General features: G+C 69.4%; 47 protein-coding genes and 2 pseudogenes (1 of these 49 running past the window's edge). 31 read left to right on the forward strand and 18 right to left on the reverse strand.

The window, feature by feature from the left end:
* Positions 1-51 precede the first annotated feature (51 nt).
* Positions 52-961: pseudogene (locus tag ACPL7H_RS13180) on the forward strand (IS5 family transposase).
* A gap of 52 nt (positions 962-1013) precedes the next feature.
* Here ACPL7H_RS13180 and thiD read toward each other — a convergent pair.
* Positions 1014-1826 (reverse strand): bifunctional hydroxymethylpyrimidine kinase/phosphomethylpyrimidine kinase, encoded by an 813-nt coding sequence (gene thiD / locus ACPL7H_RS13185; RefSeq protein WP_424797344.1) that lies wholly within the window; start codon positions 1824-1826, stop codon positions 1014-1016.
* Positions 1827-1911: 85 nt separating this feature from the next.
* Positions 1912-2358: a hypothetical protein gene (locus tag ACPL7H_RS13190; protein WP_424797345.1), complete on the reverse strand. Its 447-nt coding sequence runs from the start codon at positions 2356-2358 to the stop codon at positions 1912-1914.
* A 102-nt stretch (positions 2359-2460) separates the two neighbouring features.
* Between ACPL7H_RS13190 and ACPL7H_RS13195 the strand changes: the two are divergent.
* Positions 2461-2801: pseudogene (locus ACPL7H_RS13195) on the forward strand (DUF4287 domain-containing protein).
* A 164-nt stretch (positions 2802-2965) separates the two neighbouring features.
* Here the strand turns inward: ACPL7H_RS13195 and ACPL7H_RS13200 are convergent.
* A complete protein-coding gene (locus ACPL7H_RS13200; protein ID WP_424797346.1) occupies positions 2966-3865 on the reverse strand; it encodes a helix-turn-helix domain-containing protein in 900 nt (299 codons plus the stop codon).
* A gap of 169 nt (positions 3866-4034) precedes the next feature.
* On the opposite strand from ACPL7H_RS13200, the gene ACPL7H_RS13205 reads away from it, so the two are divergent.
* The 10 genes from ACPL7H_RS13205 (at position 4035) to ACPL7H_RS13250 (ending at position 16799) form a co-directional block, all read left to right on the forward strand.
* The gene (locus tag ACPL7H_RS13205) at positions 4035-6917 is read left to right on the forward strand and encodes a sugar-binding domain-containing protein (RefSeq protein ID WP_424797347.1); all 2883 of its coding nucleotides are present in this window, start codon (positions 4035-4037) and stop codon (positions 6915-6917) included.
* A gap of 106 nt (positions 6918-7023) precedes the next feature.
* Positions 7024-8337, forward strand: coding sequence for an ABC transporter substrate-binding protein (locus ACPL7H_RS13210; protein ID WP_424787028.1), 1314 nt, complete (start codon positions 7024-7026; stop codon positions 8335-8337).
* A complete protein-coding gene (locus ACPL7H_RS13215) occupies positions 8337-9299 on the forward strand; it encodes a carbohydrate ABC transporter permease (protein ID WP_424797348.1) in 963 nt (320 codons plus the stop codon). Before ACPL7H_RS13210 ends, ACPL7H_RS13215 begins: the two co-directional genes overlap by 1 nt.
* A gap of 111 nt (positions 9300-9410) precedes the next feature.
* Positions 9411-10196: a carbohydrate ABC transporter permease gene (locus tag ACPL7H_RS13220; protein WP_424797349.1), complete on the forward strand. Its 786-nt coding sequence runs from the start codon at positions 9411-9413 to the stop codon at positions 10194-10196.
* Positions 10193-12289 carry an alpha-galactosidase gene (locus ACPL7H_RS13225; RefSeq protein ID WP_424797350.1) on the forward strand — a complete coding sequence of 699 codons (2097 nt, stop codon included), beginning with the start codon at positions 10193-10195 and terminating at the stop codon, positions 12287-12289. The genes ACPL7H_RS13220 and ACPL7H_RS13225 overlap by 4 nt, the downstream gene beginning before the upstream one ends.
* A gap of 34 nt (positions 12290-12323) precedes the next feature.
* Positions 12324-13052 carry an SDR family NAD(P)-dependent oxidoreductase gene (locus ACPL7H_RS13230; RefSeq protein ID WP_424797351.1) on the forward strand — a complete coding sequence of 243 codons (729 nt, stop codon included), beginning with the start codon at positions 12324-12326 and terminating at the stop codon, positions 13050-13052.
* 26 nt (positions 13053-13078) lie between these two features.
* Complete coding sequence (locus ACPL7H_RS13235; protein WP_424797352.1) at positions 13079-13798, forward strand: FadR/GntR family transcriptional regulator; 720 nt, start codon at positions 13079-13081, stop codon at positions 13796-13798.
* Positions 13795-14943 (forward strand): galactonate dehydratase, encoded by a 1149-nt coding sequence (gene dgoD / locus ACPL7H_RS13240; protein ID WP_424797353.1) that lies wholly within the window; start codon positions 13795-13797, stop codon positions 14941-14943. The genes ACPL7H_RS13235 and dgoD overlap by 4 nt, the downstream gene beginning before the upstream one ends.
* Before the next feature lie 19 nt (positions 14944-14962).
* Complete coding sequence (locus tag ACPL7H_RS13245) at positions 14963-15925, forward strand: SMP-30/gluconolactonase/LRE family protein (protein ID WP_424797354.1); 963 nt, start codon at positions 14963-14965, stop codon at positions 15923-15925.
* A gap of 88 nt (positions 15926-16013) precedes the next feature.
* Positions 16014-16799 carry a carbohydrate-binding family 9-like protein gene (locus ACPL7H_RS13250; RefSeq protein ID WP_424797355.1) on the forward strand — a complete coding sequence of 262 codons (786 nt, stop codon included), beginning with the start codon at positions 16014-16016 and terminating at the stop codon, positions 16797-16799.
* 39 nt (positions 16800-16838) lie between these two features.
* Here ACPL7H_RS13250 and ACPL7H_RS13255 read toward each other — a convergent pair whose 3' ends face one another.
* Positions 16839-17390 carry a Uma2 family endonuclease gene (locus ACPL7H_RS13255; RefSeq protein WP_424797356.1) on the reverse strand — a complete coding sequence of 184 codons (552 nt, stop codon included), beginning with the start codon at positions 17388-17390 and terminating at the stop codon, positions 16839-16841.
* A 259-nt stretch (positions 17391-17649) separates the two neighbouring features.
* On the opposite strand from ACPL7H_RS13255, the gene ACPL7H_RS13260 reads away from it, so the two are divergent.
* From ACPL7H_RS13260 to ACPL7H_RS13295, 8 genes are all read left to right on the forward strand, one after another.
* Positions 17650-18891: an ROK family transcriptional regulator gene (locus ACPL7H_RS13260; RefSeq protein ID WP_424797357.1), complete on the forward strand. Its 1242-nt coding sequence runs from the start codon at positions 17650-17652 to the stop codon at positions 18889-18891.
* A 56-nt stretch (positions 18892-18947) separates the two neighbouring features.
* Positions 18948-20282 carry an extracellular solute-binding protein gene (locus ACPL7H_RS13265; RefSeq protein WP_424797358.1) on the forward strand — a complete coding sequence of 445 codons (1335 nt, stop codon included), beginning with the start codon at positions 18948-18950 and terminating at the stop codon, positions 20280-20282.
* Entirely contained in the window at positions 20275-21219 is a 945-nt protein-coding gene (locus tag ACPL7H_RS13270) for a carbohydrate ABC transporter permease (protein WP_424797359.1), read from the forward strand. The genes ACPL7H_RS13265 and ACPL7H_RS13270 overlap by 8 nt, the downstream gene beginning before the upstream one ends.
* Positions 21216-22040, forward strand: coding sequence for a carbohydrate ABC transporter permease (locus tag ACPL7H_RS13275; RefSeq protein ID WP_424787016.1), 825 nt, complete (start codon positions 21216-21218; stop codon positions 22038-22040). The genes ACPL7H_RS13270 and ACPL7H_RS13275 overlap by 4 nt, the downstream gene beginning before the upstream one ends.
* The gene (locus tag ACPL7H_RS13280) at positions 22037-24421 is read left to right on the forward strand and encodes an alpha-N-acetylglucosaminidase TIM-barrel domain-containing protein (protein ID WP_424797360.1); all 2385 of its coding nucleotides are present in this window, start codon (positions 22037-22039) and stop codon (positions 24419-24421) included. The genes ACPL7H_RS13275 and ACPL7H_RS13280 overlap by 4 nt, the downstream gene beginning before the upstream one ends.
* Positions 24418-25320: an N-acetylmuramic acid 6-phosphate etherase gene (locus ACPL7H_RS13285; RefSeq protein WP_424797361.1), complete on the forward strand. Its 903-nt coding sequence runs from the start codon at positions 24418-24420 to the stop codon at positions 25318-25320. Before ACPL7H_RS13280 ends, ACPL7H_RS13285 begins: the two co-directional genes overlap by 4 nt.
* Positions 25317-26318, forward strand: a complete 1002-nt coding sequence (locus ACPL7H_RS13290; RefSeq protein ID WP_424797362.1) for an N-acetylglucosamine kinase — start codon at positions 25317-25319, stop codon at positions 26316-26318. The genes ACPL7H_RS13285 and ACPL7H_RS13290 overlap by 4 nt, the downstream gene beginning before the upstream one ends.
* Before the next feature lie 64 nt (positions 26319-26382).
* On the forward strand, positions 26383-27096 hold the full coding sequence (locus ACPL7H_RS13295) for a GntR family transcriptional regulator (RefSeq protein WP_424797363.1): 714 nt from the start codon (positions 26383-26385) through the stop codon (positions 27094-27096).
* Between the two features lie 6 nt (positions 27097-27102).
* Here the strand turns inward: ACPL7H_RS13295 and ACPL7H_RS13300 are convergent, their stop codons facing one another.
* The 3 genes from ACPL7H_RS13300 to ACPL7H_RS13310 all read right to left on the reverse strand — a co-directional run bounded on the left by ACPL7H_RS13300 (position 27103) and on the right by ACPL7H_RS13310 (position 31334).
* Positions 27103-29364, reverse strand: coding sequence for a PQQ-binding-like beta-propeller repeat protein (locus ACPL7H_RS13300; RefSeq protein ID WP_424797364.1), 2262 nt, complete (start codon positions 29362-29364; stop codon positions 27103-27105).
* 201 nt (positions 29365-29565) lie between these two features.
* Positions 29566-30381 carry a hypothetical protein gene (locus tag ACPL7H_RS13305; protein ID WP_424797365.1) on the reverse strand — a complete coding sequence of 272 codons (816 nt, stop codon included), beginning with the start codon at positions 30379-30381 and terminating at the stop codon, positions 29566-29568.
* The gene (locus ACPL7H_RS13310; protein WP_424797366.1) at positions 30381-31334 is read right to left on the reverse strand and encodes an ABC transporter ATP-binding protein; all 954 of its coding nucleotides are present in this window, start codon (positions 31332-31334) and stop codon (positions 30381-30383) included. The genes ACPL7H_RS13305 and ACPL7H_RS13310 overlap by 1 nt, the downstream gene beginning before the upstream one ends.
* A 143-nt stretch (positions 31335-31477) precedes the next feature.
* Here ACPL7H_RS13310 and ACPL7H_RS13315 point away from each other — a divergent pair, with 143 nt between their 5' ends.
* The 5 genes from ACPL7H_RS13315 (at position 31478) to ACPL7H_RS13335 (ending at position 41508) form a co-directional block, all read left to right on the forward strand.
* Complete coding sequence (locus tag ACPL7H_RS13315) at positions 31478-32767, forward strand: sensor histidine kinase (protein WP_424797367.1); 1290 nt, start codon at positions 31478-31480, stop codon at positions 32765-32767.
* Positions 32764-33426, forward strand: coding sequence for a response regulator (locus ACPL7H_RS13320; RefSeq protein WP_424797368.1), 663 nt, complete (start codon positions 32764-32766; stop codon positions 33424-33426). Before ACPL7H_RS13315 ends, ACPL7H_RS13320 begins: the two co-directional genes overlap by 4 nt.
* A gap of 584 nt (positions 33427-34010) precedes the next feature.
* Positions 34011-37079, forward strand: a complete 3069-nt coding sequence (locus ACPL7H_RS13325; protein WP_424797369.1) for a PD-(D/E)XK nuclease family protein — start codon at positions 34011-34013, stop codon at positions 37077-37079.
* Positions 37076-40384, forward strand: coding sequence for a UvrD-helicase domain-containing protein (locus tag ACPL7H_RS13330; protein WP_424797370.1), 3309 nt, complete (start codon positions 37076-37078; stop codon positions 40382-40384). The genes ACPL7H_RS13325 and ACPL7H_RS13330 overlap by 4 nt, the downstream gene beginning before the upstream one ends.
* A gap of 77 nt (positions 40385-40461) precedes the next feature.
* Positions 40462-41508, forward strand: coding sequence for a hypothetical protein (locus tag ACPL7H_RS13335; protein WP_424797371.1), 1047 nt, complete (start codon positions 40462-40464; stop codon positions 41506-41508).
* A gap of 53 nt (positions 41509-41561) precedes the next feature.
* Here ACPL7H_RS13335 and ACPL7H_RS13340 read toward each other — a convergent pair whose 3' ends face one another.
* The 5 genes from ACPL7H_RS13340 to ACPL7H_RS13360 form a co-directional block, all read right to left on the reverse strand.
* Complete coding sequence (locus tag ACPL7H_RS13340; RefSeq protein WP_424786644.1) at positions 41562-41957, reverse strand: type II toxin-antitoxin system VapC family toxin; 396 nt, start codon at positions 41955-41957, stop codon at positions 41562-41564.
* Entirely contained in the window at positions 41954-42199 is a 246-nt protein-coding gene (locus ACPL7H_RS13345) for a type II toxin-antitoxin system VapB family antitoxin (RefSeq protein WP_424786643.1), read from the reverse strand. The genes ACPL7H_RS13340 and ACPL7H_RS13345 overlap by 4 nt, the downstream gene beginning before the upstream one ends.
* A 46-nt stretch (positions 42200-42245) precedes the next feature.
* Positions 42246-43388, reverse strand: coding sequence for an RNA polymerase sigma factor (locus ACPL7H_RS13350; protein ID WP_424797372.1), 1143 nt, complete (start codon positions 43386-43388; stop codon positions 42246-42248).
* A 4-nt stretch (positions 43389-43392) separates the two neighbouring features.
* Entirely contained in the window at positions 43393-43824 is a 432-nt protein-coding gene (locus tag ACPL7H_RS13355; RefSeq protein ID WP_424797373.1) for a YciI family protein, read from the reverse strand.
* A 118-nt stretch (positions 43825-43942) separates the two neighbouring features.
* Positions 43943-44275, reverse strand: coding sequence for an ArsR/SmtB family transcription factor (locus ACPL7H_RS13360; RefSeq protein ID WP_424797374.1), 333 nt, complete (start codon positions 44273-44275; stop codon positions 43943-43945).
* Between the two features lie 73 nt (positions 44276-44348).
* Here ACPL7H_RS13360 and ACPL7H_RS13365 point away from each other — a divergent pair, with 73 nt between their 5' ends.
* The 3 genes from ACPL7H_RS13365 to ACPL7H_RS13375 are packed head-to-tail and all read left to right on the forward strand — an operon-like array spanning position 44349 to position 47174.
* Positions 44349-45458 (forward strand): flavin-containing monooxygenase, encoded by a 1110-nt coding sequence (locus tag ACPL7H_RS13365; RefSeq protein ID WP_424797375.1) that lies wholly within the window; start codon positions 44349-44351, stop codon positions 45456-45458.
* Positions 45455-46717, forward strand: coding sequence for an MFS transporter (locus ACPL7H_RS13370; RefSeq protein ID WP_424797376.1), 1263 nt, complete (start codon positions 45455-45457; stop codon positions 46715-46717). Before ACPL7H_RS13365 ends, ACPL7H_RS13370 begins: the two co-directional genes overlap by 4 nt.
* A gap of 40 nt (positions 46718-46757) precedes the next feature.
* A complete protein-coding gene (locus tag ACPL7H_RS13375) occupies positions 46758-47174 on the forward strand; it encodes a YccF domain-containing protein (protein WP_424797377.1) in 417 nt (138 codons plus the stop codon).
* Between the two features lie 87 nt (positions 47175-47261).
* On the opposite strand, the gene ACPL7H_RS13380 is transcribed toward ACPL7H_RS13375, so the two are convergent.
* The 3 genes from ACPL7H_RS13380 to ACPL7H_RS13390 all read right to left on the reverse strand — a co-directional run bounded on the left by ACPL7H_RS13380 (position 47262) and on the right by ACPL7H_RS13390 (position 50248).
* The gene (locus ACPL7H_RS13380; RefSeq protein ID WP_424797378.1) at positions 47262-48863 is read right to left on the reverse strand and encodes a Na+/H+ antiporter NhaC family protein; all 1602 of its coding nucleotides are present in this window, start codon (positions 48861-48863) and stop codon (positions 47262-47264) included.
* Between the two features lie 81 nt (positions 48864-48944).
* On the reverse strand, positions 48945-49460 hold the full coding sequence (locus tag ACPL7H_RS13385; RefSeq protein ID WP_424797379.1) for a DinB family protein: 516 nt from the start codon (positions 49458-49460) through the stop codon (positions 48945-48947).
* Positions 49461-49639: 179 nt separating this feature from the next.
* A complete protein-coding gene (locus ACPL7H_RS13390) occupies positions 49640-50248 on the reverse strand; it encodes a TetR/AcrR family transcriptional regulator (RefSeq protein WP_424797380.1) in 609 nt (202 codons plus the stop codon).
* Positions 50249-50330: 82 nt separating this feature from the next.
* On the opposite strand from ACPL7H_RS13390, the gene ACPL7H_RS13395 reads away from it, so the two are divergent.
* Positions 50331-51368 carry an NADP-dependent oxidoreductase gene (locus ACPL7H_RS13395; RefSeq protein WP_424797381.1) on the forward strand — a complete coding sequence of 346 codons (1038 nt, stop codon included), beginning with the start codon at positions 50331-50333 and terminating at the stop codon, positions 51366-51368.
* Between the two features lie 26 nt (positions 51369-51394).
* Here the strand turns inward: ACPL7H_RS13395 and ACPL7H_RS13400 are convergent, their stop codons facing one another.
* Positions 51395-53002 (reverse strand): stealth family protein, encoded by a 1608-nt coding sequence (locus ACPL7H_RS13400; protein ID WP_424797382.1) that lies wholly within the window; start codon positions 53000-53002, stop codon positions 51395-51397.
* Here ACPL7H_RS13400 and ACPL7H_RS13405 point away from each other — a divergent pair.
* Both ACPL7H_RS13405 and ACPL7H_RS13410 read left to right on the forward strand, forming a co-directional pair.
* Entirely contained in the window at positions 53001-53444 is a 444-nt protein-coding gene (locus tag ACPL7H_RS13405) for a nitroreductase family deazaflavin-dependent oxidoreductase (RefSeq protein WP_424797383.1), read from the forward strand. The two genes, ACPL7H_RS13400 and ACPL7H_RS13405, sit on opposite strands and share 2 nt — an antisense overlap.
* Positions 53445-53571: 127 nt before the next feature.
* Positions 53572-54606 (forward strand): NAD(P)-dependent alcohol dehydrogenase, encoded by a 1035-nt coding sequence (locus tag ACPL7H_RS13410; protein ID WP_424797384.1) that lies wholly within the window; start codon positions 53572-53574, stop codon positions 54604-54606.
* Positions 54607-54662: 56 nt separating this feature from the next.
* Here ACPL7H_RS13410 and ACPL7H_RS13415 read toward each other — a convergent pair whose 3' ends face one another.
* Together ACPL7H_RS13415 and ACPL7H_RS13420 are read right to left on the reverse strand one after the other, a co-directional pair.
* Positions 54663-56552: an NHL domain-containing thioredoxin family protein gene (locus ACPL7H_RS13415; RefSeq protein WP_424797385.1), complete on the reverse strand. Its 1890-nt coding sequence runs from the start codon at positions 56550-56552 to the stop codon at positions 54663-54665.
* A gap of 109 nt (positions 56553-56661) precedes the next feature.
* Positions 56662-57479, reverse strand: the 3' portion of a protein-coding gene (locus ACPL7H_RS13420; RefSeq protein WP_424797386.1) for an MsnO8 family LLM class oxidoreductase. Its footprint extends 169 nt past the window's final position; 818 of the gene's 987 nt are visible here — the last part of the coding sequence; the start codon falls outside the window, past its right edge — the gene reads right to left on this strand; it ends in the stop codon at positions 56662-56664.

The following is a 57479-nucleotide window of genomic DNA, read 5'->3' on the forward strand; positions in this document are numbered from 1 at the left end:
TAGGGCGTGTCTGCCAAAGATTCGCGGTGTGAGTGAACCATGGTGGGAGTCATGGTTCGTGATGGTGAGATCAGTGATGAATTGTGGGAGATCCTGGCCACGGTGATGCCCCAGGATGCCGGCCGCAGGGGCCGGCCGTGGAACGATCACCGCCTGATGTTGGAAGGGATCATCTGGCGGTTTCGTGCCGGTTCGCCGTGGCGGGATCTGCCGGCATGCTTCGGGCCGTTCCAGTCGGTGTGGCAACGCCACCGGCTCTGGTCGGTCGATGGCACCTATGAGCGGATGCTGGCCGCCGTCGGTGCCCACACCGGGCTGGATGCCGAGCAGGTCGCCCAAGTCTTGTCCATCGATGCCACCAGTGTGCGGGCCCATCAGCACGCCGCTGGCGCCCGCCGGGACTCGGTTGCCGAGGAGGGTGGATCACACACAGGGGGCAGATTCGAACCACAAGAATTCTCGCCTCGTGCCCGGGGAGCCGCCTGATCACGCCCTGGGACGCTCCCGCGGTGGGCTGACCACCAAGATCCACGCCCTGGCCGATGCCAGCTGCACCCCGGTGCTGGCCATGCTCAGCGCCGGACAGGCCGGAGACAACCCGATGCTGGCCCCGCTGATTGAGGCCCTGGGCCAGGCTGGCGGGCAGATGAATGGGCATCTGCTGGCCGACAAGGCCTACTCCCACCCCAGCACCCGGGAGTTTCTGCGAGGCAAACGGATCAAGCACATCATCCCCGAGCGCTCCGACCAGATCACCCGCCGCAAGACCAAGGGCACCAAGGGCGGACGGCCCCCAGGATTCGACGCCGAACTCTACGGCCTGCGCAACACCATCGAGAGAGCCTTCAACCGGCTCAAACAGTGGCGAGCACTGGCCACCAGATACGACAAGTACGCCGTGACCTACCTCGGCGGCGTGCTACTCGGGATGACCATCCTGACCTACCGAGCCAAGCATTAGCAGACACGCCCTAGTGAGCAGCGAACTCACCCGATGCTCACTGGTGTGAGTTTCAGGAGGTGCGAGCGGGTACCCCTGCGCCCTGCCACAACACGTCGAACGGGGTGTGGGCGCTGAGCCGCTCCTTGATGCCGGCGGTGACCAGGTCCTTGGCGGTCTGCACGGCATCGCGCACGTCCGCGCCCTTGGCCAGTTCGGCGGTGATGGCCGCGGCCAGAGTGCAACCCGCACCCGACACCCGCTCCTTGCCCACCTTCGGCGCAGAGAACACGTGGATGTCCGTACCGTCGTAAAGCACGTCGACGGCGTCGTCGCCAGGCAATTCCACCCCGCCCTTGGCTAGGACGTAGTCGGGGCCCAGGGCGTGAATGCGGCGGGCAGCCTCGGCGAGGTCCTCGACCGTCTCGATCGCGTCCATGCCCGCCAGGGTCGTGGACTCGAACACGTTCGGGGTGACCACGGTGGCATGGGGGACGATCTGCTCGCGCAGGGCGTTGTCGGTGTCCAGCGCGGCGCCCGGTTCCTGCCCCTTGCAGATCAGCACCGGGTCCAGCACGACGTGGCTGAATGAGCCCTGCCCCAGCGCCTCGGCGACCACGTCGATGGTGGCCGGAGTGCCCAGCATGCCGATCTTGACCACGTCCAGGTCATGAGCGGCGGTTGCGGCCTCGATCTGGTCAGCGATCACCTGCGGCTCGATCGGGACGAATCGGTGCGCCCAGTCGTTACCGGGGTCGAAGGACACGATGCAGGTGATCGCCCCGGTGCCATAGACCCCTAACTGTTGGAAGGTCTTCAGATCTGCCTGAATCCCGGCGCCACCTGTGGCTTCCGAGCCGGCGATCACGAACGCGTGGTGCGTCATGTGCTTCTCCGATCCGTTTCGAGGAGGCTGCTGCCCCGACCATCCTCACATCAGCGTAACGCGACCGCGGCGTCCGCATTCCGCCTCAGGCAGCACCCGCCGGACTGGTGTGAGGTGCCGCCCCGTCCCTGGCTGCGCCGGCCGCTGACCTCCGACGGGAGATCGCGGCGGCGACGAGGCCGGCGGACAAGATCGCGACCATGGCGCCGTCCCATGCGGCCGCTGTGGTCGCGCCGGGTACGTCCGGGCCCAGCACCAGCCCTGCGATCCTCAGGGCGATCTTGTTGCCCAGCACGATGGCCCACAGGGCGATCGACAGGAGCGGTCGTACGACCAGCAGCGCGAACAGTGCGGCAAATGTGGCGAAGCCCAATGTTCGCCACACCTCGACCATCAGCACGTCCGGTGCTGCTGCGGGCAACTCCAGGGCCGCAGTCACGGCGGCCGCGGTTGCAAGAAGTGCAGCGAGGGCCGCTGCCCACCGAGCCACGGTGCTTGCACCGCGTTCCCCCGCTCCGTTGCTTGTGTTCATGTGCTGAACCTTCCTCCATCGTCTGATCTCCCGGTGCGGGACGCCGGTACCGTTCCAGCCGCAGCGATGGATGTCAGGTCTTTTTCTTGCACCGCCGCAACGGTGGGCTGGCTAGGGCCGGTAGGCGCGAAGAAACGCCTTGCTGCCCGCTGTGATGGTCTCCAGGCATACCTCGACACCATCGAGGACAAGACCGGACTGACCCCCGCCAGATCCTCGAAATCGCCGCCACCCGTGGCTACGACGCCCCCGATGTGAAGGCCGGCGTCATCCTCGGATGGCTCAATGACGACTACGGGCTTGGGCGCGGCCACGGTATGGCCCTGGTCCATGTCATCAAGAAGGGCCCGAAGATCGACGCCGAGCACGTCGGCACAACCGGGTCCCACCGAGACGAGTCCGACACGCTCTGGCTCGACGGCAAAGCGACCAAGCCGCAATGATCGATTCCGCAACACTGGCGCGGTGGACCTGCACATGCTCTGCATCCACGCCTCGGGAAGCATCATCCAAGAGTTCGTCACACCACCCCCCGCGCCTCGATAACAACCCGCTTCGCGGTTGCGGTCTGATCCGCCCACCGCGCAATGCCGCGCGGCACGCCGGACTAGTCCTCGGCCATCCCTGCGGCGACCGTCGTGCCCTTCTGCTCGCGGAAGTTCGTGGGGCTGCGTCCATGAACAAGGCGGAACTGGCGCGAGAAGTACAGCGGATCGTCGTAGCCGACGGACCGTCCGATCACGCCGACGGGCAGCCCGGTCGTCACCAGCAACTCACAGGCCCGTGCCATTCGTAGGCGCCTGACGTAAGCCCCGACACTCTGCCCCGTCGCCTCCCGGAACAGGGCGGAGAAGTGGGAACGCGAGAACCCGGCCATCGACGCCAGTTCAGCGACGGCCACCGGTTGGTCGAAATGGACCCGCAGATGGGACAGCACGTCGATGACGGGCTGCTGACGCCTGGGCGGCCCTTCCGCCGCATCTGCGGCCAACTGGGAGAGCACGTCCCACGCGGCACCGCTCGCCCGCATCAGGGTGGGAAGCCTGTCGTCGACCTCCAGTGTCTCCATCAGTGATCGCATGAGTGCCTGCACTTTCAAGGGGTCGTGCAGGTCGACCACCTGACCTCGCCCACCTCGATCGGGAAGGGCTGCCTCGAACGCACGCACATGGGGTCCGGAGGCGTGCATCCATGCGATCGTCCAGGGGTCCCTCCTTGCGGCGCCGTACCTGTGGGCCAGGTTCGACGGGATGACGAGGGCCTGTCCGGCCGTGATGGTTCGGCGTCCGTAGGTGTCGGCGTACCAGCCTCGACCAGCCAAGCAGACGATCACCACGATGGCGTCGGTGCCCCATCGCCGCGAACGCCCGTGGTTGTTCGCGCGGGGGTACCACCCGCAGTCGGTGACCAGGAGATCTCTCGTCACCGGCGCTGTCGCTGCGTCTCGCGCGACGGCGGGTGGCAGGATCCGGACGCGCTCCCCCGGGAAGCCTGCTTCGAGGCTCATGGGGCCAAGGGTAGCCGTTTCAGCGGATCATCCATGTAGGTGCGTTCAGGCGTCCCTTCACCCGCGCTCTTCAGCCGTCCTACGTTTGGCGTGACCGTTGTTGGATCCATGTCGGGCGAATCGGCCCGATCTTGCAGTGTGGGGACGAACCCCGGGAGGATCACCGAGAATGACCAGTACTACGCGCAACCTCGACAGTGGTGTCCGCGAACTCGACATCGCCGGTACCTGGCAGTGCCGGCTGGACCCTGATTCGGTCGGTGAACTGGACCAGTGGTTCCGAGCGCCGCTGCCGCAGGACGGTCCCGAGGTCGCGTTGCCCGGCTCCTTGCAGCACCAGGGCATCGGTGCGGACATCACCCTGGACACACCCTGGACCGGAGGGATCGTCGACCGGTCCTTCTTCACCGACGAGCGGTACGCGCCGTACCGGGAGCCGGGAGACATCAGTGTGCCCTTCTGGCTGCAGCCCCAGGTGTACTACCAGGGAGCGGCCTGGTTCCAACGCGAGATCGACATCCCCGAGGGTTGGGCCGACCGGCGCGTGCTGCTCACGCTCGAGCGCGTGCACTGGGAGTCGACCGTCTGGATCGATGAGCGCCGCGTCGGGATCGAGGCGAGCCTGAGCACCGCCCACCGCCACGACCTGGGGCGCCTCGAACCCGGCCGGCACCGCTTGACCATCCGCGTCGACAACCGCGCAGTGGTCAATGTCGGCCCGAACGCGCACAGCGTCTCCGACCACACCCAGGGCAACTGGAACGGGATCATCGGGGAGATCAGCCTCAGCGCCCAGGACGACGTCCAGATCAATCAGGTGCGGGTCTTCCCGGACGTGCGCCGGCGATCCGCCCTGGTGAAGGTGGACATTCGCACCGGCACCGCCGTCGCCAAGCACGGGCGGATCGAGTTGTCGGCCAAGCGCCGGAACGGAGCCGGTGAGCACGTGATCGGCCCGGTGACCGCACCGTTCGAGGTCGATCACGGCCGCGACCTGGCCGAGCGTGGGTTGACCGCTGGTGGCACCCACCTCGATATCGAGCTTCCCCTCGACGAGGAGGCGATGACCTGGGACGAGTTCCAGCCGGCACTGTACGACCTCACGGTGCACCTGGTGGCCGAGGCCTCCGGGCGGGTGCACCACGACGAGGCCACCACCGTCTTCGGGCTGCGCGAGGTCGGCGCGGAGGGCACGCAGGTGACGATCAACGACAAGCGAACGTTCATCCGGGGCACGTTGGAATCCTGCGTCTTTCCTCTCACCGGCTACCCCCCGACCGACGTCGGCTCCTGGGGCCGCATCATGGAGGTACTGCGCAGCCACGGCCTCAACCTGCTCCGATTCCACTCCTGGTGCCCGCCGAAGGCTGCCTTCACGGCGGCCGATGAGGCCGGTGTCTACCTGCAGGTCGAGGCACCGGTGTGGGCGAACCAAGGCGCCGCACTCGGTGAGGGCCGGGATGTGGATGCCTTCCTCATCGACGAGACCCATCGGATCCTGCGCGAGTACGGCAACCACCCGTCCTTCATCATGATGGCTCACGGGAACGAACCCGGCGGCCGGGACGTCGAGTTCCTGACCGCATGGGTGAACGCCTGGCGGACCCAGGACCCGCGGCGGCTGTACACCACGGGAGCCGGATGGCCGGCCGTGCAGGAGAACGACTTCGACAACATCCCAGCCCCCCGCGCCCACCGCTGGGGCGAGGGCCTGGAGTCCCGGCTGAATGCGACGGCGCCGGAGACGCAGTCCGACTACCGCGAGTGGGTCGCCGCTTCGCCCCGCCCCATCATCAGCCACGAGATCGGCCAGTGGTGCGCCCACCCGGACCTGAACGAGGTCTCGAAGTACACCGGTCTGATGCAACCGCGGAACTTCGGCATCTTCGCCGACTTCCTCCAGGCTTCGGGGATGCTCGACCAGGCCGACGACTTCCTGCACAGTTCCGGCCGCCTGCAGGCTCTGTGTTACAAGGAGGACATCGAAGCAGCGCTGCGCACCGAGGGATTCGCAGGGTTCCACCTGCTCGGCCTGACCGACTTCCCGGGGCAGGGCACGGCCCTGGTCGGTGTGCTGAACGCGTTCTGGGAGTCCAAGGGATACTGCACGCCGGAGGAGTTCGCGAGGTTCAGCGGCCCCACGGTGCCACTGGCCAGGCTTCCGCGCCGGGTCTGGCGAAGCGATGAGGCGATCGTCTTCGACGCCCAGATCGCCCACTTCGGCCCCGAGCCGTTGCACGCGGGCCTCACCTGGAGCCTGCGAGACCGTACTGGACAGGAACTGGCCGGCGGGTCGATCGCCCAGGACCTGCGCGTGCCCCTGGGCAACGGCACCCACAGCGGCCCGGTCGCCCTGCCCAGCGGCGTGTGCACCGGGCCCGCGCAGGTGACACTGGTGCTCACCCTGGAGGGCGCGGACGGCGCCCGGTATGAGAACGACTGGGACCTGTGGATCTTCGCGGAGGACGGCGAGCCGGCTCAGGAGTCCGCAGTGCGCACCAGCACGCGTATCGAGGAAGCGATCGAACTCGCCACCGGGGGTGAGCGAGTCCTGCTCGAACTGCAGCCGGAGGACGTGCACAACGACATCGCCCTGGGGTTCGCCCCGGTGTTCTGGAACACCGCATGGACCGGCGGACAGGCCCCGCACACGCTCGGGCTGCTGCATGATCCGGACCACCGGTTGTTCGACGCCTTCCCGACCGACGGTGCGACCAACTGGCAGTGGTGGGACCTGCTCCACGGGGCGAAGGCGATCGTGATGGATCACCTCCCGCTGTCCCTGCGGCCCACTGTGCAGGTCATCGACACATGGTTCGAGGCGCGGCGGCTGGGCGTGCTGTTCGAAGTGAACATCGGTGCCGGCCGCCTGGTCGTGACCTCGTTGAACCTGGACCCGAGCGAGGGCAGGCTGGCGGCCCGGCAGTTCCGGCGCAGCCTGCTGGCGTATATGGCCAGCGACGACTTCGCCCCCGCCTCCAGCATCGACGCGCAGACGCTTGCCAACGCGCTCCAAGCTGCTCCGCCGCAGTCAGATCGTCGAGCAGATTAAAACCTATAATAGGTTGACATTCACTGTGGCCGGGGAGCAGACTCGTGTGAGCATGACGCGGGCGGCGCCCCGGCCCCCGCTGACGATGACGTCATAAGGAGGAGTGATGAGTCACTCGCGAACACAGATCTCGCGCCGGAACCTGCTGCTCGGTGGTGGTGCGCTGGGCCTCGGCGGCATGCTCGCCGGTTGCGTGGGCGGTGGTGGTAGCGCCCCGAACGGTGGCGGCGACGGGCAGGGTGACGAGGACGGCGGAGGCGGATCCATCGTCTTCCAGAACTCGCAGCAGAACCCCGGACCCCTGGAGGCGCTGGAGCACCTGGTCGAGGAGTACGACGACGGCGACGTCACCATGAACTCGGTCGCGACCGAGCAGTTCCGTGCCCAGTTGACCAACTACCTGCGATCGAACGATCCGCCGGATGTGCTGAGTTGGTATGCGGGTTCGGTGGCCCGGAACTATGCGCGCGAGGGGCTTCTACTCGACGTCTCCCCGCTCTGGGAGGGTGACGGCGCGTGTGCGAACTTCTCCGACGCGCTCCGTAGCCTGTCCAGCGACGACGAAGGGCGACAGATCTTCGTCCCCACGCACTACTACTGGTGGTCGGTGTTCTACAAGAAGTCCGCGTTCGAGGAATGGGGGGTGGAGCCACCGACCACATGGGATGAGTTCCACGCCCTGTGCGAGAACCTCAGCGGCCAGGACGTCATCCCGCTGACCAACGGGATCGGGCCGACGCCGTGGATGGCGTCGGGATGGTTCGACTACCTCAACCTGCGGATCAACGGTCCGGAGTACCACCGAGAACTGCTTGCCGGGGAACGGGCTTTCAATGACCCGGAGGTCTTCGACGTGATGGCCGAGTACGAACGGCTCATTCCCTATTTCCACCCGAACATGGCCTCCTATGACGAGCAGGAAGCCGTGACACCGATGGTGCAGAACGAGGCTGCCATGTACCTGGTCGGGGCGTTCGTCACCCAGTTCTTCCCCGAGGATCAGCACGATGATGTCGACTTCTTCTCCGTGCCGATGATCAACGACGGGGTACCGACAGCCGAGGAAGCCCCCACCGACGGGTTCTTCGCTGCCTCCGGGAGCAACAACCCGGAGGGAGCGTTGGCTTTCCTCGACTACATGGCCTCGAGGGAGAGTCAAGAGGCCTTCATCGAGATCTCCGGCACCTCGAACCTGCCCACCTCACCCGATGTGGACACCTCCGGCTTCAGTCCCATTGTGCAGAAGGGGATTGAACTGCTGGAGAACACCGAGGAGATCACCCAGTTCTTCAACCGGGACGGGTCCGACGCCTTGCAGGCAACCGCCGACGCCGCGCTCACCCGTTTCCTGGACGATCCGGACTCGGTGGCGGAGATCCTCGACGAATGGCAGCAGGCTGCCGAAGCCACATTCGACTGATGAGAGGCCAGCGGGCAACCCAGACGTTGCCTCACCGATCGAGCACGCCGTCGAACGGAGGCGAGCAGCGGGGCGCTCGAGCACGGGCCTGGGAGCGGCTCCGGCGGGTACCGCCGCTGGTGTGGATCTTCCTGCTGCTGCCCGTGGCTTTCGAGATCTTCTGGGTCTTCTGGCCGGCGCTGAACTCGCTGTCGCTGTCGCTGACGCGGTGGAACGGGATCACACCCGCTGAGCCGGTTGGTCTGCAGAACTTCGCCGACCTGTGGGCCGATCCAATCTTCCGGACCGCGCTGAGCAACAACGTCGTCTGGCTCCTCGGGTTCGGCACGCTCTCGGTGGCCATCGGGCTGTCCCTCGCCGTTGCCCTGAACAAGCCCGGGCCGATGGTGGGGGCGTACCGTAGCGCGATCTTCCTGCCGATGGTGGTCTCTCTGGTCGTGACCGGCCTGGTCTGGCGGGTCATGTACGCCCCCGATGGTCCGATCAACGGTGCGCTGGGCTTGATCGGACTTGAATCACTCCAACGCCAGTGGCTCGCCCATCCCGACCTGGCGCTATACGCCGTGCTGATCGCGGCGGTGTGGCGCCAGGTCGGCTACATCATGGTGCTCTATCTTGCCGGCCTGAAAGCCTGCGATGAGACGCTGGAGGAAGCCGCAGCAGTCGACGGCGCGAACGCGTGGAAACGCTTCTGGCGCATCGTGATGCCCCAACTCAAGGGGGTGCACACCGTCGTCTTCGCGGTGACGGTCATCGACGCGTTACGCACCTTCGACATCGTCTGGGCGATGACCCGGGGCGGGCCCTATAACCAGACCCAGCTGCTCAGCACCTACATGTTCCAGCAGGCCTTCACCGCGGGGAACCTGGGATACGCCTCGGCGATCTCCGTGGTGATCTTCGCCCTGGCCATTGGATTCATCATCGTCTACCTGGCCCGGCAGGCCAGGAATGAAGACTGAGAGCGGAGGCCCTTCGACATGACTGCTCCAGCATCGGCACCACCGTCGATGGTCCCCACCCGATCACGGCGCCGCTCGCGCACATCCCGTTCCCCTTGGCTGCACGTCGCGATGGTGCCCATCTCGTTGTTGTGGCTCAGCCCGATCATCTTCGTCGTCTTCGTCTCCCTGCGTTCGTTCGACGACATCATGAGCCGCGGAATCGGCGCCCTTCCGACCTCGGTGTCATTCGAGGGGTACGTGACCGCGTTCGGGGGTGGCGGACTGTGGCGAGCCCTGGGCAACAGCCTGATCGTGACCGCAGCCGGTGTCGTGCTCTCCCTGGCACTGTCCTCGATCGCCGCCTATGCGCTGAGCCGCTTCGCGATCCCGTTCCGCAAGGTCATCCTGCTGACGATGCTGGCTGGGAACCTGCTCCCGCCTCAGATCCTGCTCGTCCCCATCTCGGCCATCACCGGCGCGCTCGGGATCTACGACACGCTCCTGGCGTTGACGGTGGTCCAGGTCGGGTTCGGCATCGGCTTCTACACCTTCGTCCTGTACGGGTTCATGCGGAACCTGCCCGATGAGGTCTTCGATGCAGCGCGGATCGATGGCGCGGGTGCCGGACGGATCTTCGTCAGCATCGTGCTTCCCCTGTCCCGCCCCTCCCTGGCCGCGCTCGGGGTGCTGGCCACGACCTGGATCTTCAACGACCTGATCTGGGCGATGACGGTGCTGCGTAGTGAAGCGAAGTTCCCGATCACCGCGCAACTGCTCAACCTGATGGGTGGCTTCGGCAGCCAGTGGAACGTCGTCGCGGCCGGCGCGCTGGTCGCGGCCGTGCCCACCGCGATCGTCTTCTTCATCTTCCAGAAACAGTTCGTCTCCGGGCTGCTCGTGGGAAGTGACAAGTGAACGCATCCGACCAGCACGGTGACCGCGCCGGGGACGCCGACCGGACCTGGCGCCTGCCCACCGAATCGGGGGAGTACGTGGTCGGCCTGACGCCCGATGGTGCGGGCCTGATGCTGCGTCACTGGGGTGAACCCAGGCAGGACGTTCCCCCGGCCGCACTGCCACGCAGAACGACGTCCTTCGAGAGCGAACGCGACCTGCTGCCCCTCGAAACCACCGCGCTGGGCACCCGCTCGGTGCACTCGGCAGAGATCATCGCCCGCCGCACCGATGGCCTGCGGGGGGCGCGGCTGCACCTGCGCAGCGACGTCGTCGTCCATCACGGGGACACCACCCATCTGACCTGCCCCCTGGTGGATGAGAACGCAGGCCTCGAAGTGGACCTGCACATCCGCACCTCCACCGCCCATGACGTGGTGGAGAAGTGGGCCACCATCGGCAACACCAGCCCCGTCGCCACCGAACTGCTGCGCGCCTGGGGCGGTGCGTTCGAGGTCAACGCCACCGGCGCCACGGTCGAGGTCCTGCACGGGCACTGGTCCCGGGAGTTCACCCCGGCCAAGGTCGGCCTCGGCGCGGGCGCGCTCAGCATCGGCAGCCGGCAAGGGATCACCTCCCACACCTACGCACCGGTGCTGACGGTGCGCTCGGAGCAGGATCCGGAGTTGGCCCACTCGATCGGGCTGGGCTGGAGCGGTTCGTGGCGGATGAGCGCCGATGCGGTGCCGTTCACCGGGCGGATCCGGGTGGCGGGCGGGCCCGACGACGAAAGCGGGATCCTCACCCTCGGCCCCGGGGAACACCTGACCACGCCGGTGGTGGCGGGCCTGCGCATCCGCGGAGATGCCGACCGCGTCGCCCGGGCATGGCACGACTACCAGCGCACCCTGTCCCGGTCCACCGATCCCTACCACCGGCCGGTGGTGTACAACTCGTGGTACGCCACCACGTTCGACGTGAGTGTGGACCATCAGCTGGCACTGGCGGAGGTAGCGGCGCAGATCGGTGCCGAGGTCTTCGTCCTCGACGACGGGTGGTTCCGCGGGCGCGTCTCCGACCGCAGCGGCCTGGGTGACTGGGACGCCGATCCGGACAAGTTTCCCGACGGCCTGGGCACCTTGGTGCAGGGTGTGCTCGAGCACGGAATGCGGTTCGGGTTGTGGGTCGAACCGGAGGCGGTGAACCCGGACAGCGACCTCTACCGCACCCATCCGGAGTGGGTCCACCACGCCCAGGGGCGGCCGTTGCGCACCCTGCGCAACCAGTACGTGCTGGACCTGGGGCGCCCGGAGGTGGAGGCGTGGGTGATCGACGTGCTGCGCAGTCTGCTCTCGGCTCATGAGATCACCTATCTGAAGTGGGACATGAATCGCTCCATCGAGGACGGCGGCCAGGTCCGAGCGGGTGGGGACGACTGGTCCTGGCTGCACACTCAGGCCTATTACCGGGTCCTGGACGTGATCCGCGCGGAGTTCCCGCACGTCACGGTGGAGGCGTGTGCCGGAGGTGGGGGTCGGATCGACCTGGAGGTCCTGGCGCGCACCGACGTGGTGTGGCCGAGTGACGAAACCGGACCGCGGGACCGGCTGGCGATCCAGCACGGATTCCTCAGCGCCTTTCCCAGTTGGACGATGAGTTCGTGGGTCACCGACGAACCGGACCTGATCGACACCGATCCGGCGAGCCCGGACTTCCGCTTCGTCGTCGCCATGGCCGGGGTGCTCGGGATCGGCTCGGACCTCCTTGCCTGGGATACCGCCGCGCGGGAGCGGGCCCGGGAACTCATCGAGCGGTACCTATCGATACGCCGGATCATCGTCGATGGTGTGGTGCGGCGCCACGGCGACCCCGGCGATGACGTCTACGCCCTGCAGTACACGACCGATGACGCCGTCGTGGTGCTGGCGTGGAAACGTCCAGGTGGCCGCGCAGAATCACGTATCCCCCTGGGCGGACTCACGCCTGCCGAGAGGTTCGCCTGCGAGGATGGGGACGACGACGTGCTCAGCGGTGCGGAACTGGCCTCGGCGGGCGTGCCGGTGCGGTGGAGGTACGGCGACTGTGACGTCATCGTGCTGCGCAAGGTCGCGTAGAGCAGGGGAAATGCGGATCAGAAGGGAACAGAGGATGGCTGTAGCAGTCGTGACCGGCGCAGCGCGCGGGATCGGTCAGGCGACGGCACAGAACCTGATCGGCGCCGGGTGGCAGGTGGCCCTGACCGACGTCGACCCACAGGTCACCGAGCGTGCCGCTGAACTGGGTGGGCGGGCTCACGGGATCGTCGCCGACGTGGCCTCGGCCGAGGATTGGCAGCGGGTGGTGACCGAGGCCAACGATCGCCTCGGCCCGGTGGACGGGCTCGTGCTCAACGCCCTGGCCACCGACGCGCATCCGCTGCACGAGATGACTCCCGAGGCCTGGCAGCGCCAACTCGACGTCAATCTGACCGGGGCCTTCCACGGCTTGCGCGCGTGCCTGCCCGATCTGGTCAGAGAAGGTGAGGGACGCGCGGTGATCGTGTCATCGGTGCACGCCAACTTCGGGCTGCTCGACGTGCCCGGCTACGCCGCGACGAAAGCAGGTCAGACCGGACTGGTCCGTCAGGTCGCGGCGCAGTACGGCCCGCGCCTGCGGATCAACTGCGTCACCCCAGGGCCGATCCGCACCGCGCTGTGGGACGGGGTCTCCGAGGCGGACCGGCAGCGCAGTGGGCGGCAGACGGCGCTGGCCCGGATGGGTGAGCCGGAGGAGGTGGCTGAGGTGATTGCCTTCCTCCTCAGCGACCGGTCCTCCTACATCACCGGAGCGACCATCCCCGTCGACGGCGGGTGGAGCATCACCAAGGACTCCGCCTGAGGGCGAGCGACGACTACGGAGGATGAGTGAGTAGCCGATACAAGGGCCGCGGAGTGCACGGGCAGACGGTGGAACTGCTCGGCACGCGCATCGTCAACGGGACGTTCGCCCCCGGGGAGGTACTGGACCTGGCCGCCGTGGGCAATGAACTGGGACTGTCCCTGACGTCACTGCGAGAGGCCATCAAGGTACTGATGGCCAAGGGGCTGCTGGATGCCAGGCAGAAGAAGGGCACCTTCGTGCGCCCCCGTTCGGAGTGGAACGCCTTGGACAGCGATGTGTTGCGCTGGCGGCAGGTCAACGGTGATTCCCGAGCGCTCTTCCGCGACCTGGCCGAGGTGCGCTCGGCGATCGAACCACGGGCCGCAGCCCTCGCCGCGCAACGCCGCACCGAGGAGGACCTGACGGCGCTGCACGGCGCCCTGGAGGGAATGAGGCGCGCCCGGGGAGGTACCTCGGAGGAGGCCGCCCGGGCGGACCTCGTCTTCCACCAGGTGCTGTTGCGGGCCACCGGCAACGAGTTGTTCGCTCAGATGGCCGTTTTCGTTGAACCTGCACTGCTGGCCCGGGACCACCTGGTGCACAACCACTCCCCGAGCGACCCGGTGCCCGCGCACCAGCGGGTGGTCGAGGCGATCGTGGCGCAGAACCCGGAGCAAGCCGCGATAGCCGCCGAGGCACTGGTGGATCAGAGCATCGAGGACGTCGAACGCGTGATGAGTGCCGAACGGCAGGAGACGACATGAAGATCACGCGGATCGAGACCTTCGCCGTACCGCCGCGATGGCTGTTCTGTCGCGTGGAAACGGACGACGGCCTGGTCGGGTGGGGTGAACCGGTGGTCGAGGGGCGCACTGAGGCGGTGCGCGGCGCGGTCGAGGCGCTGTCCGAACTGCTGATCGGTGCGGACCCGCGGCAGATCGAGCGTCACTGGCAGCGGATGACCAAGGGAGGCTTCTACCGTGGCGGCCCGGTGCTCTCCAGCGCGGTCGCGGGCCTGGACCAGGCGCTGTGGGACATCCTCGGCAAGTCGCTCGGTGTGCCGGTGCACGTGCTGCTCGGCGGGGCTGTGCGAGATCGGGTGCGGGTGTACGGGTGGATCGGCGGAGACGACCCGGCGCAGGTGGCCGATGCCGCGGTGGCCCAGCTGGAGGCGGGGCTCACGGCGGTGAAGATGAACGCCACCGGACGGTGGGACCCGTTCGCACCGGCGTCCAGCGTCGATGCCGCAGTGGCCCGCGCCGAAACGGTGCGGGCGGCCACCGGCAAGGACTTCGGTCTCGGACTGGATTTCCACGGCCGGGTGGGCCCCGCCGATGCCAGGCGGCTGCTGCGGGCCCTCGAGCCCGTGGCGCCCTTGTTCGTCGAGGAACCGGTGCTGCCCGAGTTCGGCTCGCAGCTGCAGGCCCTGGTGGCCGGCACCACGATCCCGCTGGCGATCGGGGAGCGACTGTACGACCGGCTGAGTTTCCAGGCCCCGCTCGAGGCGGGCGTCGCCGTCGTCCAACCGGACCTGTCCCATGCCGGGGGTATCTCGGAGTCCCGCCGCATCGCTGCCCTGGCCGAGATGTACGGAGCACTGCTCGCGCCGCACTGCCCGCTGGGACCGATCGCGCTCGCCGCGTGCCTGCAGGTGGACTTCGCGACCCCCAACTTCCTCATCCAGGAACAGTCCATCGGCATGCACTACAACACCGGCGGTACGCAATTGCTGGACTACGTCGTGGACACCACACCGTTCGAGTTCCAGGACGGGCACATCGAACGGTGGGACGGCGCGGGACTAGGGGTGCAGGTCGATGAGGACGCCGTCCGTGCCGCCGATGCCCGCGCCCATACGTGGCGCAATCCGGTCTGGGAGCACCCCGACGGGTCATTCGCCGAGTGGTGAGATGAAGGAGCAGGAACCGATGAACAGCAAGGGTGGCACCGGCTCGGAAGGGTCGGTCATCACCGGGGCGTGGCGGCCGGTGGATGAGCGCCGGTTCGAACTGGGGGAGGGCGCCCGGTTCCTCGGTTCGGTCTCCTTCGGTGATGCCGAGGGCGAGGATGCCGGCGGGAGCGAGCGAGCGTTCTTCGTGTGCGTGGACCTCCTTCGCGGACAACTGTGGAGTACCACGGGCGAACCCGACGGCGGGCTGACCCCGCGCGCCGAGCTCGCCCGCCCCCTGGGTGCCGTGGCGCAGGTGAAGGGTGATGAGCCGGCCTGGGTGGGGGCGGTCGGAGAAGGGTTCGCGCGGCTACGCAGCGACGGCGGGCGCCTGGCCGTGACCGAGGTGTTGGCTACCCCGGCCGCCGGACGTGGCGTGGCGCTGCGGATGAACGATGCGGTGGCCGACCCTCATGGCCGTTTCTGGGCCGGTGCGATGGCCTACGACGGCGCGCACGGGCAGGGTTTCCTGGCCCGCATGGATCCCGACGGCGGCGTGCACCTGGTGCTGGAGGGCATCTCGATCCCGAACGGGCCGGCGTTCAGCCCCGATGGTGCCGTGATGTACCTCGCCGATACCCCCACCGGGTGGATCCGCCGGCACCGGGTAGATACGGCGACCGGTGGACTCGGCGCGGCTCAGGACTTCGCCCATGTCGGTGAGGGTGGCCCGGATGGCATGACCGTTGATGCCCAGGGGTGCCTCTGGTCGGCGATCTGGGGCGCCTCCTGCCTGCACCGCTACTCACCGGAGGGGACATTGTTGGAGCGCATCCCGGTTCCGGTGCGCCAGCCGACCAGTGTGGCGCTGAGCGTCGAACCGCCCTACCGGGTGATCGTGACCTCGGCAACGATCGGGCTCGATGAGACAGGCGAGCACGACGGCCGTGTCATCACCGCTCCGTCGACGGTGGCGGGCATCCCTGCGGCGGCGTTCGGCTGAGCGCCCCGCGGGTCAGGGACGTCACTCATTCACACCCAGTTTTCGAGCACCCGGCGGGGTCGCCGGTAGGAGGTTGACCGTGTCGTACGTGGCACAACACTTGACCGATGCGCAGGCGGTAGATGTCGGAGTCCGGTCGGAGTTCTGGGACCTGACGGAGAAGTCCCCGCGCTTCGTGAACATCGTCAACGGCAAGCCGGCGACCCTTGGCACCCATGCAGCCGTCGTCTGGAGCCGCAGCCACCTGTATGTGAGGTACTGGGTGCAGGAGCCCTTCCTGAACGCGACCCTCGAGCAGCGCGATTCGTTGCTGTTCAACGAGAACAACGTCGAGTTGTTCATCGACGGCGGCGATGTCTACTACGAACTGGAGGTCAATGCCCGCAACGTGGTCTACGAGGCGCTGTTCCTCTGGCAGGACGCCATGACGGGCTCCACGAGCGAACTGGTTCGTGACCTTGACCCGATCAAGCGGGGCGCGATCACGTTCGGGGGCAACCATGACCGGAACGCGGAGACGTTCTGGACCGGAACGCACCCGCGCGGCCTGCGGTGGGCCTTCACCGATTGGGACATGCCCGGCCTGCAGACCCAGGTGGCACTGGACGGAACGCTGAACGATGACTCCGATGTGGATGTGGGGTGGGAGGCGCTGATCAGCATCCCGTGGGAGTCGCTGCACGGGTTCGCCGGGGAACGGTCCCTCCCACCGCGTGAGGGTGAGGTCTGGATGTTCCAGTTCGCCCGTTACGAGCGCCTGGCCGAACTCGGCCAGAACGTGGGCTGGGCGTGGACGCCGGTGGGCAGCGACGACAACCACCGCCCGGAGAAGTTCACACCGATCGAATTCTCCGGAGCGACCCTGGCGCAGTGAGGACGCCGAGCACCGGCCCCAGCGCCTGAGCCCGACCGCCTATGGCGCGGGTCGGACCAAGTCGGCCGGGACCACCCCTATGCGGAAGGGGACCTCAAGCTCCGCGCGTTCGGTGCCGCTGACGTGCGCGGTGGTGCTGTACGAAGCGTCGGTCAGGTCCAGCGCAAGCACGGAGGGTTCGGCCGGGTCGATGATCCAGTAGGACCGGACGCCGGCGTCCTCGTACTTGGAGCGCTTGAGCACCTGATCCTTGCGACGGGTGGCGGGGGAGAGGACCTCCACGGCGAGGGCCAACGGAGCGCTCACGTGATGCTCCCCGACATCCTCGTTGCGGACTATGAGCAGGTCGGGTTGCAGCGAGGTGCGCGGATCCGGGCGCCAGTCCAGTGGGGCGGGGAAGATCTCGTACCCCGGTGGGCACGCCGCGTGCAGGAGCAGGAGTAGGCGGGTGATCACGCGTTGGTGCAGCGGCGCCGGGGCCGGGCTCACGAGCAGCAGCCCGTCGAGCAGTTCGTACTGCAAGCCGTCGTCGGGCAGCAGGTCGAGATCATCGACCGTCCACTCCTCGCCCGTGCGCGGCATCAGCGTCATGCCAGTCATGATGCTCCCTTTCGCTGGATCTGTCAGCACTGCGCATGGCCCAAGGATGGCGCTCCGGGTGGCGTTGCCGCCGAGGTTATCCACAAGGGCGGAGCGCCGACGAGAACCGACTGAGCAACCGAAGCAACGCCCGGGATCGAACTTGACTCTTTAATTTCGTACAGCACGTAAGTATGCTTCGACACAGAGCCCACGGAAGCGCCGGGGGCCGCTGCCCAGTAGAACCGGGCGCGAGTGTCGAGGAGGACCGATGGCGGACATGCCGGTGGCGGCGGACCTGCGGTTCATGCGCGAGGTCAACGCGACTGCCGTCCTGGAGCGGTTGCGCCGCCAGGACCGGATGAGCGTGGCCGAACTCGCCAAGGCCAGTGGGCTCTCCCGCCAGGCGGTCACCCGGTCCCTGACCGAACTACAGGACGCCGGCCTGGTGGAGTACCTGCCCCCCGAACGCGACGCCAAACGCTCGGGGCGACCGGCCCAGTTGGTGCGCTTCCGCGCCCGGGCGGGCTACGTCGTCGGCGCCTTCATCGACCCGCACCAGATCCGGCTCGGCCTGGCCGACCTCCGCGGGGAGGTGGTCACCTCCCGGCAGGCCGTGCTCGAGCACGGGGCCGACGGCGAGGCAGCCATTGCGCTGATGGTGCAGGAGGTGCAGGAACTGCTCGCCCGGGCCGGGACCGCACCGGAGCAGGTGTACTCGGCCGCGATCGGGGCCCCGGGCATCGTGGACCCCACCGCGGGCGTGATCCGGTTGGTGCCCTCCATGTCCGGCCTCAGCGGCGACGGCGTGGTCCGCGCCCTGGGGGAGTACCTGGACTGCGCGGTCTACCTCGACAATGACGTCAAACTTGCCACCCGCGGTGAGCAGTGGCACGGGGTACGCCGCGACGACGAGTCGCTGGTGGTGGTGCACTGGGGCGAGCGCATCGGCGCCGGCATCGTGCTGAACGGTTCGCTGTACCGGGGCGCCACGAACGACGCCGGTGACCTGGGCTTCCTGGACGTGATCGCCGAGGGTGGGCACGGCACCACCGATTCCGGGCTGGGACGCTTCGAGGCCTGGGCAGGGGCGTCCGCGCTGACCGCGCTCGCGGTGGAGGAGATGACCCGGTCCGGCGACTCCGGCCGGGCCCAACAGGTCCTCGACGCCGGTGACGACGCCTTGGAGCTGGTCCTGGCCGCCATCCAGGCCGGCGATCGTGACGCCGGTGCCGCCCTGGCCCGGGTGGCCGAACGCTTCGCGATCGGCCTGGCCGCGATCCGTACCCTGCTGGACCCACACCTGGTGGTCTTCAGCGGCCCGCTGGCCCGCGTCGGTGAACCGCTCCTGGAAGCGCTGCGCTCCGCGCTGGTGGACTTCCCGCTGGAACTACCCGAACTGCAGGTCTCCACCCTGGGTGCCGACGCCGTCGTGCAGGGCGGGATCCGGCACTGCCTCGACGAACTGGAACAGAACCGGTACGTCCCCCTCGAGAGAGGAGCCCGACCTTGACGCGGCCGACCCGGCCACCCCACCCGGACCCGAATCACTCGAAGGAGAAGGTTTCTATGAAGGCTCCATCCCGCACCACCAGCAGCCTCGGCCTGTTCGCCGCGTCCCTGCTGGTCCTGACCGGCTGCGTGACCGCAGGCAGCGGCAACGGTGAGGACCAGAACGGCGACGACGGCGAGGCCCAGGACGTCTCGTCCGACGTCACCGACGAGGAGGTCACCCTGCGCCTGGCCTACACCGACGACCCGCCCACGGAAGCGCTCGTGGAGGGTTTCACCGAGCAGTTCCCGAACGTGACCATCGAGACCGAGCAGACCGACTTCGGCAACTACATCACCTCGATCACCCGGTCCATGGCCTCCGACACCGCCCCGGACATCGCGCAGTACAACCCCGGTGCGATGCGTTCCCTGGTTCCGGCCGGGCACGTGCTGGAACTGGGTGAGTACTCGGAGTTGTACGGCTGGGAGGGCGCGTTCCCACCGGCAAGCCTTGAGCAGCTGATGTCCGACGACGACGCCCAGCAGTTCGGCACCGGGGGCCTGTACGCGGTGCCCGGGGCGCTGTCGGTGCTCGGGGTCTACTACAACGAGGACATCCTCACCGACGCCGGGATCACCGAACCCCCAGCCACCCTGGACGAATTCACCGAGGCGATGGCCGCGGTCTCCGACAACGGGGACCGTCCGCTCAGCCTGGGCGCCCTGGAAGTCGGAGCCCTGCACCTGTGGAACGCGGTGCTGAACAGCGTGGGACCCAGCCAGGACTACCTGGACTGGGTCTACGGGGCACCGGATGCCACCATCGAGACCGACGCCGCCGCGCAGGCCACCGACATCATCGCCGAGTGGGTCGAGGCCGGCTACATCACCGAGGCCGCCAGCGCCACCTCCGACGCCGACGCCCTGGCGGACTTCACCTCCGGTGAGGCCGCCTTCCTGGTCACCGGGAACTGGGCCGCGGCCGCGGTGGACGTCGAGATGGACAACGCCGGCTTCTTCGTCCTGCCCGGCACCGAGCCCGGTGCCGCTCCCGTGGCCTCGGGGTCCTCGGTGGCGTACTCGATCTCCGCCGCCAGCGAGCACCCGGATGTGGCAGCGGCGTTCCTGGACTTCATGAACTCGCCCGAGGCGGCCGCCATCCAGATCGAGACCGGGTTCATGCCCGTGGACACCGGCGCCGACGTGGCCTCCGAGGGGTTGCTGGGCGACATCGCGGACAGCTTCGCCCCGGTGGCGCAGGAGAGCAACATCGTGCCGTTCCCCGACTTCGCCGCCCCGGGCATGATCGACGCCCTCACCGGCGGGTTGCAGGGCGTGATCGCCGGGCAGACCACCTCGGAGGACTACCTCGCCTCGCTGCAGGAGGTGTGGGCCGGCCACCATGGCTGATGCAGCACTGGATTCGCTCGCGCCGCCGCGCACCCGCGGCGACGCGAGCGGGGGCGTCGGTAGTCGGCGGCGCCCGAACCGGCGGGCCCTGAAGGCGTGGGTGTACCTGGCGCCGGCAGCGGTGATCTACCTCGGCTTCGCGATCTGGCCGGCGCTGAACACCTTCTACCTGTCCCTCCTGGACTGGGACGGGGTGCAGCGACCCTCGTACGTGGGGCTGGCCAACTACGCATCGATCCTGCAGGATGCCGCGCTGTACAACTCGATCCTGCACGCCCTGGTGCTGATCATCTTCTTCTCCCTGATCCCGGTGTGCATGGGTTTGTTGATGACCGGGCTGCTGATGGGCCGGGTGCGGCGCGGCATGACCTTCTTCCGCACCGTGTACTTCCTGCCCCAGGTGCTCCCCCTGGTGGCGGTGGGGATCACCTGGCGGTGGTTGTACAACCAGAACGGCCTGCTGAACCAGTTCCTGGAGGCCATCGGCCTGGGGTCGATCACCCGCGCCTGGTTGGGGGATTACAACCTGGCCCTGTACGCGCTGGGCTTCATCGGTACCTGGACCATGAGCGGGCTGTGCATGATGCTCTTCCTCAGCGGCGCCCAGAAGATCGACGGCGCCCTGTACGAGGCGGCCACCCTGGACGGCGCGGGCGCCTTCCGGCAGTTCCTGTCGGTGACCATTCCCGGGGTACGTAAGGAGATCACCATCGCCGCGGTGATCACCACGATCGCCGCGCTGGCCAGTTTCGACCTGGTGTTCGTCACCACCAACGGCGGCCCGGCGAATCAGACCACGGTGCCGGCGCTACTGGTCTACCGGCTGGCGTTCAACGAGGGTGACATCGGCACCGCCAGCGCCCTGGCGATCACGCTCACCGCGCTGGTGATCGTGTTCGTCACGCTGATCCGCCGGGTGGCGCGGGAGGAGTCATGAGGACCACCACCTTCGGGCTCAGCATGCGCTATCTGGTGCTGGTCGCCCTGACGTTGATGGTGCTGCTGCCGTTCGTCTCCATCGTGCTGGCGGCCATGCACCCCTCGGGATCTACCGTGTCGGGCCTGCGGCTGCCGGAGGCATGGCACTGGGAGAACTTCGCCCTCGCCTGGGAGGCGGGCGGGTATTCCAACCTGATGCGCTCCAGTTTCATCATCTCCGGCGGCGTGGTGCCCCTGGTGGCGTTGTGCGCCACCCTGGCCGGCTACGCCCTGGCGGTGCTCAAGGCCTGGGGCGCCCGCCCGATCTCGATCCTGTTCGTGCTCGGGCTGACGCTGCCGGTGGAACTGATCGTGATCGCGCTGTACTACAACCTGCAGAGCGTGGGCCTGACGAACAGTTACACCGGCGTCATCCTGGCCGAGGTGGCCCTGTTCCTGCCGTTCGGGGTGTACTGGATGCAGTCGCACTTCTCCTCGGTGCCCCCCGAACTGGTCGAGGCCGGGCGGATCGACGGCGCCCGGGACCTGACTGTGCTGGGCCGGGTCCTGCTGCCGATCTCCTGGCCGGCACTGACGACCTTGGCGGTGCTGGTGTTCATGTGGTCCTGGAACCAGTTCCTGCTGGTGATCGTGCTGATGCAGAACCCGGCGATGCGCACCGCACCGGGCGGGCTGGGCTTCTTCGTCGGCCAGTACTCCACGAACATCCCGTTGCTGTCCGCCGCGACCATCATCACCATCGCCCCGATCGTGCTGGTCTACCTGGCCTTCCAGCGCAGTTTCATCTCCGGAATCACCCAGGGAGCCATCAAGGGATGAACAACGCCACCTCATCACCCGCCTGCAGCGGTTCGGAGGAACCCGACGACGACGGGACCGCCGTGAGCAGCGACGCCGGCCCGCGTAACGGTCCCGGCTGGGCCCCGGCGTTGAGCGCTCTGGCTGAGCGGGTCCTGGGAGCGATCGGCGCCCGCGTCACCTTCGGTGCCCTGCCGGGCCAGGGACGCGCGTACGCCTACCGCGCCCAGGGAAACCGGCTGTGGGTCGACGCCACCGACGCCACCAGTGCCGCGGTGGGGCTGCACCAGTACCTGCGCGAGCAGTGCCGGATCGCGGTCAGCTGGGACGACCTGCGCCCCCCGCCCCCGGGCCACCTGCCCGATGCGCCGCGCACCGAGGGCACTGCCCGGGTTGCCGAGACCTACTACCTGAACTTCTGCACCTTCGGCTACACCAGCCCGTGGTGGCACTGGGAGCAGTGGGAACGAGAGATCGACTGGATGGCCCTGCGCGGGATCACCGCCCCGCTGATGATGGTGGGCCACGAGGCCGTGGTCGAGCAGGTGCTGCTCGATGAGGGCGTGCCCGCCGAGACGGTGCAGAAGTTCCTTGCCGGCCCGGCCTATCTGCCCTGGTTCGCCATGGGCGCGCTAGAGGGTCACGCCGGCCCGTTGCCGCAGGGCTGGGTCGGCGCCCACCGGGACCTGGCCGGGAAGATCCTGACCCGCCAGCGTGAACTGGGGATGCGCCCGGTGCTGCCGGCCTTCACCGGGCACGTGCCCGCTGAACTCGCCGGCGACGCCGGGCCGGCCGCACTCACCACAGCCGTCGACTCCGCCGACCCCGCCGACCCCGCCGGCGCCCGGGACTGGCAGGGCCACCGCACCCACGTCGTCGGGCCCGAGGATCCGACCTTCCGCAGGCTTGCCGCCGCGACGGTACGCACCCAGCAGGAGTTCTGGGGCACCGACCACCGCTACGCCGCGGACCCGTTCATCGAGATGATCCCGGTGCAGGAGGACCCCGGCTACCCCGGCCGGGTGGCCGCCGCGCTGCTCGCCGGGCTCACCGACGCCGACCCGGAAGCCACCTGGTTCCTGCAGACCTGGCCGTTCTCCTACCAGGAGCACTTCTGGACCGCCGAACGCGTGCGCGCCTTCCTGGGTGACATCGACGCCGGTCGCCTGGTGCTGCTGGACCTGTGGGCCGAGGCGCAGCCGCAGTGGCGCCGGTTCGACGGCTTCGGCGGGCGTGACTGGATGTGGTGCGCGCTGCTGAACTTCGGCGGCCGCAACGAACCGCTGGCCGACCTGCCCGGGGTCACCGAGGAGCTCGAGGCCGCCCTGGCCGCCTCCCACCCGCCGATGGGTGCCGGGTTGTCGATGGAGGCGACCGGGTCGGTGCCGGTGTTCTTCGAACGCGTGCTGGATGCCACCTGGCGACCGCCCGCGCCGCTGACGGAGTGGCTGGGCGATTGGGCCGCCCAACGCTACCGGTTGCCTCCCGATGAGGCCGCTGAGCGTGCCGGCGCCGCCTGGGACGGGCTGGCCCGCACGGTGCTGGGCGCTGGGGGCTACCGGGTCTTCCCCGAGGCCTTCACCGGACTGCTCACCATGCGCCCACCGGTGAACCCGTTCGAGACCACGCTGGCGCGCCCCTCACAGGCAGCCCCCGACACCCCCGGGACCAGCGGCACCCAGGCCTCGCCCAGCATCCCAGGGGACCCTGGGCCGCTCGCCGCCGAGGTCCGCGCCCTGCTCTGGTACGAACCGGACACGCTGATCCGGGCCTGGATCACGCTGGTGGAACTGGCTGAGGAACACCCCCACCTCGCCTCCGGGCCGCTGGGTGCGGACCTGGTCGAGACGGCAGTGGGCGTGCTGGCCCGGTGCGGCGAACTCACCTTCCTCACCGCGTTCGATCCCGCCGGGGTGTGCGACGACGAGGCCGCCGAGCGCTTCCTCACCGTGTTCGACGACCTCGACACGCTGCTGGCCACCCGGCCCGAGTACCGGTACGACCACTGGGAGGCCCAGGCCCTGCGCTGGGCGACCAGCGACGAGGACGCGCGCGCGCTCGCCGACAACGCCCGCCGCCTGGTCACCGTCTGGGGACAGGTGGGCGATGGGTACCTCGATGACTACTCCGCCCGCTACTGGTCCGGGCTGGTGGGCTACTACGGACGCCGTTGGCGTGAATGGGCGCGGTGGCACCCGATCGGGACCGCCGAGGAGTGGGAGGCCCGTCTCCAGCAGATGGAGGCCGACTTCCTGAGCGAGGGCCCCGCAGCGCCCCCAGCACACGACTCGGTGACCGTGGTCTCCCGCCGACTGCTCGACACGTACGGGCCGTTGTTCATCAACGCCGCCCGCGCACTGCGCGAGCAGGACATGCCCGACGACGACGGAGCACCCCGATGACCGCCCCGTCGCCGAGCACGGAGCGGCGCAACCCGGCCACCCACGACATCGACGTGGTGTCGCCCGGCCGGCGCCTGGAGATGATCCTGGGGCAGGACGCCGTCGCCGTGGCGGCCGCCCGGGAGGTGATCCCGGCGCTCGCGGACCTGGTGGAGGCCGCCGTGGACCGCGTCCGGGCCGGAGGGCGGATCCACTACGCCGGCGCCGGCGCCTCCGGACGTCTCGCGGTCCTGGACGCCACCGAGTCCACCCCCACCTTCGGCGTCGACCCCGGTCTGATCCGAGCCCACTTCCCCGGCGGCCCGGCGGCCCTGACCGACTCCACGATCGACCTCGAGGACGCCGCGGACCAGGGCCTGGCGGACCTGGCCGGTGTGACGGCCGGCGACGTGGTGATCGGGGTCAGTGCCTCGGGCAGTACCGCCTATGTGCGCGGGGCGCTGCACGCCGCCGGGCGGGCCGGAGCCCTGACCGCGCTGATCACCAGCAACCCCGGCGCGGGCCTGGCCGCGCACGCGCAGATCCTGATCGCCCCGGACACCGGCGCCGAGGCCCTCACCGGTTCCACCCGGTTGAAGGCCGCCACGGCTGCCAAGGTGTTGCTGAACGCGTTCTCCACCGCGGTGATGATCGGACTGGGTCGCACCTACTCCAACCTGATGGTGGGCCTGGTGGCCAGTAACGAGAAACTGCGGGAGCGTTCGGTGGCGATCCTGCGGGAGGCCACCGGGAGCCCCGAGGAGCAGTGCCGCGCAACATTGCAGCAGTGCGCGGGCCGGGTTCCGGTGGCGCTGGCGGTGCTGCTCTCCGGCGCGCCCGTGACCGATGCCGAGGAGGCGCTGACCCGGGGCGGGAGCGTGCGCGCGGCCCTGGGCCTGTTGGCCGGCGGCCCCCGATGATCCGGGAGCGGCCCGGGGTGCAGGGGGCCCTGGTGGGGGTCGACGTCGGCGGCGGCGGCGTGCGCGTGCGAGTCCAGGCCGCTCAGGCGCCCCTGGGCGAGCGCCTGGAGGAACGGCGCGAGGTGCCCATCCCGCGCTCGCGCGGCCAGGTGGACGTGCCGCAGTTGTGCGCCCAGGTGCTGGCGCAGGTGCATCGCCTGCTGGCCCGGCTCGGCGCGCGGCGCGTGGAGGCGCTGGCGTTGGGGATCACCGGGCTGCCCGGGCTGGTCCCGGAACCGGTGCAGATCGCTCGCGGCCTGCGCGCACAGCTGCAGGTCGGCGCGGTCGTGATTGCCGGGGACGCCCTGACCACCCACGTCGGCGCCCTGGCGGGGCAGCCCGGCGCCGTGGTGGCCGCCGGCACCGGGGTGATCGCACTGGGCACCAATCATCAGGACGCGTGGCATCAGGTGGACGGCTGGGGGCTCTTCGTGGGCGACGAGGGCGGTGGGGCCTGGATCGGCCGGCACGGCCTGCAGGCGGCTCTGCGCTCGGTCGACGGCCGTCCCGGCGGTTCAGCCCTGCTGGCCGATCGGATGCGAGAGCGGTTCGAGGACCCGCTCACCCTGGTAGCGGCTGTCCACGGAGCCGAGGCGCCCGCGGCACTGCTGGCTTCCTTCGCCCCGGCGGTGGCCCAGGCCGCCCGGGACGACGACGGCATCGCTCGTTCGATCTGGACCGAGGCGGCCCACCGGCTGGCCGAGGCAGGTTCCGCCGCTGCCGACGCAGTCGCCACAGTCGGCGCCCTGCCTGCCCGGATCAGTTGGGGCGGCGGGCTCTTCGACGCCGGGGACCTGCTCACCGGACCGTTCCGCGACTGGCTGCGTAAGCACCACCCGACGGCGCAGGTCCTGCCCCCGCAGGGAGGCAGCCTGGATGGTGCGCTGCTGCTGGCCGCCGGAGCGGCCGCGGGCGACCTGCGATCGCGTGAGCCGTACCTGCAGGTCTTCCCGGCCTGAGCCGCGTCCTGGAGTGGACAGTTTGGCCTGCGCGGTGACCTAGCCTTGGCTGCAGGAGGCACCGATGGCGCACCAGACCAAGCATGAGGAACTGCGGGACCGCATCTTCGCAGAGGTGCGCTCCACGATGGCCCCCGATGACATGCTGCCCACCGAACGCCAACTGGCCGAGCGCTTCGGCGTCAGTCGGATGACGGTGCGCCAGGCGCTGAACGGGCTTCGTGAGGACGGGGTGCTGCGCTCGGTGCGGGGTGTCGGCACCTTCGTGGCGCGGCCCCGGGTGTCCAAGGGGCCCTCGCTCACGTCGTTCTCCGAGGACCTGGCCGCGCGCGGTTATGACCCCCGCACCGAACTGATCGCGGCCGAGGAGATCCCCGCCCCCACTCACATCGCCGTGGACCTGGGCATCTCACCGGGCACCACGATCTATCGGATCGAACGCCTGCGGCTGGGCGATGGCAGCCCCATGTGCCACGAGGAGGTGTGCCTGCACGCGGCCCGGTTCCCCGGGTTGCTGGAGGAGGACCTCACCCAATCCCTCTACCGACTGCTGGAGCGGCGTTACGGTATCCGCCTGCAGCGGGCGCACCAGGACGTCCGGGCGGTCAACCTCGGTGAGCGCACGGCACAACTGCTGGATGTGGAACCGAACTCCGCGGCCCTGCACGTGAAGCGGGTCAGCAGGGATCAGCGCGGCCGGGTCGTGGAGAGCGGGCAGTCGCTGTGCCGCGGGGATCTGTACGACTTCTCCTTCGTGGTGGCCCGACCCGAGCCCTGAGGTCGGCTACACCTGGTGCAGACCGACCACGCCGTGCAGCACCCCGTCCTGACCGCCCGCCACCAGCACCTGCTCACTGCCCGAACCCACCAGCGCCGCGGTGGACTGGGTGTAGTTCGGCAGCACTTGCAGCACCTGATCCACCGACTTATTCGCCAGGTCGATCCGGACAAGCAGGCCGCTCTGCCCGACCAGCCAGTACACCGAGTCGTTCTCGGGGCTGGGCACTGGGGCGGCACCGAAGTTGCGCGGCAGCGCCTCGGCCTGCCACTTCTGGCTCCCGGTGGTCTCATCCACCACATGCACCGTCCCGTTGAGACCGTCCACCAGCAGGATCCCGTACTCGGTCACCGTGGGCGGGGTGTAGAGCACCTGGACCGTGCCCAGGTCGTCGCCCTCGCCCTCCCAGCGGACCTGGCCGGTCGCGGCATCGAGGGCGATGGCGTTGGTGAAGGTGGTGAACAGCACCGCACCGTCGGGCAGCAGGCGGACGTAGCAGGCCCACGGGCCGTACAACACGTTGCCGTAGGTGCTGCCCCGGTCCACCAGGGCCCGCTGCCAGGCCAGTTCGCCGGTGCGGGCGTCGAAGGCGTAGGCGTTGCCGTCCCCGCTGCCGATGTAGACCTGCTCCCCGTCGCACTCCGGGCGGCCGGCGCAGATGCCGTTGAACTCGGCCGACCACAGCACCTCACCGCCCAGGTCCAGGCTGAACAGGGTGGTCCCCACCGCCACGAACACGCGGTCCTGGCCGTCCACCTCGGCCAGGGCGAGATCCCCGGCCAGGGGTGAACCGAGCTCGGTGGACCACAGTTCGGCGCCGCTGCCGGCGTCGTGGGCGTACAGGTGATGGTCGGAGGAGGGGACCAGGAGATGCGAGCCGTCCGGGGTGAACACCGGTTGCCGGTACACCGGTCCGGTGGTGGTGCGCCAGACCGGGGGGTTCGACCGGTGGGTGGGGGCGTAGGCCTCGAGGTGACCGGTGGTGGTCCCGGCGACCACGACGCCGTCGCGCTCCGCCAGGGCGCCCTGGATGCGGCCCTGCAGTTGCGTGGTCCACTCCACCCGGGCCGAAGAGGTGGGCAACTCAAAGCGCACCACGTCGTCGTAGACGGCACCGTCGGCGCCCACGGCCCGCACCTCCATCTTGTGCGGTCCGGGCCACAGTTCGGCGGCGTCGACCTGCCCGGCCCAGCGCCGCCCCCCGGCCTGCCCGGTGCGGTCCAGGTTCACCCACCGCTCCAGGTCCCGCCCGTAGGCGTAGGGGTGCACCCGGGCCTGAACCTCCCGCACGTCGGCACGCGGGTGCACGTCCACCCGCATCGCCACCTCCGAACCCTCGGGGTTGGCGCGCATCTGGAAGGGGCCCAGGTCTCCACCGGGGCCCGGATCGTCCAGGGGCACGATCGCGAGTTGTTCCTCTTCGGCTTCCCCATCGGCGTGGACGGTCACCTCGGTGATCTCCAGTGCCGGCCCGGAGTCGGTGTCCGTGCGCTCCACCCAGTAGTAGTACGGCCCGTTCTTGAGGGAGTTCCCGATGACCTGGGTGGCGCCGTTGTACCGGGAGACCTCGGTGAGGTGGGAGTGGCCCACGAAGATGCCTCGGACGGGGTAGCCCTCGATGATGCGCAGCACCTCGTCGTCGTTGTGGACGTAGTTCCAGTCCGCGCCCATGGCGTAGTGCTGGAACAGGATGATCGGCGTGGCCTCGGGAACGCTGCGCAGGTCCCGCTCCAGCCAGTCGAGCACGTCGTCGTCGTAGAACCAGCCCCACTCCATCATCGCCTGGGGGTCCAGCCCGATGAAGTGCAGTCCGCCGGCGTCGAAACTGTAAGTGCCCTCGCCCAGGTACTGCTCGTAGAGGTCGTAGTTGACGCTCCACTGCTGCTCGTGGTTGCCCGGCACCTCCATCATCGCTTCGCGCAGGCTCTCCGGGATGGCGGCCAGGTAGGCCTCGTACTCCCGGGCCAGGCCGAGTTCGGTGATGTCGCCGCAGTTGAGCACGAAGCCAGGGTTGCGGGCCTCGATGTGGGCCATGATGCGCTCGAAGTCGGCGGTGCGGGCGGGACGCTCATCATCGATGTGCAGGTCCATCAGCATCGCGAAACTGCCCGGTTCGCCCCCGGGTACCGCGTGCACCCGCCCGCCCCCCAGGGCCAGGCTCAGCGCACCCGCTCCGCCGCCCAGGAGGACGGCGCGCCGGCTGACCGACGTGGTGAGGGACTTGAGTGACAAGGCGGTCGAGGTGGTCTCGGTTCGGGCTGAAGACATCATCGTTCTCCGTGGGGTATCGCACCAATCAGGTCTAGACCAACACTAGAGAACCCTCCGTCCGTGTCAAGGGAAACCTGCGCCTATGACTCCATAGTGCGGAGGATTGGACTTTTCATCGAGGAGGATCGGTGAACGCTTTGCGGTCTATACCTGAGTGCGAGGCGATGGCGATCTGAGACCGGGCAGCTCGGCAGAGCCTCAGGCCACGTCGGCCCGGCGAACCCTCCAGAACCCAACAACCAGCGGCAGGGCGATCCAGAGCGCGCACGCCACGGCCAGATGGCCCCAGTGCGCGACGGTGCCGCCGGTGAGTTCGCCCAGGCGCATGCTGATCTCCACCCAGGGCCCCACCTCTGCCCAGCGCTCGCCGGCCAAGGGGCCCAGGTTCAGCACCAGCTGCGGCGCGACCAGCAGAACGCCCAGGCCCAGCGGGGTGGACAGGGTCATGGCACCCAGGGCCGAGCCCATCAGGGCATACAGCGTCCCCCCGGCCGCCAAACCCAGCAGGACGCGCCCCAGATCCCGAGTGCCACCCAGGTCCACTCCCATCAGGAGCGCGGTGATCAGGGAGAAGGCGAGTGCGGAGGCGATCACGGCCAGCGCGAGCACCTGACCGGCCAAGACCTTGGCGACCAGGATCCTCCCGCGCGCGGGATCCAGGGAGAAGGTGGTGAGGATCGAGCGTTGCCCCCACTCGCCGGTCACGTGCAACAACGTGACGATCGGCAACAGCACCGCCACACCGGTGGCACCGATGCCCAGGATCGTCTCGGCGTCGTGCCCGCTGGTGCCCACGGCAACGAGCGAGGCGATCAGCACCAGGGGCGCCCACGCCAGAGCCGCCAGAGTCAGGATGAGTCCCGAGCGGGTGTTCAGCGCCTTACGCAGTTCCAGGTAGAGACGGGTGCGCATGGTGATCGGCTGGGCCGGGGTGCCAGCGGAGGTCGAGTCCAGCAGGCGTGCGAGAGGGCTCGACGCGGCCGGTGTCGGTGGGCTGGTGGTCGTGCTGGTCATCAGGCTGCCCTCGCAGTGTCGTGGTTGGGGTCGGTCTCGGTGTCGTCAGTGGCATCGTGGGTTGATCCGGCGTCGTGGGCCGAGTCGCCGGACGTCAGGGTCAGGAACAGGTCGGTCAGGTCGGTGCGTCGCTCCTCCAGGCCGGTCAGCGCGATCCCGGCAGCCAGGGCGAGGTGACCGACCTGCCCGGGCGGGGCCGCTACGGTCAGCCAGTCGCCGTCCTCGGCCGTGACCTGCAGCCCGTCACCGGTCAGTGCCTGTTGCAGGTCGCCCGATCGCTCGGCTCGCACCCTGGTGCGCCCCGCCGCGGTGAGATCAGGCGCACTGCCGTTGGCCACCACGGTGCCGGCGCGCAGCACCACGAGCCGGTCGGCCACGGACTGCACTTCACCCAGCAGGTGGGAGGACAGCAGCACCGCCCCGCCGGTCGCGGAGAAGTCGCGCAGCACCGAGCGCAGGTCGTGGATCGCTTCGGGGTCCAGGCCGTTGAACGGTTCGTCGAGCACCAGCGCCCGGGGTCTGCCGACCAGGGCCACCGCGAGGCCGAGCCGCTGGCGCATCCCCAGCGAGCACGCCGCCACCCGTAGTCCGGCGGCTGCGCCCAGGCCCACGGCGTCCAAGGCATCGCGCGCCCGCTGCGTTCCCACCCCGGTGGCAGCGGCGGCCATCTGCACCGATTCTGCGCAGGTGCGCCCGCGGTGCAGGGCACTGGCATCGAGCATCAGGCCTACCACGCGCCCGGGGTTGGGCAACTGGGTCACCGTCTGCCCGTTCACCAGGGCTGCGCCCGAATCGGCCCGGGACAGGCCGGCCAGGATCCGCATGCTGGTGGACTTCCCGGCACCGTTGGGCCCCAGGAACGCGGTCACCGCGCCCGCCGGGGCGGTGAAGGTCACGTCGTCGACGACGGTGCGCCCGCCGTATCGCTTGGTCACGTTCTCATAAGTGATCATGCCCAGCAGCCTGCCGCGGTGGCGGGTGGCGATCCTCCTGCCTACGGCCGGAGTGTGCTGCGACCAAGGTAGTAGGCCCGCCGGGGTCGTGGGACACCAAAGCAGGAGGACCCGCGCGCAGGGCCGCCCGTAGGCTGAGGCGCGTGAGGGCCAGTCCAGAAGCGGTGAGCGGCGGTCCGGCGCGGGCAGGTTCGCGCGGGTGGCCGCACCGGTGGCTGGGCGGGTGGACCTGGCTGTACCTGCTCATCACTGTCGGCTCGTGCGTCTCCGCGATCATCGAACCCGACGCGCACACCTGGCAGCGAGTGCTGATCGCCCTGGCCGTTCCGGCGGTGGTGTGGGGCGTGCTGGTGCGTCACCACCGCCCGCTGGTGCTGCCCGTGGTGGCACTGGTGCTGGTGGCCACCAGCACCGATGCGGTGCTGCCGGTGGCGATGTTCTCCCTGGTGCTACGGCGCCGGGACCGCCTCACCGCTCTGGTGGCGGCGCTGGCCGCGGGGCTGGTAGTGATCAGTTTCCAGGTGCAGGCGTTCCCGTCGACCATGGGCGCCGGACTGACGTTCGAGGGAGAGCCGGTGCCGGCTCTGCTCGAACCGTGGCTGGAGTTGGCCGCCGAGTTGGCGCTCTTGATCGGGTTGCCGATGCTGCTGGGGGCGTTCCTCGCCCAGCGCCGGGCCCTTGTGGCGACGCTGCGCGAACGGGCCCGGCGGGCAGAGGAGGAGCAGGAACTGCGGGCCGCCCGGGCCGTGGCCGCCGAGCGGGAGCGCATCTCTGGGGAGATGCATGACGTGGTGGGCCACAAACTGGCGCTCATCTCCATGCAAGCCGGCGCCCTGGAAGTGAACCCCGACGCCGAGCGGGAGGTGGTCGAAGCCCAGGCCAAATCGCTACGGCAGACGGCCGGGGAGGCGCAGGCGGAGTTGCGCGGACTGCTGGACATGATGGTCGACGACGACGCTCCCCTGGCCCCGCAGGCAGGCCTTGAGGAGGTGCCTGCCCTGGTGGAGCGGACCCGCTCGGCCGGGGTGCAGGTGGAACTCGCGCTCGCGGTGGACGAGGAGGTGGGTCCGGCCGTGGGACGGGCCATCTACCGGATCGTGCAAGAGGGGCTGACCAATGCGCTGCGACACGGGTGCGGGGGCTCGGTGGAGGTCTCGGTGCGCGGGGGAGGCCGTGAGGCTGTGGTGGTGGAGGTGAGCAATCCGTTGCAGGGGTCTGCTGGGCGCCGGGATTCTGCTGGGCGCGGGGAGGCTGCTCGGGCCGGGATGGGGTTGGCCTCACTGGCCGAGCGGGTGCGGGTGCTGGGGGGCACGCTGGAGGCCGGGCCGATGGGGGAGCGGTGGGTGCTGCGGGCGGAACTGCCGGCTCAAGGGGTCGGGAGTTCGGGGGCCTCGGACGAGGTGCGAGACGGGTTAGGGGAGGAGCGGCGATGATCCGGGTGCTGATCGCTGACGATGATGCGCTGGTGCGATCCAGCCTCCGGATGATCCTGGGCTCGGACGCCCGGCTCGAGGTGGTGGCTGAGGCCGCCGATGGCCGGGAAGCCGTGGAGCAGGCGCGAGCGCACCGTCCCGATGTGGTGCTGATGGATATTCGAATGCCGGAACTGGACGGTATTGCTGCGACGGCGGAGGTGCTGCGCGCGGTGCCCGGCACTCAGGTGTGCGTGCTGACCACGTTCGGTGCAGATTCCTATGTGGCCGGTGCGCTGCGCGCCGGGGCTTCGGGTTTCTTGCTGAAGGACACCTCCCCGCAGGGCATCGTGCAAGCGGTGCATACGGTGGCCCACGGGGACGCGATGCTCTCGCCGGGGGCTACCCGGATGCTGCTGGACCGGTTCACCGAGGACGGTTCAGCCGCCGCCCGGGAGCGAGCCGAGACGGTGGCCGAGGCGCTGGCGACCTTGACCCCGCGGGAGCGGGAGGTGGCCGACCTGGTGGGTGAGGGCGCCTCGAATGCGGAGATCGCGGCAGCGCTGTACATGTCGGAGACCACGGTGAAGACCCACGTGGGACACGTGCTGGCGAAGTTGGGGGTGGACAACCGGGTGAAAGTGGCGCTCGCGGTGCGGGATGCGCGGGGGGGAGAATGAATCTGGCGGGGCGCTCGAAGGACCCGAATCGCCCGTAGTTCCGACCGGCCCAGACGATACGCCACGAGTGCTAACTAACGATGGACCACTGCCACTCTGTGAGTCCCTGAAGTGGCTCCGTCCGATCGGAAGCGTCGGTAGTCTCCACGCATGGCTCGCATCCGCTCCCTCACTCAGGCAAAGTCCGATGGACGTATTCATCCCACCGAGGTCGATTGCACTTGGCAGGTCACGCACAGTGACGGAGGCGTCGCGTATCTCACGCTAAGCACCTACGGCTCGGACACTCGAGCGAGCAAGCCGAAGGTAAGTCAGACTCTCCAAATGGACCGCGAACTCGCCCAGCAATTGGTGGGCGTTCCAAAGGTGACTTTCGGGCTGTAGTGGCGTGGCGGCCGAGCCGACACTTGATCAGATTCTTCGTGCCGCTCAGTTGCCGTGTCGGATGTGTGTGTCCGAGCGACCTGCAGCGGTAGGCGAGCCATGCTCGGGACGATCCCCTCTTCCAGGCCTGCAAAGCGTCCCCGGATGTCACCGGCGCCTGTTCTAATGAGGTGAACGGCGGTTCGGCGCGGGGGTAGGTAATGCTGCAGCACATCACAACGGCCTACGGCCTACCGGCCCTGGACCGGCTCCATGCGGTGGTCAACCAGGTCAAAGCCGAGGACCCCATGGCCCCAGTACTGGTGCTCGCGCCGAGCAATATCGCGGGCACGGTCGCCCGGCGTCATCTCGCCCGCGAGGGATCGCCCCATGGGCCAGGTATCGCCGGGATCGACATCACCGTCACCACACGGCTGGCCGAACAACTCGCCACCCCGATTCTGGCTCCGCGCCGCCCACTGACCCGCCAAGTCCTCGCAGCAGGATGGCGCCGCGCGCTCGCCACCGACCCCGGCATCTTCGAAGAAACCGCCGACCATCCCGCCACCGTGCAGGCCCTGATGCAAGCGCACACCGAACTGCGCGACCTGTCCGAAGCCGAACTCGATCAGGTTTCCGCCGCGGGCACGGTGAGCCGTGACCTGGTTCGGCTGCACCGCCAGGTGGTCACCGCCATGGCCCCGCAGTGGTACGACCGCACCGACATCCTCACCACCGCGACAGGCCACATTCCGTTGGACCCGCTCGCCGCCGCGGTGATCGTCTACCTCCCGCAAGACCTCACCGTCGCCGAGCAGTCATTCCTGCACGCTCTCGCCAGGAACAACGAGGTCACGGTGCTCCTCGGCAGCAGCGGGGTGGCACGCGCGGACGAAGGGTCCCACCGACTCATCGCAAGCGACGCACTCGAACGGCTGGACGCGCCCGTGCCCACCGCCACCGGGATCCTGAACACCTCCGACTCCGACGACGAAGTACGCACCGTGGTGCGCCACGTCCTAGACGACCTCAACAACGCCCAGGCACATCGAATCGCCGTGCTCTACACCGCCGCCGACCCCTACGCCGCCCTGCTGCACGACCACCTGCGCGACGCCGGGGTGCGGATCAACGGCACCGGGTCGCGCCCGATCATCGACCGCGCGCTGTCCCGCGCGGTCCTCGGGCTGCTTGACCTGGCTGCTGATGAGATGCCCCGCGCCGGGTTGTTCCGCACCTTGGCTGACGCCCCGTTCCTTACCTTCACCGGCGGTCGGGTGCCGGTGGCCCGATGGGAACGCATCTCCCGGGAGGCCGGGGTGGTGAGCGGCACCGACTGGCGCACCCGCCTGGACCGCTATATCCAGCAGCAACACACGCGCGCCGACCGGGCCCACGAGGACGATCGCGACGGTGCAGTGCGGTACGCCACCGCCCAGGCGCAGGCCGCGGCGGACCTGCAGCAGTTCGTGCACCACCTGGCCGGCGAACTCCAGCGCGCCACCCAGATGACCGGCTGGACGGACCTGGCCACCTGGTGCCAGGACCTCATCACCACCTGCTTCGGCGAACCGGGCGACCTGACCGCCCTCCCACCGGAGGAGCAGTACGCCGCAGCCGCCATCCGCACCACGCTGGGCGCCCTGAGCATCCTCGATGACATCGACTCCACCGCCTCCCTGGCGGCCCTGCGCCAAGCCCTGGACGCCGACCTCAGCGAGGCCATCCCCCGCCTGGGCCGCTTCGGCGACGGCGTGCTCGTCGCGCCGCTGTCCCACGCCGTCGGGCTCGACGCCGACGTCGTGTACGTGCTGGGCCTGAGCGAGGACCTCTACCCCGGACGACCCAGCGGGGACTCGCTGCTGCCCGACCCGGTGCGCTCCGCCGTCGGCCCCTTGACCACCCTGCGGGACCGGCAAGGCACCGCCTACCGGCACCTGCTCGCCGCGTTCGCAGCCGCACCGCACGTCGTCGCCTCCTTCCCCCGCGGGGACCTACGGAGTTCCTCCCGCCGCCTACCCAGCCGCTGGCTGCTGGGCACCCTGCGTGAACTCGCCGGGGACAACACCCTGGCCGCCACCGACTGGGACACGGTCGGGGACCTCGGCGGGGCACTGAGCACCTCCAGTTCCTTCTCCGCCGAACTCCTGCGCGGGCAACGCCTCGCCACCGACCAGGAGTGGCGCACCCGGGCCGCGGCCACCGACCAACTCAACGACGCCGTCGTCCATGCCGCCCAGGAGACCCTGCGCGCCCGGGCCGGTGCCGCGTTCACCCGGTACGACGGCAACCTCACCGCCAGCACAGACCTGCCCGACTATCGCGACGGCCGCCGCCCCATCTCACCCACCGCCCTGGAGCGGTACGTGTCCTGCCCGCACTCGTTCTTCGTCGAACGAGTGCTGGGGGTGCGCCCGATCGAGCAACCCGAAGACCTCATCACCATCTCCCCGATGGAGGTCGGGAACCTGGTGCACCGCAGTTTCGACACACTGGCCCGTGAGTTCGCCGATGACCTACCCGGCTTCGGCGAACCATGGTCCGCGGCCCACCGCTCCCGGCTCATCGGGATCCTGCACGAGCAAGCCGCAGCCATGGAAGCCGACGGGCTCACCGGTCACCCACGGCTGTGGCGCCGCGAACGCGACCAACTCGAGGTGGACATGGCGGCCATGTTGGACGCCGATGATGAACGCCGCGCCGAACGCGCCGCCCGGGTGGCTGCCAGCGAGATGCCCTTCGGGCTCGGCGGCCAGGATCCGGTCACCCTGCAGGTGCCCAACGGCAACGTGCTGCTGCTCGGGAGCGCGGACAAGGTGGACCTCGGCCAGGACGGCACGGTCTACGTCACCGACATCAAGACCGGGTCGAGACGATCCTTCGAGGCCATCAAGCCGGACAACCCCCTCGCCGGGGGCACCCGGTTGCAGCTCCCGGTGTACGGGCTCGCCGCCCGCGACCGGTTCGGGAACCCTGATTCGCCGGTGCAGGCCGAGTACTGGTTCGTGCGCAAGGAACCCGGTTACGTCGGCATCGAGGTGGACGCCCCGGTGATCGAGGCGCTGGCCTCCACCGTCGATCTGCTCACCGAGTCGGTCAGTGCCGGCCTGTTCCCACCACGACCACCCGAGACCCCGGACTTCATGTGGGTCCAGTGCGCCTACTGCAACCCCGACGGCATCGGGCACGCCACCGCGCGCGAACGCTGGGAGCGGCAACGTCACGACCCGGCGCTGGCCCACCTGGTGGCACTGCTGGAACCCGAGGCTCTGGACCAGGAGGACGCATGAGTACCGACCAGGCCGTGGCGCTTCGGGACCAGTCCGTGCGGGACCGGATCACCACCGACACCGCTTCGACCCTGTTCGTCAACGCCGGCGCCGGCTCGGGCAAGACCCGGGCCCTGGTGGACCGCATCGCCACCCTGGTGCTGCACGACGGCGTCTCCATGGCTCACATCGCCGCCGTCACCTTCACCGAGAAGGCCGGTGCGGAACTTCGCGACCGGCTGCGCTCCCGCTTCCAACAGGCCTGGCGCGCCGAACCGATCGACGATGAAACCCAGCTCCACCGTGACCGGGCCGCCACCGCACTGGACGAACTGGACCGCGCGGCCGTGGGCACCCTGCACTCCTTCGCCCAACGGATCCTCACCGAGCACGCCATCGCCGCCGGGCTGCCGCCGCTGGTGGAGGTCATGGATGAGGTGGCCTCCTCGGTGGCCTTCGAGGACCGGTGGTCCCAGATCCTCACCGAGCTCCTGGACGATGAGTCGATGGAGCCGGCGCTGCTGCTGGGCATGGCCGCAGGCCTGAAGATCGACACGCACATCCCGTCCCTGGCCCGCGCCCTCGGTAACGACTGGGACCTGATCGCCGACCGCATCCTGCCCCACCCACCGGCCCGCGTGGTGGTCCCGGACACCTCCGGCGTGCGACGACAAGCCATCGACGTACTTGACCTTGCCGAACACTGCACCGACGCCGAAGACAACCTATTCAAGCGGTTTCCGGTGCTCACTTCCGCCACCCACGCCCTGCGCACAGCCCGCGACGACGCTGCCCAGGTGGCTGCGCTGCAGCAACTCGCCGGCCTGAAGTTCGGCCCACGCACCGGAAACAGCCGCAACTGGTCCTGCGATATCAACGAAGTCCGCGCCGCTGGCACCGCCTTGGTCGAGGACGCTCAGCGGGCGATCGCCAAGGTGCTGGACCGGTGCCTGCGGGCGGTGACCTACTGGACGGCCGAACGGGTGCTGGCCGCCGCGATGGAACGCCGGCGCGATGGCCGTCTGGAGTTCCACGACCTGCTCGTGCTCACCCGGGACCTGTTGCGCCACAACCCCGAGGTACGCGCCGCGCTGCACCGCACCTACCAGCGGCTGCTGCTCGATGAGTTCCAGGACACCGACCCGATCCAGATCGAACTCGCCGTTCGCATCGCCGGCGGCGAGCAGGCTTCCGAACCGGACTGGCAAGGCGTGCACGTCCCAGAGGGGCGGTTGTTCGTGGTCGGCGACGCCAAACAGTCGATCTACCGGTTCCGCCGCGCGGACATCAACATGTACCTCAACGCCCAGGAACACCTGGGCACCGCGGTGTCCTTGACCACGAACTTCCGTACCCTCGACCCGATCCTGACCTGGGTGAACCACGTGTTCTCCCAACTGATCTCCGCCGAAGAGGGTCGGCAACCGGAGTACCAACCCCTGGACTCCTACCGCATCCAGGGCCCACCCTCCGGGCCGGCGGTCACCGTGCTGGGCGCCGCGGGTCACGACGCCGACGCGCAACCGGAAGGGAAATTGACCGCCGAGCGGTTGCGCATCCTGGAGGCCGACGACGTCGCAGAATCCATCCGCCTCATGCTCACCGAGGGGTGGCAGGTACAGCAGGGCGATCAGTGGCGGGCCGTGCGCCCGGCCGACATCGCCGTCCTGGTGCCGGCCCGCACCTCACTGTCCTATCTGGAGGCAGCCCTGACCCACGCGGGGGTGCCCTACCGGGCCGAGGCCAGTTCGCTGGTGTACCAGGCCGCTGAGATCCGGGCCCTGATGGCGTGCGCGCGGGAGATCGCGGATTTCAGCGACGAGTTGTCCCTGGTCACCGCGCTGCGCTCGACGTTGTTCGGCTGCGGCGACGATGACCTGTGGGAATGGCGCCGGCACGGCGGCAGGTTCACCTTGCGGTGGCAGTCCGATGAGCAACTGCCGGAACCGGTGCGCACCGGTCCGGTAGCCACGGGTCTGGAGGCGCTGCGTTCGCTGGCCCGGCAGGCCCGGTGGTCCACTCCGAGCCAGGTGCTGGAGGCGATCGTCGCCGAGCGGCGCATGTTCGAGGTGGCCGCCACCGGTCTGGACCGGCGGGATGTGTGGCGCCGGCTGCGGTTCGTGGTGGATCAGGCCCGGGCGTGGTCACAGGTCACCCGGGGCGGGTTGCGCTCCTACCTGGCGTGGGCCGCCCGCCAAGGTGACGAATCCTCCCGGGTCAGCGAATCGGTGCTGCCCGAAACCGACGTCGATGCGGTGCACATCTCCACCATCCACGCCGCCAAGGGCCTGGAGTATCCCGTGGTCATCATGTCCGGGATGACCTCGCAGCCGCGGACCAACCGCGGACTGCAGCTTCTCTGGCCCGCCGAGGGCGGGTACGAGGTGCGCATCACCTCGCGCCTGCAAACCTCCGACTTCACCGATGCGCTGCCCGTCGATGAGCAGATGGACACTGCCGAGCGGATGCGGTTGCTCTACGTCGGGGCCACCCGGGCGCGGGACCATCTGGTGGTGTCCCTGCACCGGGACCGTGGTTCGAAGTCGCAGACCGCGGCGAAGGTCATCGCTGCGGCCGAGGGTGCTGCGAACGCGGAGCGGTTGGAGGACCTACCCGTCTCACAGTCCCTGGCGCTCGGCCGCGTGGAGACCGAGGTGGTGCCGGCACCGACGTGGCAGGAGTGGGTGGCCACGCGGGATCGGGCACGCGACAGCGCGAACCGTGACGCGGCCATGGTGGCCTCGGGGCTGGAAGGGACCGAGCCCACCGTGGTGCTTACCGACGCCGACCCGGGCTCCCACAAGGCCCAGCGGGACCTGGTGCTGCCGCCGTGGTCCAAGGGACGGTACGGCTCGGCGATCGGCCGGGCCGTGCACGGGGTGCTGCAAAGCGTGGACCTGGGCGCAGGGCAGGTTCCGGACGCGGCGATCGATGCCCAGTGCGTGGCCGAGGGCGTCACTGAGCACCAGGAACTGGTCGCTGCCCTCGTGAAGTCAGCGGTGCAGTCCGAGGTGGTGCGCGAGGCCGCCACCCGCCGTCACTGGCGAGAGACGTACGTGGGCACCACCCAGGAGGACGGCACGATCCTGGAAGGCTACGTGGACCTGGTCTACGACGACGGCAGTGGGGGCCTCGTCATCGTGGACTATAAGACCGACGCGGTCCCTGCGGCCGCGATCGAGTCCCGCATCGCCTACTACCAACCGCAGATGCAGGCCTACGCCACGTGCCTGTCCCGGGCTACCGGCCGGCGCGTGCGCTGCGTACTTCTGTTCCTGCACCCCGAGGGGGCGGTGGCGCGCGAGGTGCCTGTGCAGTTGGGCTGATCCCACACCGGGGTGAGCCGGCACGACACGGGCCTTTGGGCCCACGACGCCAACCCCGCGCCGTGATTCGATGGGGTATGGCCCACAGCCCGTTGAGCCTGCAGGTGGAAACGGTCGCAGCGATGCTCAACTGCGAGTTCACCGACCACCCGGTCTATGACGGCCTGGAACTTCAGTGGTTCGACGACGAGGCCCACGGCACCGGGATGCTGGCATTCCTGTCCCGGCGGGCCGACCGGCGGGTGGACTACTACTTCGACCCCGCCTTGCGGCTCGACCGCAGCAGGTACCACCTCGGCGGGGGCACCGGCGCGTGGCAGGCCACTGCCTTCGACGTCGCGCAGTTGCGGGTAGCCCCGGACGGTGTGCTGGCCCGCGCGAGTCTCACCGACGTCGACGGACGCCAGATCGAGGTACACGTTGATGACCGGGATGGAAAGCCCCGGCGCCGCGCCGGCCTGCTGGCGCCCGTCAGCGCTGCGATCGCCGAGCCGGAGTCGCTGCTGCTGGTGTGGATGCCGGCCTTCGACCTGGTCCACCGCACGCGCACGGCGCCGGTGCTGCGAATCGACGGTGAACAGGCGGCTATCGGGCGGTTGCCTGGAGCCGGGTTGCACCGGCGGTTGCTGATCAAGTACGCCGCACCGTTGCTCGTAACCACCCTGGGCCGCGCACACGAAGGCGCGCTGCAGGACCTGCCGGTCGTCAACGCCGGCGCCGATGGGACCGCTGTGCTTACCTCCCGCGCCGCAGGACACGCCGCGCACCTCGTCCTGGACCCCGCGATGCCGGACCTGACCGCGATCGCTCCCGGCACCCGGGAGCAGGGCAGGTGGCATGTGCGGGTCGACGACGTGCGCCTCACCGGGGGATCCTGGTCGTTGAGGCGGGACGACGGCGAGGTCACCGGTGACCTGGACGTCACCGAGCGGTGGCGTCCGGGGAAGTTGCCACTCCTGATGCGCCTGGTCACCACGGTGATGCCGGTGTTCCGACGCTGGCCCACCAGTTACCGCTGGCGCGGCGTGGTCACGTCGGGGACGATTCCCATGCTGCACAGTGTGTGGGAACGCACCGGCACCGGCGGGGTGGAGACGTACGTGCGCCGCACCGGGGGTGGATGAGGGTGTCACCGCCCGTCACCGTACCTGTCGTGGAGAGACTGCCGGCTGCGGGGTCAGTTGGGGCTCGCGGCCGGGATATCGGTCTTGGGAAAGTCCTCGCCTTTGAAGAGCAGCGGAGCATCATGGACGCGGGCGGTGGCGTAGGCGAGGCAGTCACCGTAGTTCAGAGCGGCCGGGTGGCGGCCCTTTCCAAACCTTCGCCATGCCTCCAGGGCAGCCTGGGCGTGGGCAAGGTCGAAGGGCACGACCTCATCGATCGCACCTGCGATGAGCAGATCGAGGTCGCGTGTGGCGTCGGGACCTTGCCGGGCCTCGACGACGATCGAGGACTCGACCAACGTCGCTGAGTTGAGGATCGCGGGCTTGCGCTGAAGAGCGTGGAGCATTGTCTCGGCCTCGGGTTCGCCGAGAACGATCGCGACGAGGGCCGAGGAATCGACCGCGATCACGCGGGTAGCCCTGCGGCGTCGTAACCGAGGATTTCGTCCTCCGTGCGATCGTCCATGTTCCGCCTGGCCCGGCCGCGATTGATGATCTCGGAGAGGTCGTGGCCCTTGGACGGTTGCCGTCGGACCCGCTCGAGGCGTTCCTGGAGGGCTTGTCGGGTAGCGACCGTGATGGACTCGCCGGTGGCCGCGGACAACTCGCGAGCCAGCCGGTCTGTTTCTGGGTCCTTGATGTTCAGGGCCATAGGGCACTCTATCAGGAAGATGTCTATATAGCGTTCTTCCTCGCGGCTATGACTGCAGCCGGGCGGCTTGGCGGGTGAGGTGATCGCGCTCGGGGATGCTGCTCGCAGCCTGAGCCGCCTCCAGGTAGAGAGTGCGGGCTTGCTCGGAGTTCCCGGCACGTTCGTGGAGATAGGCGCGCACGGCGGCATGGCGTGGGACATCATGCCGGATGGCTTCAGCAGCGCGTAGGCCGGCGAGGGGACCGTCGACCTGACCGAGCGCGACCGCCCGGTTGAGCGCCACGACAGGGCTGTCGGTGAGCGCGGAGAGTTCGTCGTACCACTGCAGGATCTGGGGCCAGTCGGTCTCCTCGGCCGATCGGGCGTCGGCGTGCAGCGCGGCGATCGCGGCCTGCGCCTGGTACTCCCCGAGCCGGTCCCTGGCCAAGGCGTACTGCAGGACCTGCACGCCTTCGGCGATGAGGGCGGTGTCCCAGGCTGAGCGGTCCTGCTGTGCCAACGGGATGAGGTCACCGCCAACGGAATGACGGGTAGCCCGGCGGGCGTGGTGGATCAGCATTAGCGCCAGGAGGCCGGCAACCTCCGGCTCCTCGCTCGCAGCGGCCGCCTGGCGCGTCAGGCGGATGGCCTCGGCAGCCAGGTCCACCTGCCCGTCGTAGCCTTCGTTGAAGATCAGGTAGAGCACCTTCAACACGGTGCGCAGGTCGCCGGGCTCATTCAGACGCTTCCCCCGCAGGGCGGCCTTGGCACGGCTGATCCGCTGGGCCATGGTGGCCTCCGGCACCAGGTAGGCCCGGGCGATCTGCGCCGTGGTCAGCCCCGCCACCGCACGCAGCGTCAGCGCCACCGCCGAGGCCGGGGTGAGTGCCGGGTGGGCGGCCAGGAACAACAGCAGCAAGGTGTCATCGGCCTGCTGCGCCGGCCCCGGGGCGGGAATGTCGTGCTCGCGCTGCTCCCGGCGGGCGCGGGCAGCCTCGGCGCGCACGGCGTCGGTGTACTTGCGCCAGGCGACGGTGACCAGCCACGCCCGGGGGTTCTCCGGGTGGGCGGCCGGCCACCGTCGCACCGCCTCCAGCAGTGCTTCCTGGACGGCGTCCTCGGCGGAGGCGAAGTCAGCGCCGCGGCGCACCAGCACCCCCAGCACGTGGGGACCCAGCTCGCGCAGGCGAGCGCCGTCGTCGTCGATCATCGCGCTACTGTGCCGCGGACATCCAGGTCTCCACGTCGCTGGCCTGCTGGGTCAGGAACGGGCGCACCTCGATCCACTCCTGCAGCGGCCTGCCACCCGGTCCCGGCGCGGAAGAGAGGAACGCCGCCGCCTCGTGGGCACGCTCCTGCGATTCCACGTCGATGATCATCCACCCGGCGATGAGATCCTTGGTCTCCGCGAACGGGCCGTCGGTCACCGGGGCCTTGCCCTGGGCGTCGAAGCGCACGAAGGTGCCCTGGGGGGACAATGCCTGGGAATCGACGAACTCCCCGCGTTCGGTGAGCACCTGGGCCACGTGGTCCATGAATGCCACGTGATCGGTGATCTCCTGCTCGGTCCACTCATCCATCGGCACCGCGGCTCCGGTGGGCTCCGGTCCGCCCCGGTAGTGCTTGAGCAACAGATACTTGGCCATGGTCGGCTCCCTCTGAGTCGGTGGCGGCCATTGTGCCGCCCTCACCTGGTAGACGGAACCGGATTGCCCGATTCGACATCGGGCGCTTCCGCGGAAGCGTCAGGACGCGGAGCGCAGGTCAGCAGCAGACTTCCAGGTAGGCCTGCAGATCGGTCAGGGCGGCCCTGATCCCGTCGCGGTCACCGCGATACCGGATGATCTTCCCCTCGCGAACGGACGTGACCACACCGCCGCGGCGCATCAGGGCCAGGTGCTCCGAAGCCGTCGATTGGCCGACGCCGGCCCGCTCGGCCACTTCGCCGACCGACAACTCCGCGCCGTCGAAGAACAGCAACATGATGCGCTGCCTGGTGGGGCTGGCGAGCGCCTTGAGGAAGTCGTGCGTGCCGGGCTGGAGTTCCGCGGGTATCGCCTCGGCGTCCGCGCCGGCCGCAACCGCTGCCTGTGCCATCTGCTCAATCCTCCTGCTCAGATCGTACCCGAAAACGTATTGACGTTTCGGGATATGTCGATATGTTGGGCACATGAGCACACCACAGCAGACAGTCCTGATCATCGGCGGCGGGCAGTCCGGCCTCGCCGCGGCGCGCGCGGCACGGGACCACCACCTTCGCCCGATCGTGCTGGAGGCGGGGGAGCGAGCAGTCGGTTCCTGGCCCCACTACTACAACAGCCTCGCCCTGTTCTCGCCGGCGCAGTTCAGCGGATTCCCCGGATTCACCTTCCCCGGGGATGGTGATCGCTACCCCACTCGCGATGAGGTGGTCACCTACCTGGAGAACTACGCCGAGAGCCTGGACGTCGAGATCCGTACCAACACCAGGGTGCGCGCGGTCGAGTCCGACGGCGATGGTTTCGCGGTGCACACCACCGGCGGGGACACCCTGGCCGCCCCCGCCCTGGTCGCCGCCAGCGGTTCGTTCGCCAACCCGCATCTGCCGACGTTGCCGGGCTCGGAAACCTTCGCCGGCACCATGGCGCATGTGGCCGACTACCGTGATCCCAGCGAGTACCAGGGAAAGCGGGTGATCGTGGTCGGGGGCGGCAACTCTGCGGTCCAGGTCGCCGTCGAGTTGGCGCGCACGGCCACCGTGACGCTCGCCTCCCGTCAGCCGTTGCAGTTCTGGGAGCAGCGGATCAACGGCCTGGACCTGCACCACGCCCTGGTCGAGACCGGGTTCGACCTGCTGCCGCCGTACTGGTTGGCGCAATTGGTCACCGCCACCCTGGTGATCGACACCGGCGGTTACCAGCAGGCCTTCGCCACCGGGCTCCTGGACCGGCGGCCGATGTTCACCCGGTTCACCGACGACGGCATCGAGTGGCCCGACGGCAGCCGTGAGCAGGTGGACGCGGTGCTGTTCGCCACCGGCTACCGCCCTGCGCTGGAGTACCTGCGGCCCCTGGGGGCGCTGGACCAGACGGGCGCACCGTTGCACGCGGGCGGGTTGTCCATGACCCACATGGGGCTGGCCTACCTGGGCCTGGAGTTCCAGCGGTCCTTCTCCTCCAACACCCTGCGCGGGGTGCACCGCGACGCCGATCACGTGATGGCGCCGCTGGCCGCGCACATCCGAGGGTCCTGGAAGGCGACCGCGGCGCATCAGGTGCGGCCGAGTATGTCCGCGGTGTGAGTCCGGCAGCATCCGGCGCCGGCGCTACGGCGTCACCTGGGGTGGTGCACGGACGACGGCGAGTGCTGAGTGTGCTGTGCGGCACCCAGGTCGTCAGTTGGGGGGTGCTTTACTACGCCTTCCCGGTGCTGGCCACCGGCATCGCCGCCGGGACCGGGTGGTCGACGACGGCGATCACCGGCGCCTTCTCCACCGGCCTCCTGATCTCGGCCGGCGTGGGCATCCCGCTCGGTCGCCGGCTGGACGTCAGCGGGCCGCGCCGGATCATGGCCGGTGGTTCGGTGCTGGCCGTCGCCGCGCTCGTGCTGATCGCGCTGGCGCCGAACCAGGTCGCCTTCGCCGGCGGGTGGCTGGTCGCGGGCGTCGCGATGGCGGGGGTGCTCTACCCACCGGCCTTCACCGCGATCGCCCGCTGGTACGGGCCGGACCGTGTCCGCGCCCTGACCATCCTGACCTTGGCGGGCGGGCTGGCCAGTTCGGTGTTCGCGCCGTTGACCGCCGCACTGCAGGAACACCTGACCTGGCGGGGCGTCTACCTCACCCTGGCGGTCATCCTGCTGGTGGTGACCGTGCCGGCCCACTGGTGGGGTCTGCGCGCTCCGTGGCCGGCGCCGGATGCCCGGCCGGGCCGGGGGAGCGTCGACGCTGCGGGGACGGACTCCCCCGCCCGCATCGTGGGTAGCCCGCGCTTCGTCGCCGTGGTCACCGCCCTGGCCCTTGCCGGGTTCGCGGCGTTCGCAGCCCTGATCAACCTCGTGCCATTGCTGCTCGAGCGTGGGATGGATGCCCGTTCCGCTGCCCTGGCGCTGGGTCTGGGCGGCGCCGGGCAGGTGGTGGGGCGCCTCGCCTATCCCGCACTGTCCGCCCGCGTCGGCGTGCGCGCCCGAACGGTGGCGATCCTCCTCGCCGTCGCGCTGAGCATCGCGGCCCTCGCCGTGTTCACCTCGCCCACGGTGCTGATCCTCTCAGCCGTCGGTGCCGGGGTGGCCAGAGGACTGTTCACCCTCGTCCACGCCACCGCCGTCAGCGACCGGTGGGGCGCCGCCCACTACGGCCGGCTGACGGGCGTGCTCTCCGCGCCCATCACGGTGACCGTGGCGCTCGCCCCCTGGGCCGGGACGGTGCTGGCCGATCTGCTCGGAAACTACGCCGCGGCGTTCGGTGTGATGGGCGTGCTCAGCCTGATCGGCGCCCTGGTCGCCGCCCTGCTCGATCGCGGGCCCGGGCCGCCCGTCGGTATCACGACCGCGAGCAGTTGACGCTCCCGCGGGAGCGCCGTGGCAGCGTTACCGTTAGGCCATGCGAACGCTCGGGAACGTGCTGTGGTTTATCCTGGCCGGCTGGTGGCTGGCGCTGGCGTACGTGATCGCGGGGGTGATCGCGTGCATCCTGATCATCACCATCCCCTTCGGCATCGCCTCCTTCCGGCTGGCGAGCTACGTGCTGTGGCCGTTTGGGCGCCGCACCGAGTTCCGGGCCGACTTCGGGGTCTTGGCCGTGATCGGTAACATCCTCTGGATCGTGCTGCTGGGCTGGGAACTGGCGATCGGTCACCTGATTGCCGGGTTGTTGCTGTGCCTGACCATCGTGGGCATCCCGTTCGGGATCGCGTGCTGGAAAATGGTGCCGTTGGCGTTCTTGCCGCTGGGTCAGCGGATCGTCCCGGTGCGCTCGCGCGGGGAGGACCCCTTCGCCGCGGCGCCCGGGCACCCCTGACCAGGGTTTCGGCAGACTGCCGGCGGGTGCCGGTCGCCGTCGTCGGTGCTCTGAAGTCCTGCGCGGCGGCGTGCGGTGCCCGGGCCCTCACCCGCGGGCGATGGTGCGATCGGTGGTCACCTGCTCGTCCAGCGGTGTGGAGCGGGCGCGCCCGATGAGGACGAAGGCGGCGATGGCCGCGAACGTGGCGGCAAGCCCGGCCAGGACGCTGCCGGTCAGTGCCAGCACCGCGTAACCGGCCAGGGCCGCGACCCCTGCGGCGATCGCATAGGGCACCTGGGTCACCACGTGGGTGATGACGTTGGCGCCGGCCCCGGTCGAGGACAGGATCGTGGTGTCCGAGATCGGGGAGACGTGATCACCCAGCACCGCCCCGGCCAGCACCGCACCGAAGGCCGGCAGCAACAGCTCCGGCTGGTTCACCGAGGTCATGATCGCCCCGGCGATCGGCAGCAGCAGGCCGAACGAGCCCCAGGACGTGCCCGTCGCGAACGCGATCAGGGAGGCGACGACGAACATCACCGGGATCAGCCAGGCCGGGGGCATGTCGGCTCGCTCGACCAGGTCGCCGAGATACTCACCGGTGCCCAGCGTCCCGATCAGGTCGCCGAGTGTCCAGGCCAGGAGCAGGATCGCGATGGCCGGCAGCATCGACTTGATGCCCTCGAGCCACCCGCGGCCGAATTCGGACGCGGAGAAGTCCGGGTTCTTCGAGGTGTTGCGGAAGTAGTAGTAGAGGGCGAAGGCCAGGCCGATGAGCCCGCCGAGCACCAGCGCGGCAGAGGCGTCGGTGTCGGCCAGGATCGCCACCCAGTCCCAGGTGCCGGCGGCGCGGTAGCCGGTGAGGGCCAGCCCGGCGAACACCCCGAGGACCAGCGCCAGGAACGGAACGACCAGCGCCCGCCGCACGCCGGGGTAGTGCACCGGCAGGTCCTCGGCCAGTTCACCGGGGATTGTGGCGCCCTCGGCGTAGACCCTCCCCTCGGTCAGCGCGCGGCGTTCCTCTTTGCGCATCGGGCCCACGTCCAGGCGGAGCAGAACGATCACCCAGACCAGCATGACGGCGGCGATCGCGTAGTAGTTCGCGGCCGCGGCGCGCAGGAACGCCTCCAGGCTGCCCATGGTCAGGGCCGAGGCGGCCACCAGCGGGGCGATCAGGCCCATGATGTAGGCGCCCCAGCTGGAGAATGGGGCCAGTACCGCCACCGGCGCGGAGGTGGAGTCCACGATGTAGGCGAGCTTGGCCCGAGAGACCCGGTGCTTGTCCGTCACCGGGCGGCTGACCTGGCCCACCGCCAGGGCGTTGAAGTAGTCGTCGATGAAGATGATCAGCCCGAGCACCGCCGGCACCCCTTGGGCTCCGCGCCGGCTCGTGACCCGGGTGATCGCCCAGTCCGCCAGTGCGCGGGTGCCGCCGGACATCATGATGAACGCGGCGATCGCCCCGAGCAGCAACAGGAAGATGAGGATGTAGACGTACCAGGTGTTGACCGCGCCCTGGTCCCAGAAGATCACCGCGAATGACGCCCAGACCTCGCGCAACGTGGCGAGCGGGTCGAACTCGGCGATCAGGATCGCGGCGGCGAGCACGCCCAGGCCCAGGCTGATCAGCACCTTCCTGGTGGCGATCGCCAGGCCGATTGCCAGCAACGGGGGGATGAGCGTCAGGATCGGATAGTTCTCGGTCATCATCGTCCGCCTTCCGGTGAGCGCGATAGTAGTACCGGAAGGGCGGACGCGGGAGTGGATGGGCCGTGGCTGTCCCGATCGTTACTCGCGGAGCAGGTCGGCATGACCGTTGTGGCGGGCGTACTCCTCCACCATGTGCACCAGAACCCACCGCAGGCTCACGGCGCCACCATCGGCAAAAGGACGCTTCGCTACCTGGGCGAGGTCGCCGTCGTCGGCCATCAGTTCGGTGGCCAGGTCCCGGGACCGCTGCACCGCCTCCCGCCACAGCCGGTGCAGTTCTTGCGGGCCGTCCTGGGCGGCGGAGTGCCAGTCCCAGTCCGGGTCGGCGTCCCAGTCGGCGGTGTCCCACGGCGGCGCGGGCTCGCGTCCGGCCATGCGATAGCCGAACCAGAAGTCCTCCACGAAAGCCAGGTGCTTGAGCATCCCGCCCAGCGTCATCGTGGAGGAACCGACGGTGGTGTTCAGCCCGGCTGCGTCCAGCCCGTCGCACTTCCAGGCCAGCGTGGCCCGGTGGAAGTCCAGGAACCCCAATGTCGTGCCCGCCTCATCGGTGTTCATCGGCGGTTCGGGGCGGCCCTGCTCATCGACGGTCATGGAAGGCGAGCGTAGGGGAGGGAGGATGCGCAGGCCCAGGAGTTTCTCGGGGCCTCGGCGTCTGCCTGCCAGCTAGGCGATCGGGGCGAGGTGGATGCCCAGATCGGTGCGGCCGGACCCGCGGCGGGGATGGGCGTACAGCCACAGCGCAGTGCCGGGTTGACCCGGGTGACTGATCGTCATCGGACTGCCGCCGCCGGATCGTGGTCGGTGACGGCGAGGATGACCCGGGTGAGGACGCGGCGGGCGCGATCGGGACTGACCTTGTCCTCGAGCGCGCCGCGGACCAAGGAGTCACCGGCACCGATGATCGCTTGCAGGACCGCGGCGTCCAACGGACCGGTGAACGGCTCCAGGGCCTCGCGGCACATCGCGAGGTACTCCTCCTCGGCTTCCTGGCGCAGTTCACTCAGGCCGGTCGAGCCCGCAAGCGCGGCGACGACGTCGACCAGTTCGCGTCCCTCCGCCAGGCAGCAATCGATGTAGGCGCCCGCCACCAGACCCGCCACCGCCGCCAGTTGGGGGTCGGCCTCATCGAGCGCCGCCGCGAGTGCCTGGCGCTGGCGGGCCTCGAACTCCCGATACAACTCCGCGAGCACCCCGGCCCGGTCACCGAAGTGGTCATACACCAACGGCTTGGTCACCCCGGCCCGCTCGGCGAGGCGACCGAGCGTCAGTTCATCGGTGCCCGCCTCCCGGATGAACTCACGCGCCACCTCCAGCAGTTGGGCGCGCCGCTCCGACTTCGGCAGCCGACGACGCGGGGTTGTCACAGCGGGCTCGGTCATCGCCCCTCCTCGATCGCTCCGGACAACTTACCTGTGGTAACTTACCACAGGTAAGTTTCGCTAAGGTCAAGGAGAACGCTCGATGCCTACCCACACCACATCCGACCAGGAGGTGCGCCGCGGACAGGAGGTGCGCCTGCGCTCCCGCCCCGCCGGGGAGCCGACCGCCGAGAATTTCGACCTCGTCGACGTCGAGATCCCCACGCCCGGGCCCGGGCAGGTCCTGGTGCGCAACACCTGGATGTCGGTCGATCCGTACATGCGGGGCCGGATGGATGACACCGAGTCCTACATCGCCCCGTTCGCGCTGGGTGCTCCGCTGGATGGTGGTGCGATCGGGGAGGTGGTGGCCTCGAACGCGGCCGATGTGCCGGTGGGTTCGACCGTGTCCCACCTTGCCGGATGGCGCTCCCACGCCGTGCTGGACGCGGTCTCCCTCACCCCCGTGGACACCTCGGTGGCCCCGCCCGAGCACTACCTGGGCGTCCTCGGCATGACCGGCCTGACGGCCTATGTTGCGCTTACCGACACCGCGCCGGTTGAGGAAGGTGACGTGGTCTTCATTTCCGCGGCGGCAGGCGCGGTGGGCAGCGTCGCGGGCCAACTCGCCCGCCTCCTGGGGGCCTCGCGGGTGATCGGCTCCGCCGGCGGGGCTGCCAAGGTCGCCCGGGCGGTTGCGGACTTCGGCTTCGACGCCGCGATCGACTACACCGCCGGAGACGTCGCGGGCCAACTCGCCACCCTCGCACCCGAGGGCATCGACGTCTACATCGACCTCGTCGGTGGTGAGCACCTCGAGGCGGCGCTCGGCGCCCTGCGCCGGAACGGACGCGTCGCGATCGTGGGTGCGATCAGCGGGTACAACTCCACCGGCCCGGCCCGGGGCCCGGCCAACTTCTACCGCACCCTTCCGCGGCGGTTGAGCCTGCGCGGGATGATCGTCAGCGACCACGCGGACCGCACCAGCGAATACGTCGAACGAGCCACGGGGTGGTTGGCCGACGGTTCCCTGCGCGCCGAGAACACTGTGGTGGAGGGGCTGGAGAACGCTCCGGCGGCGTTCCTGAGCCTGTTCCGCGGTGCCAATACCGGCAAGCTTCTCGTGCGTCTCGGCGGGTAGAGGCCTGCTCAGCACCCCCGTCGACCTCAGGGCGAGGACGTGAGCCGGCCGTGACCGGGCTGGTCGGTGTGGTTCGCGGCGTAGCGCACCGCCGAGGCCGTGTGCGCGTGGTGGCCGGGGTCCGCCGCGGGCAACTCGAAGGAACTGGGTAGCGGGAAGTACTGCTGGAGGAACTCGCGCAGCAACGGGCCGCTCCCCTCCTCACCGACGCCGGGTGAGTCGTTCAGGCAGAACACATCGAACTGCCGGTCGCGCAACAGTGCCCGGAACCGGCGTGCGGCCCGCGGGTGCGCCAGGTCCAGGTACAGGTAGGCGAGCCGCCCGGGGACCGCCCTGCCCAGGGCGTAGGCGTAGTTGTGGTGCAGCGATGAGGAGATCGACAGGTCATCGGGGTGGCGGAACCTGGAGGCGGCCACTTGGGCGAACATCCCCGGGTGCTCGGCCTCCATCAGTTCCAGCACGGAGCGCAGTTGGGGGTGCGGGGTGTGCTGGAACAGGTGGGTCACCCGGCGCCCGAACACCTCGGCGATCAACGCCCGGTTGTTCTTCGCCGCGCTCATCACCGGTACGTCATCGGCTTGGTGCTCCTGGGCGTCGATGAGTGCGGAGGCCATGAAGAACTTCGCAAGCCCGTTGGCGTGGAAGAACGCGTCCGGGTCCACCGGGCGGCCGAAGAACACGTCGTCGTTCAGGTACAGGTACTGCTCGGCTAGGCCGGAGATGTGGTGCAGTTGCGACTCGATCGCGTGGGAGTTGAACACCGGCAGCACGTCGGGGTCGGTGAAGATCTCCCGGTGGTCCACCACGCGAATCCTCGGGTGGTCGGTATCGAGCCAGGCCGGTGCGTGCCCGGCGGTGACGATGTGCACCCGGCGCACCCACGGGGCGAACATCTCCAGGGAGCGCAAGGAGTAGCGCAACTCATCATGGGAACGGAACCGGGCCGCGTGCGTGGCCGCCTCTTGCGCCTGCTCGGCCACCGGCAGCCCGAGCGCGGCCATGCGCTCGGTGTTCCACTGCGGGTCCGAGCCGTCCACCCAGGTGTAGACCACGTCGATGGGCCGGACCACCGCGAACACGTGCGGCTCCCGACCTACCTCCAGCGCCCCGCGCGCCACTGCCTGCTGCCACTGGGCCGGGTTCAACCGTGAGGTCCAATGCTGCCGGCGCGGGGACACCACAGCGGCCTCGCTCTCCCCCGGAGGCTGGCCGACGTCACCTGGCTGCACGTGCGTCCACACCTGCACGTCCACGCCCACTTGCGCACCCACCAGGGCCCCTGCCGCGCTGGGCTGGTCACGGTACAACCGGAACCCATCGTTGCCGCGCGCGGCTCTGGTGAGTCGGGTCGAGGTGACCCGGCGGCCGCGTGACTCGAGCGGCTCGGCATCCAGGTCGACCACGCGCCACGTGCTGTCCAGGCCCAGGGCGAGGGCGGTGCATGCCGGTGTCAGGTCACTGCTACGGACGACGACGACGGCCCCGCCTGCCCCGGCCGGTGCCACGGTGTTGGGTACCCCGGCGATCCGCAGCACCTGCAGGATGTGGGCGCACGGTGGCGAGGCGTCGGTCCCGTGTGCCTGCACCTGCGCCCAGCTGAGCGGTATGGGCGATGTGGTGTAGACAGAACCCATGCCACTTGACGGAGAGTACGTCCCCAGTCCCCGCGAACGCGTGCGCGAGCACGTCGAGGTGTATGAGCGCACCGGCGGCGCCGAGGGCGGCACCCTGGGCGGGGTGCCGGTGATCATCCTGACCAGCCGCGGCGCCAAGTCCGGCAAGGTCCGCAAGATCCCCCTGATGCGGGTTGAGCACGAGGGCGCCTACGCGGTGGTCGCCTCGATGGGCGGTGCTCCCACCCACCCGCTCTGGTACTACAACCTCAAGACTCACCCGCATGTACAACTGCAGGACGGGGCGCACACGTGGGACATGCACGCACGTGAACTCACCGGCGCGGAGAAGCAACAGTGGTGGGACCGTGCCGTGACCACCTTCCCCCCGTATGCGGAGTACCAGGACAAGACCGACCGGGAGATCCCGGTGTTCGTGCTGGAACGCCTCGAGGACCAGTAGGCGCCGGCGTCCTCGTTCGCCCGCTCTCCTCCGAAGGGGGACCAATGGCCCGTGCGGGCGGCACGCCTGCCTGCCACCCTGGAGATGGAGCCGGTGAGGGCCGCCGGCTGGGACGAGAGGATGTCAGATGAAGGCGCTGCAATACCGCACGATCGGGGCTGCCCCGGAGGTCGTGGAGATCGACACCCCTGAAGCGGGGCCCGGGCAGGTGCGCCTGAAGGTCACCGCCGCGGGCGTGTGCCACTCCGATGCGTTCGTGATGAGCCTGCCCGAGGAGGCCTACATCTACGGTCTGCCGCTGACCCTGGGACACGAGGGGGCCGGGATCGTGGACAAACTCGGTGACGGTGTCACCGGTGTGGAACTCGGGGCCGCGATGGCCGTGTACGGGCCGTGGGGGTGCGGACACTGCTACACCTGCGCCCAGGGCAAGGAGAACTACTGCCAGCGGGCCGTCGAACTGGGAATCGCTCCGCCGGGCCTGGGCTCCCCCGGTGCGATGGCCGAGTACATGATCGTCAACAACGCCCGCCACCTGGTGCCGCTGGGTGACCTGGATCCGGTGGCGAACGTCGCCCTGACCGACGCCGGGCTGACGCCGTATCACGCGATCAAGGAGTCCCTGGGCAAACTCACCCCCGGATCGACCGCGGTCGCGATCGGCGCCGGCGGGCTGGGGCACGTGGGCATCCAGATCCTGCGGGCCCTGACCTCCGCCACGGTGGTGGCCCTGGACATCGCCGAGGACAAACTGCAACTGGCCCGCGACGTGGGGGCACACCACACCTTCCTGTCCAACGACGACGCCGTGGAGCAGGTGCGCACCCTGACCGGGGGGCGCGGGGCGACGGCGGTGTTCGACTTCGTCGGGGTGCAGCCCACCATGGACCTCGGGGCGAAGATGATCGCCATGGAAGGTGACCAGGTGATGGTCGGGGTGGGTAACGGGACGCTCCCGGTCGGTTTCCTTGACCGACCCTATGAGTCCACGGTGCGCGCCCCCTACTGGGGCTACCGCAGCGAACTGTTCGAGGTGCTGGACCTGGCCCGGGCCGGGGCGGTCACGGTGGAGACCGAGGTGTTCTCCCTGGACGATGCGCCCAGGGCGTACGAGAAGCTCGACGCAGGGACCCTGCGCGGACGTGCGGTGATCGTGCCCTGAGCGGGCACGCGTCGGGGGTCCGCATAGGCACCTGGCCGGTTGGTGGGCGATAGCCGTCAGCCGGCCAGGTGCAGCACCAGTTCCGAGGGGCCGTCCGGCACCACCCGCACCGGGATGCCCCAGTCCTGTGCCGCCAGGTGGCAGGCGGGGGCGAGCACGGCCGGGTCGTCATCACAGGATGCGGCCTTGGCCGTCACCGACAACACCGCTCCCTCGGTGCCCTCGGCCAGGGTCAGGTCCCGGTGCAACATGGTGCCGGTACCGGCACCATCCACCAGCGCCCCGGAGTTGGCCGAGACCTCCAACTGGGTGGAGGGGCCGAACCGGTCATCCAACTTTCGTCCCGGCGGGGCGGTGAACCGCACCTGCAGCCGCACCTGGGGTCCCACCTCGGTGACCTCGCGCTGCGTCCGGTAGGCCGCGCCCTGGTGCTGGTCGGCGTGCCCTACCGACTGCCCGAGATCCACTCGGGTGAGTCGATGCGCGGCCGACTCCACCACGATCACGGCGGCGCCGTCGTCGGTCGGTAGCAGCCCGGACGGCTCGGCGAGGCCGGTGGCCAGGGTGCCTACCTGCTCGGTGTCCGGGTCGAACACGCGCACCGCCCCGTTGTAGGTGTCGGCGATCGCCACCCGCCCATCGGGCAGCACGGCCACGCCCAGCGGATGCTGCAACAGCGCCTGGCCGGCCGGTCCGTCGCGGTGGCCGAATTCGAACAGGCCCTGCCCGATCGCGGTGTGCACCTCCCCGGCACCCACGTCGAGCCGGCGCACCGCGGAGGTCTCGGCGTCGGCCAGCCAGATCCGCCCGCCGTCGTCCGTGCCGAGCCCGGAGGGCTGGGCGAACCAGGCCTGGCGGAGCGGGCCGTCCACCAGGCCCTCGTTCATGGTGCCGCCCAGGCGGGTCAGGTACCCGTCGCCGGGTTCGAACGTCCACACGGTGTGGTGCCCGGCCATCGCGATCACCACCGCGCCGGCAGCCTCGGACCAGGCCACATCCCAGGGGGAGGAGAGTTTGATGCGCCGTGCCGGGCCGTAGTCGGCGGTGGCGGGGGTGGGGTCATCAGGGTCGGGCAGTACGTTGTCCGGGGCGCCGAGCATGAACTGGCCCCCGGTGCCGGCGATCGTGGTGACGTTGCCCGAGTCCAGGTGCACCCCGCGCAGCAGGTGGTTGACCGTATCGGCGACGACCACGTCGTAACCCACCTGCGTCGCGACGTGCGACGGGAGCAGGCACAGCCCGTTGGGTTCGCTGAACTGCGCGACAGCACTTTCGCCGTCGGTGCGTCCGCGCTCGCCGGACCCGAAGACGCGAACCAGGGTTTCGCCGTCGGCCTCGGTTTCGACCAGGCGGTGGTGTCCGGCGTCGGCGATGAGCAGGTTGCCGCTGGGCAGGCGGATCGCCTTGGCGGGGAACTTCAGTAGTTCGGTGCTGGGCTCGGGTGGCACGTAGGGGCCATCTCCGCGGTGCAGGGTGCCGGCGGCTTCGTGCTCGCTGATCAGGCCCTCGATCAGGGCGCGCAGGTTCGGGGCGTGCCCCTCGCCGGCCATGTGGGCCACGATGTAGCCCTCGGGGTCGATCAGCACCAGGGTGGGCCAGGCGCGCGCGGTGTAGGCCTTCCAGGTGCCCAACTCCGGGTCGTCGAGCACCGGGTGGGCCACGTCGTACCGCTCGATCGCGGCGGCCAGGGCGTCGGGGTCGGCCTCGTGGACGAACTTGGGGGAGTGCACCCCGATGGTGACCAGGACGTCGGCGAAGTCCTCCTCGAGTTCGCGCAGTTCATCGATCACGTGCAGGCAGTTGATGCAGCAGAAGGTCCAGAAGTCCAGCAGCACGATCTTGCCGCGCAGGTTGTGCAGGGGCAGGTCGGTGCCGCCGGTGTTCAGCCAGCCGCGGCCGGTGAGTTCGCTGGCGCGAACCTTCGGGAGGCGTTCGGTGGAGGACATCGGTCCAGTGTCGCCGATCGGCGAGGGGCTGGGCTACGGGCGGGTGCGGGGTCCCGTGGTGTGGATCCTTCAGGGATTCGAGGAGGTCCGGCCCTGCCGCTGGTTCGGGTTACGCCGCGGTGAACAAGGCCGCCACCGCGGCGTCGGCTCCGGCCAGATCGTCCCGGTCGTATGTGGAGGTGGAGGCCAGCACCTCGGCGGCACCGGTGGACTCGATCAAGGCGGCCAGCTCCTGCTGGACGTGCGCGGCGGTGCCGTACACCGCGCCGCCGAGGGTGCGCTCGATCGTGCGGGCCTGCTTCGCCGTCGGCACCCGCTCGCGCACCACCTCCACCGGTGACAGGGGCGGGAACGCACCGATCGTCTGTGAATCCGCCATCGCCCATGCCTCCGGCAGCAACAACTCCCGGGCGCGCTCGGTGGTCTCAGCGACCATCACGTCCAGGCTGATGATCACCTGCGGCTCCGGGCACTGCGCGCTGGGGCGGAACTGCTCGCGGTACGTAGCGAGGCCCCCGTGTTCCTCGCGTAGGGCGGGACCGCCGACGACGACGGGCAGCCCGGCCCGGGCGGCCACCTCCAGCCCGCTTCCGGTGGTGAGCACGAACAGCGGCGGCGGTTCGGGTGAGGCCGGCATCGCCGTGACCGGTCCGTTTCCGCTGAGGAAGTCACGCAGCGCCGCGATGTCCTGCTCGAACTGTTCCGGGGGGTAGCGGGTCACTCCCAGTGCCTGGCGCACCGGGGCGGTGAACCCCAGCGAGCGGCCCAGGCCCAGATCGATGCGCCCCGGGTGCAGCGACTGGAGCATCTTGAACTGTTCGGCGACGAGGATCGGGCGGTGGTTGGGCAGCATCACCCCACCCGAACCCACCCGGATGCGGTCGGTCCGGGCAGCCACGGAAGCGATCAGCACCGCCGGGCTGCCCG

It is taken from the genome of Pseudactinotalea sp. Z1732 (assembly GCF_049724975.1).
GTDB lineage: Bacteria > Actinomycetota > Actinomycetes > Actinomycetales > Beutenbergiaceae > CALKWS01.

Coding starts and splice junctions, on each gene's coding strand:
- ACPL7H_RS13365 (WP_424797375.1), top strand. CDS start 44,349: ATGAGCACACCACAGCAGACAGTCCTGATCATCGGCGGCGGGCAGTCC.
- ACPL7H_RS13380 (WP_424797378.1), bottom strand. CDS start 48,863: ATGACCGAGAACTATCCGATCCTGACGCTCATCCCCCCGTTGCTGGCA.
- ACPL7H_RS13415 (WP_424797385.1), bottom strand. CDS start 56,552: ATGTCCTCCACCGAACGCCTCCCGAAGGTTCGCGCCAGCGAACTCACC.
- ACPL7H_RS13210 (WP_424787028.1), top strand. CDS start 7,024: ATGAGTCACTCGCGAACACAGATCTCGCGCCGGAACCTGCTGCTCGGT.
- ACPL7H_RS13280 (WP_424797360.1), top strand. CDS start 22,037: ATGAACAACGCCACCTCATCACCCGCCTGCAGCGGTTCGGAGGAACCC.
- ACPL7H_RS13355 (WP_424797373.1), bottom strand. CDS start 43,824: ATGGCCAAGTATCTGTTGCTCAAGCACTACCGGGGCGGACCGGAGCCC.
- ACPL7H_RS13385 (WP_424797379.1), bottom strand. CDS start 49,460: ATGACCGTCGATGAGCAGGGCCGCCCCGAACCGCCGATGAACACCGAT.
- ACPL7H_RS13375 (WP_424797377.1), top strand. CDS start 46,758: ATGCGAACGCTCGGGAACGTGCTGTGGTTTATCCTGGCCGGCTGGTGG.
- ACPL7H_RS13220 (WP_424797349.1), top strand. CDS start 9,411: ATGGTGCCCATCTCGTTGTTGTGGCTCAGCCCGATCATCTTCGTCGTC.
- ACPL7H_RS13320 (WP_424797368.1), top strand. CDS start 32,764: ATGATCCGGGTGCTGATCGCTGACGATGATGCGCTGGTGCGATCCAGC.
- ACPL7H_RS13405 (WP_424797383.1), top strand. CDS start 53,001: ATGCCACTTGACGGAGAGTACGTCCCCAGTCCCCGCGAACGCGTGCGC.
- ACPL7H_RS13305 (WP_424797365.1), bottom strand. CDS start 30,381: ATGACCAGCACGACCACCAGCCCACCGACACCGGCCGCGTCGAGCCCT.
- ACPL7H_RS13290 (WP_424797362.1), top strand. CDS start 25,317: ATGATCCGGGAGCGGCCCGGGGTGCAGGGGGCCCTGGTGGGGGTCGAC.
- ACPL7H_RS13395 (WP_424797381.1), top strand. CDS start 50,331: ATGCCTACCCACACCACATCCGACCAGGAGGTGCGCCGCGGACAGGAG.
- ACPL7H_RS13215 (WP_424797348.1), top strand. CDS start 8,337: ATGAGAGGCCAGCGGGCAACCCAGACGTTGCCTCACCGATCGAGCACG.
- ACPL7H_RS13335 (WP_424797371.1), top strand. CDS start 40,462: ATGGCCCACAGCCCGTTGAGCCTGCAGGTGGAAACGGTCGCAGCGATG.
- ACPL7H_RS13285 (WP_424797361.1), top strand. CDS start 24,418: ATGACCGCCCCGTCGCCGAGCACGGAGCGGCGCAACCCGGCCACCCAC.
- ACPL7H_RS13400 (WP_424797382.1), bottom strand. CDS start 53,002: ATGGGTTCTGTCTACACCACATCGCCCATACCGCTCAGCTGGGCGCAG.
- ACPL7H_RS13410 (WP_424797384.1), top strand. CDS start 53,572: ATGAAGGCGCTGCAATACCGCACGATCGGGGCTGCCCCGGAGGTCGTG.
- ACPL7H_RS13245 (WP_424797354.1), top strand. CDS start 14,963: ATGAACAGCAAGGGTGGCACCGGCTCGGAAGGGTCGGTCATCACCGGG.
- ACPL7H_RS13330 (WP_424797370.1), top strand. CDS start 37,076: ATGAGTACCGACCAGGCCGTGGCGCTTCGGGACCAGTCCGTGCGGGAC.
- ACPL7H_RS13200 (WP_424797346.1), bottom strand. CDS start 3,865: ATGAGCCTCGAAGCAGGCTTCCCGGGGGAGCGCGTCCGGATCCTGCCA.
- dgoD (WP_424797353.1), top strand. CDS start 13,795: ATGAAGATCACGCGGATCGAGACCTTCGCCGTACCGCCGCGATGGCTG.
- ACPL7H_RS13265 (WP_424797358.1), top strand. CDS start 18,948: ATGAAGGCTCCATCCCGCACCACCAGCAGCCTCGGCCTGTTCGCCGCG.
- ACPL7H_RS13350 (WP_424797372.1), bottom strand. CDS start 43,388: ATGATCGACGACGACGGCGCTCGCCTGCGCGAGCTGGGTCCCCACGTG.
- ACPL7H_RS13360 (WP_424797374.1), bottom strand. CDS start 44,275: ATGGCACAGGCAGCGGTTGCGGCCGGCGCGGACGCCGAGGCGATACCC.
- ACPL7H_RS13345 (WP_424786643.1), bottom strand. CDS start 42,199: ATGGCCCTGAACATCAAGGACCCAGAAACAGACCGGCTGGCTCGCGAG.
- ACPL7H_RS13310 (WP_424797366.1), bottom strand. CDS start 31,334: ATGATCACTTATGAGAACGTGACCAAGCGATACGGCGGGCGCACCGTC.
- ACPL7H_RS13230 (WP_424797351.1), top strand. CDS start 12,324: ATGGCTGTAGCAGTCGTGACCGGCGCAGCGCGCGGGATCGGTCAGGCG.
- ACPL7H_RS13300 (WP_424797364.1), bottom strand. CDS start 29,364: ATGTCTTCAGCCCGAACCGAGACCACCTCGACCGCCTTGTCACTCAAG.
- ACPL7H_RS13255 (WP_424797356.1), bottom strand. CDS start 17,390: ATGACGCTGATGCCGCGCACGGGCGAGGAGTGGACGGTCGATGATCTC.
- ACPL7H_RS13390 (WP_424797380.1), bottom strand. CDS start 50,248: ATGACCGAGCCCGCTGTGACAACCCCGCGTCGTCGGCTGCCGAAGTCG.
- ACPL7H_RS13260 (WP_424797357.1), top strand. CDS start 17,650: ATGGCGGACATGCCGGTGGCGGCGGACCTGCGGTTCATGCGCGAGGTC.
- ACPL7H_RS13295 (WP_424797363.1), top strand. CDS start 26,383: ATGGCGCACCAGACCAAGCATGAGGAACTGCGGGACCGCATCTTCGCA.
- ACPL7H_RS13190 (WP_424797345.1), bottom strand. CDS start 2,358: ATGAACACAAGCAACGGAGCGGGGGAACGCGGTGCAAGCACCGTGGCT.
- thiD (WP_424797344.1), bottom strand. CDS start 1,826: ATGACGCACCACGCGTTCGTGATCGCCGGCTCGGAAGCCACAGGTGGC.
- ACPL7H_RS13205 (WP_424797347.1), top strand. CDS start 4,035: ATGACCAGTACTACGCGCAACCTCGACAGTGGTGTCCGCGAACTCGAC.
- ACPL7H_RS13275 (WP_424787016.1), top strand. CDS start 21,216: ATGAGGACCACCACCTTCGGGCTCAGCATGCGCTATCTGGTGCTGGTC.
- ACPL7H_RS13270 (WP_424797359.1), top strand. CDS start 20,275: ATGGCTGATGCAGCACTGGATTCGCTCGCGCCGCCGCGCACCCGCGGC.
- ACPL7H_RS13325 (WP_424797369.1), top strand. CDS start 34,011: ATGCTGCAGCACATCACAACGGCCTACGGCCTACCGGCCCTGGACCGG.